This is a genomic window from Paractinoplanes rhizophilus, from assembly GCF_042664765.1.
Classification (GTDB): Bacteria; Actinomycetota; Actinomycetes; order Mycobacteriales; family Micromonosporaceae; genus Actinoplanes; species Actinoplanes rhizophilus.
This window is the reverse complement of record NZ_JBHTBJ010000040.1, coordinates 1-57671: the sequence shown is the minus strand read 5'-3', so window position 1 is coordinate 57671 and position 57671 is coordinate 1. Positions and strand designations below refer to the sequence as shown.

At 71.7% G+C, this 57671-nt stretch carries 48 protein-coding genes and 1 rRNA gene (1 of these 49 running past the window's edge); 12 read left to right on the top strand and 37 right to left on the bottom strand.

The window, feature by feature from the left end; all coding sequences use genetic code 11:
• A protein-coding gene (locus ACFQS1_RS33735) for a DUF4870 domain-containing protein (protein WP_378976061.1) crosses the window boundary here: on the top strand, positions 1 to 406 show its 3' portion. Its footprint begins 182 nt before the window's first position; 406 of the gene's 588 nt are visible here — the last part of the coding sequence; its start codon lies off the left edge, out of view; it ends in the stop codon at positions 404 to 406.
• Positions 407 to 434: 28 nt separating this feature from the next.
• Here the strand turns inward: ACFQS1_RS33735 and hemW are convergent, their stop codons facing one another.
• A complete protein-coding gene (gene hemW / locus ACFQS1_RS33730) occupies positions 435 to 1634 on the bottom strand; it encodes a radical SAM family heme chaperone HemW (RefSeq protein WP_378976060.1) in 1200 nt (399 codons plus the stop codon).
• A gap of 30 nt (positions 1635 to 1664) precedes the next feature.
• Here hemW and ACFQS1_RS33725 point away from each other — a divergent pair, with 30 nt between their 5' ends.
• From ACFQS1_RS33725 to ACFQS1_RS33715, 3 genes are all read left to right on the top strand, one after another.
• The gene (locus ACFQS1_RS33725) at positions 1665 to 2435 is read left to right on the top strand and encodes an enoyl-CoA hydratase-related protein (protein WP_378976059.1); all 771 of its coding nucleotides are present in this window, start codon (positions 1665 to 1667) and stop codon (positions 2433 to 2435) included.
• Positions 2436 to 2542: 107 nt separating this feature from the next.
• Positions 2543 to 3403, top strand: coding sequence for a hypothetical protein (locus ACFQS1_RS33720; protein ID WP_417629340.1), 861 nt, complete (start codon positions 2543 to 2545; stop codon positions 3401 to 3403).
• Between the two features lie 152 nt (positions 3404 to 3555).
• Positions 3556 to 5163, top strand: a complete 1608-nt coding sequence (locus ACFQS1_RS33715) for a PAS domain-containing protein (RefSeq protein WP_378976058.1) — start codon at positions 3556 to 3558, stop codon at positions 5161 to 5163.
• Positions 5164 to 5400: 237 nt separating this feature from the next.
• Here the strand turns inward: ACFQS1_RS33715 and ACFQS1_RS33710 are convergent, their stop codons facing one another.
• The 4 genes from ACFQS1_RS33710 to ACFQS1_RS33695 form a co-directional block, all read right to left on the bottom strand.
• Complete coding sequence (locus ACFQS1_RS33710) at positions 5401 to 5676, bottom strand: GlsB/YeaQ/YmgE family stress response membrane protein (RefSeq protein WP_378976057.1); 276 nt, start codon at positions 5674 to 5676, stop codon at positions 5401 to 5403.
• 81 nt (positions 5677 to 5757) lie between these two features.
• Positions 5758 to 7638: a translation elongation factor 4 gene (gene lepA, locus ACFQS1_RS33705; RefSeq protein ID WP_378976056.1), complete on the bottom strand. Its 1881-nt coding sequence runs from the start codon at positions 7636 to 7638 to the stop codon at positions 5758 to 5760.
• A gap of 360 nt (positions 7639 to 7998) precedes the next feature.
• Positions 7999 to 8721 carry an MOSC domain-containing protein gene (locus tag ACFQS1_RS33700; RefSeq protein ID WP_378976055.1) on the bottom strand — a complete coding sequence of 241 codons (723 nt, stop codon included), beginning with the start codon at positions 8719 to 8721 and terminating at the stop codon, positions 7999 to 8001.
• 217 nt (positions 8722 to 8938) lie between these two features.
• The gene (locus ACFQS1_RS33695; RefSeq protein WP_378976054.1) at positions 8939 to 9472 is read right to left on the bottom strand and encodes a DUF4240 domain-containing protein; all 534 of its coding nucleotides are present in this window, start codon (positions 9470 to 9472) and stop codon (positions 8939 to 8941) included.
• A 54-nt stretch (positions 9473 to 9526) separates the two neighbouring features.
• On the opposite strand from ACFQS1_RS33695, the gene ACFQS1_RS33690 reads away from it, so the two are divergent.
• Positions 9527 to 10498 carry a phosphotransferase family protein gene (locus tag ACFQS1_RS33690; protein ID WP_378976053.1) on the top strand — a complete coding sequence of 324 codons (972 nt, stop codon included), beginning with the start codon at positions 9527 to 9529 and terminating at the stop codon, positions 10496 to 10498.
• A gap of 285 nt (positions 10499 to 10783) precedes the next feature.
• On the top strand, positions 10784 to 11050 hold the full coding sequence (gene rpsT / locus ACFQS1_RS33685; protein ID WP_020512628.1) for a 30S ribosomal protein S20: 267 nt from the start codon (positions 10784 to 10786) through the stop codon (positions 11048 to 11050).
• Between the two features lie 325 nt (positions 11051 to 11375).
• On the opposite strand, the gene ACFQS1_RS33680 is transcribed toward rpsT, so the two are convergent.
• The 4 genes from ACFQS1_RS33680 to ACFQS1_RS33665 form a co-directional block, all read right to left on the bottom strand.
• On the bottom strand, positions 11376 to 11831 hold the full coding sequence (locus tag ACFQS1_RS33680) for a hypothetical protein (protein WP_378976052.1): 456 nt from the start codon (positions 11829 to 11831) through the stop codon (positions 11376 to 11378).
• Positions 11828 to 12847, bottom strand: a complete 1020-nt coding sequence (holA, locus tag ACFQS1_RS33675; RefSeq protein WP_378976065.1) for a DNA polymerase III subunit delta — start codon at positions 12845 to 12847, stop codon at positions 11828 to 11830. The genes ACFQS1_RS33680 and holA overlap by 4 nt, the downstream gene beginning before the upstream one ends.
• A gap of 235 nt (positions 12848 to 13082) precedes the next feature.
• A complete protein-coding gene (locus ACFQS1_RS33670; protein WP_378976051.1) occupies positions 13083 to 15404 on the bottom strand; it encodes a ComEC/Rec2 family competence protein in 2322 nt (773 codons plus the stop codon).
• Positions 15401 to 16240, bottom strand: a complete 840-nt coding sequence (locus tag ACFQS1_RS33665) for a ComEA family DNA-binding protein (protein WP_378976064.1) — start codon at positions 16238 to 16240, stop codon at positions 15401 to 15403. Before ACFQS1_RS33665 ends, ACFQS1_RS33670 begins: the two co-directional genes overlap by 4 nt.
• Positions 16241 to 16982: 742 nt before the next feature.
• Here ACFQS1_RS33665 and ACFQS1_RS33660 point away from each other — a divergent pair.
• Both ACFQS1_RS33660 and ACFQS1_RS33655 read left to right on the top strand, forming a co-directional pair.
• Positions 16983 to 17777, top strand: coding sequence for a putative protein N(5)-glutamine methyltransferase (locus ACFQS1_RS33660; RefSeq protein WP_378976050.1), 795 nt, complete (start codon positions 16983 to 16985; stop codon positions 17775 to 17777).
• 20 nt (positions 17778 to 17797) lie between these two features.
• Entirely contained in the window at positions 17798 to 18883 is a 1086-nt protein-coding gene (locus ACFQS1_RS33655; protein ID WP_378976049.1) for a DUF1444 domain-containing protein, read from the top strand.
• Positions 18884 to 19030: 147 nt separating this feature from the next.
• Here ACFQS1_RS33655 and ACFQS1_RS33650 read toward each other — a convergent pair whose 3' ends face one another.
• The 7 genes from ACFQS1_RS33650 to pepN all read right to left on the bottom strand — a co-directional run bounded on the left by ACFQS1_RS33650 (position 19031) and on the right by pepN (position 26247).
• On the bottom strand, positions 19031 to 19879 hold the full coding sequence (locus tag ACFQS1_RS33650; protein WP_378976048.1) for a DegV family protein: 849 nt from the start codon (positions 19877 to 19879) through the stop codon (positions 19031 to 19033).
• Between the two features lie 126 nt (positions 19880 to 20005).
• Positions 20006 to 20281: a hypothetical protein gene (locus tag ACFQS1_RS33645; protein ID WP_378976047.1), complete on the bottom strand. Its 276-nt coding sequence runs from the start codon at positions 20279 to 20281 to the stop codon at positions 20006 to 20008.
• Between the two features lie 205 nt (positions 20282 to 20486).
• Positions 20487 to 21116: a histidine phosphatase family protein gene (locus ACFQS1_RS33640; RefSeq protein WP_378976046.1), complete on the bottom strand. Its 630-nt coding sequence runs from the start codon at positions 21114 to 21116 to the stop codon at positions 20487 to 20489.
• The gene (gene rsfS, locus ACFQS1_RS33635) at positions 21113 to 21502 is read right to left on the bottom strand and encodes a ribosome silencing factor (protein WP_378976045.1); all 390 of its coding nucleotides are present in this window, start codon (positions 21500 to 21502) and stop codon (positions 21113 to 21115) included. The genes ACFQS1_RS33640 and rsfS overlap by 4 nt, the downstream gene beginning before the upstream one ends.
• 39 nt (positions 21503 to 21541) lie before the next feature.
• Entirely contained in the window at positions 21542 to 22141 is a 600-nt protein-coding gene (gene nadD, locus ACFQS1_RS33630) for a nicotinate-nucleotide adenylyltransferase (protein ID WP_378976044.1), read from the bottom strand.
• A 55-nt stretch (positions 22142 to 22196) separates the two neighbouring features.
• Entirely contained in the window at positions 22197 to 23702 is a 1506-nt protein-coding gene (locus tag ACFQS1_RS33625; RefSeq protein ID WP_378976043.1) for an ATP-binding protein, read from the bottom strand.
• Between the two features lie 61 nt (positions 23703 to 23763).
• Entirely contained in the window at positions 23764 to 26247 is a 2484-nt protein-coding gene (pepN, locus tag ACFQS1_RS33620; protein WP_378976042.1) for an aminopeptidase N, read from the bottom strand.
• A gap of 225 nt (positions 26248 to 26472) precedes the next feature.
• On the opposite strand from pepN, the gene trpS reads away from it, so the two are divergent.
• Positions 26473 to 27489, top strand: coding sequence for a tryptophan--tRNA ligase (trpS, locus tag ACFQS1_RS33615; RefSeq protein ID WP_378976041.1), 1017 nt, complete (start codon positions 26473 to 26475; stop codon positions 27487 to 27489).
• A 92-nt stretch (positions 27490 to 27581) separates the two neighbouring features.
• Here the strand turns inward: trpS and obgE are convergent, their stop codons facing one another.
• The 10 genes from obgE to ACFQS1_RS33565 form a co-directional block, all read right to left on the bottom strand.
• Complete coding sequence (obgE, locus tag ACFQS1_RS33610; protein WP_378976040.1) at positions 27582 to 29090, bottom strand: GTPase ObgE; 1509 nt, start codon at positions 29088 to 29090, stop codon at positions 27582 to 27584.
• Between the two features lie 79 nt (positions 29091 to 29169).
• On the bottom strand, positions 29170 to 29427 hold the full coding sequence (gene rpmA, locus ACFQS1_RS33605) for a 50S ribosomal protein L27 (RefSeq protein WP_378976039.1): 258 nt from the start codon (positions 29425 to 29427) through the stop codon (positions 29170 to 29172).
• A gap of 9 nt (positions 29428 to 29436) precedes the next feature.
• On the bottom strand, positions 29437 to 29751 hold the full coding sequence (gene rplU / locus ACFQS1_RS33600; protein ID WP_328466382.1) for a 50S ribosomal protein L21: 315 nt from the start codon (positions 29749 to 29751) through the stop codon (positions 29437 to 29439).
• A 156-nt stretch (positions 29752 to 29907) separates the two neighbouring features.
• Positions 29908 to 30414 carry a hypothetical protein gene (locus tag ACFQS1_RS33595; protein ID WP_378976038.1) on the bottom strand — a complete coding sequence of 169 codons (507 nt, stop codon included), beginning with the start codon at positions 30412 to 30414 and terminating at the stop codon, positions 29908 to 29910.
• 110 nt (positions 30415 to 30524) lie between these two features.
• On the bottom strand, positions 30525 to 33926 hold the full coding sequence (locus ACFQS1_RS33590; RefSeq protein ID WP_378976037.1) for an Rne/Rng family ribonuclease: 3402 nt from the start codon (positions 33924 to 33926) through the stop codon (positions 30525 to 30527).
• 135 nt (positions 33927 to 34061) lie between these two features.
• Positions 34062 to 34817, bottom strand: coding sequence for a TIGR03936 family radical SAM-associated protein (locus ACFQS1_RS33585; RefSeq protein ID WP_378976036.1), 756 nt, complete (start codon positions 34815 to 34817; stop codon positions 34062 to 34064).
• 31 nt (positions 34818 to 34848) lie between these two features.
• Positions 34849 to 36798, bottom strand: a complete 1950-nt coding sequence (locus tag ACFQS1_RS33580; RefSeq protein WP_378976035.1) for a TIGR03960 family B12-binding radical SAM protein — start codon at positions 36796 to 36798, stop codon at positions 34849 to 34851.
• A gap of 45 nt (positions 36799 to 36843) precedes the next feature.
• Positions 36844 to 37197, bottom strand: a complete 354-nt coding sequence (locus tag ACFQS1_RS33575) for an STAS domain-containing protein (RefSeq protein ID WP_378976034.1) — start codon at positions 37195 to 37197, stop codon at positions 36844 to 36846.
• Positions 37194 to 39692, bottom strand: a complete 2499-nt coding sequence (locus ACFQS1_RS33570; protein WP_378976033.1) for a SpoIIE family protein phosphatase — start codon at positions 39690 to 39692, stop codon at positions 37194 to 37196. The genes ACFQS1_RS33575 and ACFQS1_RS33570 overlap by 4 nt, the downstream gene beginning before the upstream one ends.
• Before the next feature lie 8 nt (positions 39693 to 39700).
• Positions 39701 to 40498 carry an alpha/beta fold hydrolase gene (locus ACFQS1_RS33565; protein WP_378976032.1) on the bottom strand — a complete coding sequence of 266 codons (798 nt, stop codon included), beginning with the start codon at positions 40496 to 40498 and terminating at the stop codon, positions 39701 to 39703.
• Between the two features lie 154 nt (positions 40499 to 40652).
• Between ACFQS1_RS33565 and ACFQS1_RS33560 the strand changes: the two genes are divergently transcribed.
• A complete protein-coding gene (locus ACFQS1_RS33560) occupies positions 40653 to 41936 on the top strand; it encodes a hypothetical protein (RefSeq protein ID WP_378976031.1) in 1284 nt (427 codons plus the stop codon).
• A gap of 27 nt (positions 41937 to 41963) precedes the next feature.
• Here the strand turns inward: ACFQS1_RS33560 and ACFQS1_RS33555 are convergent, their stop codons facing one another.
• The 3 genes from ACFQS1_RS33555 to ACFQS1_RS33545 form a co-directional block, all read right to left on the bottom strand.
• Positions 41964 to 42638: a lysophospholipid acyltransferase family protein gene (locus ACFQS1_RS33555; RefSeq protein ID WP_378976030.1), complete on the bottom strand. Its 675-nt coding sequence runs from the start codon at positions 42636 to 42638 to the stop codon at positions 41964 to 41966.
• Positions 42639 to 42784: 146 nt separating this feature from the next.
• Positions 42785 to 45910 (bottom strand): isoleucine--tRNA ligase, encoded by a 3126-nt coding sequence (gene ileS, locus ACFQS1_RS33550; protein WP_378976029.1) that lies wholly within the window; start codon positions 45908 to 45910, stop codon positions 42785 to 42787.
• A gap of 254 nt (positions 45911 to 46164) precedes the next feature.
• Complete coding sequence (locus tag ACFQS1_RS33545) at positions 46165 to 48132, bottom strand: VOC family protein (RefSeq protein ID WP_378976028.1); 1968 nt, start codon at positions 48130 to 48132, stop codon at positions 46165 to 46167.
• 138 nt (positions 48133 to 48270) lie between these two features.
• Between ACFQS1_RS33545 and ndk the strand changes: the two genes are divergently transcribed.
• Positions 48271 to 48687, top strand: a complete 417-nt coding sequence (ndk, locus tag ACFQS1_RS33540; protein ID WP_378976027.1) for a nucleoside-diphosphate kinase — start codon at positions 48271 to 48273, stop codon at positions 48685 to 48687.
• Here the strand turns inward: ndk and ACFQS1_RS33535 are convergent.
• The 7 genes from ACFQS1_RS33535 to ACFQS1_RS33505 form a co-directional block, all read right to left on the bottom strand.
• Positions 48684 to 49469: an ABC transporter permease gene (locus ACFQS1_RS33535; RefSeq protein ID WP_378976026.1), complete on the bottom strand. Its 786-nt coding sequence runs from the start codon at positions 49467 to 49469 to the stop codon at positions 48684 to 48686. The two genes, ndk and ACFQS1_RS33535, sit on opposite strands and share 4 nt — an antisense overlap.
• The gene (locus ACFQS1_RS33530; RefSeq protein ID WP_378976025.1) at positions 49466 to 50236 is read right to left on the bottom strand and encodes an ABC transporter permease; all 771 of its coding nucleotides are present in this window, start codon (positions 50234 to 50236) and stop codon (positions 49466 to 49468) included. The genes ACFQS1_RS33535 and ACFQS1_RS33530 overlap by 4 nt, the downstream gene beginning before the upstream one ends.
• The gene (locus ACFQS1_RS33525) at positions 50233 to 51210 is read right to left on the bottom strand and encodes an ABC transporter ATP-binding protein (protein WP_378976024.1); all 978 of its coding nucleotides are present in this window, start codon (positions 51208 to 51210) and stop codon (positions 50233 to 50235) included. Before ACFQS1_RS33525 ends, ACFQS1_RS33530 begins: the two co-directional genes overlap by 4 nt.
• A gap of 29 nt (positions 51211 to 51239) precedes the next feature.
• Positions 51240 to 52238 carry an ArsR/SmtB family transcription factor gene (locus ACFQS1_RS33520; protein WP_378976023.1) on the bottom strand — a complete coding sequence of 333 codons (999 nt, stop codon included), beginning with the start codon at positions 52236 to 52238 and terminating at the stop codon, positions 51240 to 51242.
• A 180-nt stretch (positions 52239 to 52418) separates the two neighbouring features.
• The gene (locus ACFQS1_RS33515; protein WP_378976022.1) at positions 52419 to 52784 is read right to left on the bottom strand and encodes a DUF4233 domain-containing protein; all 366 of its coding nucleotides are present in this window, start codon (positions 52782 to 52784) and stop codon (positions 52419 to 52421) included.
• Complete coding sequence (locus ACFQS1_RS33510; protein ID WP_378976021.1) at positions 52781 to 54097, bottom strand: bifunctional folylpolyglutamate synthase/dihydrofolate synthase; 1317 nt, start codon at positions 54095 to 54097, stop codon at positions 52781 to 52783. The genes ACFQS1_RS33515 and ACFQS1_RS33510 overlap by 4 nt, the downstream gene beginning before the upstream one ends.
• A gap of 14 nt (positions 54098 to 54111) precedes the next feature.
• Positions 54112 to 56751: a valine--tRNA ligase gene (locus tag ACFQS1_RS33505; protein ID WP_378976020.1), complete on the bottom strand. Its 2640-nt coding sequence runs from the start codon at positions 56749 to 56751 to the stop codon at positions 54112 to 54114.
• A gap of 78 nt (positions 56752 to 56829) precedes the next feature.
• Here ACFQS1_RS33505 and ACFQS1_RS33500 point away from each other — a divergent pair, with 78 nt between their 5' ends.
• Positions 56830 to 57474 (top strand): hypothetical protein, encoded by a 645-nt coding sequence (locus ACFQS1_RS33500; RefSeq protein ID WP_378976019.1) that lies wholly within the window; start codon positions 56830 to 56832, stop codon positions 57472 to 57474.
• Positions 57475 to 57559: 85 nt separating this feature from the next.
• Here ACFQS1_RS33500 and rrf read toward each other — a convergent pair.
• Positions 57560 to 57671 (bottom strand): 5S ribosomal RNA (rrf, locus tag ACFQS1_RS33495); the annotation flags it as partial.

Below are 57671 nucleotides of genomic sequence, written 5' to 3'. Positions count from 1 at the left end.
CCCGCCTCCCGGTGGCTATAACCCGCCTCCTCAGCAGTACGGCTACGGCCCGCAACCCGGCAACGCCTCGGATGACCGCACCTGGATCCTGGTCTCCCACTTCGGCGGCGCGGCCGGCGCCTTCCTCGGCGGCGGCTGCGCGGGCTGGATCGCCCCGCTGGTCGCATTGCTCGCCCGGGGCAACCAGTCCCCGGTCGTGCGCGCCGAGGCCGTCAAGGCGTTGAACTTCCAGATTCTCTGGTCGATCATCGCGCTGGTCGGCTGGGTGCTCAGCTGCATCGTCATCGGCATCTTCGTCGGCGTCGCGGCCACGATCATCGCGATCGTCTTCGGCGTCATCGCCGGTGTGAAGGCCAGCAACAACGAGCCGTACAACTACCCCATGACGGTGCAAATCATCAAGTAAAGTGTCGCGCCGGGTCGGGGGCCCGGCGTTACACGACGTCTCGGATCACCGCGTCGGCGAGCAGCCGGCCCGGCAAATTCAAGATCAATTGCCCTTTCGCGTACGCCTCCGGCACCAGCAGACCGTCGTCGAGCGCCTGCTTGGCCCCGCGTTCGTCCAGCCCGGCCAGCGGGATGCCGTCGCTGAGCCGCACCCGCAGCATGATGTCCTCGACGCGGCGGTCCTCGTCGTCGAGGATCTCGCGGGCATGGCCGGGCGAGACACCGTCGGCGAGCCTTTTCGCGTACGTCGTGGGGTGCTTCACGTTCCACCAGCGCACGCCGCCGACGTGGCTGTGCGCGCCCGGCCCCAGGCCCCACCAGTCGGCGCCGGTCCAGTACAGCAGGTTGTGCCGGCAGCGGGCGGCTTCGCTGGTGGCCCAGTTGGAGACCTCGTACCAGGCGAACCCGGCCTCGGTCAGGGCCTGCTCGGCGGCCAGGTAGCGGTCCGCGGCCACGTCGTCCTCGGGGTACGGCAGCTCGCCGCGGCGCATCCGGGCGGCCATCCGGGTGCCGTCCTCGACGATCAGGGCGTACGCGCTGACGTGGTCGGCGCCGGCCTCGACGACGGCCCGCAGGGACGCGGCGAAGTCATCGGCGGTCTCGCCCGGGGTGCCGTAGATCAGGTCGAGGTTGACGTGCTCGAAGCCCGCCTCCCGGGCCTCCCGGGCCGCCTGCGGCGCCCGCCCGGCGGTGTGCTGCCGGTCGAGAATCTTGAGCACGTGCGGGCTGGACGACTGCATGCCCAGGCTGATCCGGGTGAAGCCGTTCGCCCGGAGCCGGCGCAGGTATTCGGGGGTCACCGACTCGGGGTTGGCTTCGGTGGTGATCTCGGCTTTCTCGTCGAGGCCCCAGGTCTTGTCGATGCCGTCGAGGATGCGGCCGAGGTCGTCCGCGCTCAGCAGGGTGGGGGTGCCGCCACCGACGAACACCGTGTCCACCTTTTTCGGATTTATCGCCTGCTTCGCGATTTCCAGCTCGCGGAGGACCGTGTCGGCGTAGCCTTCGCGGCCGACGCCACCGAGCTCGCTCGCCGTATAGGTGTTGAAGTCGCAGTAGCCGCAGCGGCTGGCGCAGAACGGCACGTGGACATATACGGCAAATCCGTTTTTCCCGGCGTTCGCCGCCGCGCCGGATGGAAGCGACCCGTCAGTGGGTACCGGATCGCCATCGGGAAGTGCGCCAGCCATCCGACAAGTGTGCACCGTTAGGGTTCCGCCATGGATCTGGTCCGAACCGCCACCGTCGCCGGGGTGACCACCGTGACGCTGGACAGCCCCGCCAACCGGAACGCCCTCTCCACGCCGCTGATGCGACAGCTGCTCGAGGCGCTCTCCGCCGCCCTGACCGCCCCCGGCGTCCGCGTGGTGACGCTCTCCCACACCGGGCCGGTGTTCTGCTCCGGCGCCGACCTCAAGGAGACCGCCGAGGCCCGGGCGACCGGTCGCGTGCCGGCCGAGCTGCTCGCCGACGTGCTGGCCGCGCTCTGGGAGTTCCCCAAGCCGGTGGTCTGCCGGGTGGCGGGCCCGGCCCGGGCCGGTGGCCTCGGCCTGATCGCGGCGGCCGACATCGCGGTCTGCGCGCGCGAGGCCACCTTCGCGTTCACCGAAGTACGCCTCGGCGTCATCCCGGCGGTGATCAGCGCCACGGTCCTCCCCCGGCTCAGCTCGCGGGCAGCGGCCGAGCTCTATCTGACCAGCGAGGTCTTCGACGGCGTACGGGCGGCCGAGGTGGGGCTGGTCACCAAGGCGGTGCCGGCCGAGGGCCTGGACGCGACGGTGGCGGCCTACTGCGACGCCCTGGTGCAAGGCGGCCCCTTGGCCCTGGCGGGCGCCAAGCAGCTGCTCCGGCGCGCCCCGGCCCCGTCGATCCGGGCCGAGCTGGCCGAGTTGTCGGAGCGCTCGGGCGCGTACTTCCGCTCGGCCGAGGGCACCGAGGGGGTCAACGCGTTCCGCGAGAAGCGTCCGCCGTCGTGGGTGCCGGCCCCCTGACCCGCCGAGGGCGCGGCACGCGGCGCGCGGTGCAGTGACATTCGCGTGATGCGGTCGTTGTTTACGCTTGTTGCCTGGTCCACGGGGAAGCCGTCGAGGAGGTGTGAGTGCGCAGGACGCCGATCGTGGTGCTCGCGTTGCTCGCTGTCATCGGCACCCTGGGCGTAGTGGTCGTGGTGCGTGGCATGTCGGGCGACATCAAGCTGCCGAAGATCATCGGCCCCGAGTGCACCGTGCAGGCCGACGGCAAGGTCACCCTCGACCTGGTGCAGATGGCCAACGCCGCGACGATCAGCGCGGTGGGCATCCGGCGCGGGATGCCGGAGCGGGCCGTCGTGATCGCGCTGGCCACCGCCCTCCAGGAGTCCAAGCTGGAAAACCTGGACACCGGCGACCGCGACTCGGTCGGGCTCTTTCAGCAGCGGCCCAGCCAGGGATGGGGCAGCCCGGAGAAGATTCAGGACCCGCGATACGCGGCGGACAAGTTCTACTCGGCGCTCAAGAAGGTCAAGGGCTGGGAGCGGATGCGGGTCACCGACGCGGCGCAGCGGGTGCAGCGGTCGGCATACCCGAACGCGTACGAGAAGTGGGCGGACGAGTCGGCCGTGCTGGCCCGCGCGCTGACCGGCCGGGCCACCGGGGCGGTGGCCTGCACGGTCACGGGTGCGCCCGCCCTGCGCGGCGCGGCGGCCGCCGCGGCCCTGATGAACGGGCTCAAGCTCGACTGGGGCAAGGGCCTGGCGAAGACGCCGGCGGCGACCCAGGCGGCCGGACTGACGGTCGTGGTCTCCGACGCGAGCACCGGCTGGCGGTACGCGCACTGGCTCGTCTCGCACGCGTCGGCCACCGGCCTCGAACGGGTACGTTTCGCCGACCTCGAATGGCACGCGCCCGACGGCAAGTGGCAGCCGGTGAGCGCGGACGCCGGGGTGGACGAGCGCCGGGTCGTCGCCCAGGTCTTCAGCTGACTTCGCGAAACACCCTCGGCATGGGCCGGGCGACGGGACCGCCGGGCCTCCGCCGGCCATCGCTCTGCGTGATGTCGAGCGATTCACGGACGAATAGCACAGCGTATATCCGCTGATGGACAGATAGCTACCGCCCTGGTACTAAGTAGAGCGTGTCGAGGGCGATCGAATGGATCCTGCTGGGTTCGGCGAGCTGTCTGGCGATCATCGTCGGCGTCCGGTGGCACCGTCCCAGCCGCGTCGGCCCCTGGCTGCTGCTGGCCGGGTCGGTGGCCGCGATCGCGGTGGGTGACGTTTTCTACGCGATCGGGGCGATGCCCGCCGCCGAGGCCTGTTACCTGTCGATGTTCGTGCTGGTCGCGGGCGCGCTGATCCAGTTCACCCGGGGCGGCTCGCTGCTGGTCGAGCGGGCGCGCCTGATCGACCTGCTGGCGGCGGCCTGCTCGACGCTGCTGGTCGTCTGGGTCTTCATGATCGGTAACAAGGTCCTCACCGGCAAGATCTCGGCGGCCGACGTGATCGGCGATCTCCTCCTGATCGGGGTCACCGGCCGGCTCGTGCTCGCGGCCGGGCGCAACGTGTCGTCGGCGCTGCTGCTGGCCGGCTCGGTCGGCATGCTGATCAGCGACATCGTCTATCCGCTGGCACCCGGCACGGTCACCGAGGCCGGTTACCTCGTGCTGTATGTCGCGTGGGGCCTGGCCGCCCTGCATCCGTCCATGACCCGGCTGACCCGGCCGATGCCGCCGCGCGTGACCCAGTGGCGCGGGCACTGGGCGGCGCTGCTGGGCGCGGCGGTGGCGACGCCGCCGGCGGTGCTCCTCGTCGAGGCGCTCCACGGCGAGGTCCACGACGGCGTGGTGATCGCGGTGGTGGGCGCGCTCACGCTGCTGCTGACCATCACCCGGCTGGCCGACTCGATCTCGCAGAACAGCCAGGCGGCGGCCCGCGAGCGGGCGCTGCGCACGGCCTCGGGCGCGCTGGTCGCGGCGGCCGACCGGCCGGCCGTCGAGGCGGCGGTGCACGCCGCCGCCGAGCAGCTGATGCCGCCGTCGTCGCTGCGCTCGCTCGTCTTCGCCGTCGACGACGATGCGGTGCCGGCCCCGCCGCCCGAGCCGAGCCCGCGCAGCTGGTGGTCCGGCGACACGACCCTGGTCTGCCCGCTGCGGCTCGAGCCGCTGGCGGTCGCGCGGCCCGGCGGCGGCGCGCTGATCGTCGAGGCGCCGCGCGAGGTGCTGACCGTGACGCGCGACGCCCTCGAGGTGCTGGCCGGCCAGGCGGCGCTGGCGCTCGACCGCATCTCGATGGTCGAGGCGGTGGGCCGGCGCGACAGCGACCAGTACCTCCGCACGGTCATCGGCAACACCGCCGAGCTGATGCTGGTGATCGACGACGACCAGCGCATCCGGTACGCGAGCCCCGCCGTCCACGACCTGCTGGGCGACGATCGGGTGACGCCGCTCTCCTCGCTGACCGACCTGGTGCACCCGGACGACCGCGGCGTGGTGCGGCGGGCCTTCCAGTCCAACGGGGACGGCACGATGTTCTGCGCCCTGCGCCGCTCCGACGAGTCGCAGATCCTGATCGAGGCGACCTACCGCGACCTGCGCGAGGACCGCCTGGTCCGCGGCTACGTGCTGACCATGCGCAACGTGACCGACGCGCACACCCGCGACGAGCGCCAGCCCCTCCGCGACCACGTCGACGAGCTGCCGGCCTGGGTGAACAGGCGAAGCGCGCAACACAAGTTCCGCTACTGAGACTGCCGCGCCCGCGTCGCGCTCGCCCGGCTTGCCCGCCTCGCGTCGCTCACGGGCACCGCCCTAGGCCGCCGCCCTCGCCCGCTGGTCACGTCCACGGGCCGACGCACCCACCTCGTCTGCCCAAGCCACCGCAGGCACCCCGCCTCCGCGCCCCTTCCCCGCAGCCGTTGCCGTTTGCTTGCACAAGCAAAGCGCCGGACCTGAACCAGGTCCGGCGCTTGGGTGCAGCTTCCCTTATCGGGTGAGGCGGCGGCGCGAGCCGACGCCGGCCACCAGGGCAACGCCGATCGCGGCAAGGACAACCTGGAACAGGAACTCGATCCAGTCGAAGCCCTTCGTGTCCGCGACGCCGAAGGCCCGGGCGATGACCGTACCCAGCAGCGCGGCGACGATACCGACCACCATGGTCAGCCAGATCGGGATGTTCTGCTTGCCCGGTACGACCAGGCGGCCCAGCGCGCCGATGACAAGACCGACGATGAGCGCCGTAATGATGCCGGTGACAGTCATGAGGTTTCCTCCTCGGGGGTGGAGCATCTGTTGCGTCCGTCGAGCCCCACAGTTCCCGAGCGCCGGAGAAACCAAACCGACCTATTTTTTGTTTGCTCCCTTGGTGTCCGAAGAGTCAGACGTCGACAGCGCGGCGATGAAGGCCTCCTGCGGCACTTCCACCCGGCCGACCATCTTCATCCGCTTCTTGCCCTCTTTTTGCTTCTCGAGGAGCTTCCGCTTCCGGGTGATGTCACCCCCGTAGCACTTGGCGAGGACGTCCTTGCGGATCGCGCGGATCGTCTCGCGCGCGATGATCCGGCTGCCGATGGCAGCCTGGATCGGCACCTCGAACTGCTGCCGCGGGATCAGCTTCTGCAACTTGGCCGCGATGTTCACCCCATACGCGTACGCCTTGTCCTTGTGCACGATGGCACTGAAGGCGTCGACCGGTTCCCCGTGCAGCAGGATGTCCACCTTCACCAGGTCCGCCACCTGCTCGCCGGACGGTTCGTAGTCGAGCGACGCGTACCCCTTGGTCTTGCTCTTCAGTTGGTCGAAGAAGTCGAAAATGATCTCGGCAAGGGGCAGGGTGTAGCGAAGCTCGACCCGCTCGCTCGAGAGGTACTCCATGCCCATCAGGCTGCCTCGGCGGCTCTGGCAGAGCTCCATGACCGCACCGACGTAGTCGTTGGGCACCAGCACGGTGGCCCGCACCACGGGCTCGTGGATCTCCGCGATCTTGCCGCTGGGGAACTCGCTGGGGTTCGTCACCACGTGCTCCTGCGCGTCCTCGGTGTAGACGCGGTAGACCACGTTCGGCGCCGTGGAGATCAGGTCGAGGCCGAACTCGCGCTCCAGCCGCTCGCCGATGATCTCGAGGTGGAGCAGGCCGAGGAAGCCGCAGCGGAAGCCGAAGCCGAGCGCCGCGGACGTCTCCGGCTCGTAGACCAGCGCGGCGTCGTTGAGCTTGAGCTTGTCGAGGGCGTCGCGCAGGGCCGGGTAGTCGGAGCCGTCGATCGGGTAGAGGCCGGAGTAGACCATCGGCTTCGGGTCCTTGTACCCGCCGAGCGCCTCCTTGGCCGGCCGGTTGTTGCCGGTGACCGTGTCGCCGACCCGGGACTGGCGCACGTCCTTCACGCCGGTGATCAGGTAGCCCACCTCGCCGACGCCGAGCGCGCCGGCCTTCTCCATCTCGGGCGAGACGACGCCGATCTCGAGCAGCTCGTGCACCGCGCCCGTGGACATCATCTTGATCCGGTCGCGCGCCTCGATCCGCCCGTCGATGACCCGGACATACGTGACGACACCGCGGTACACGTCGTACACCGAGTCGAAGATCATCGCCCGGGCCGGGGCGCTCGCGTCGCCGACCGGCGGCGTGACCTGCCGGACGATCTCGTCGAGCAGATGGCCGACGCCCACGCCGGTCTTGCCGGACACGCGCAGCACGTCCGACGGGTCGACGCCGATCAGGCCCGCCAGCTCCTCGGCGTACTTCTCGGGCTGCGCGGCGGGCAGATCGATCTTGTTGAGGACCGGGATGATGTGGAGGTCGTTCTCCATCGCCAGGTACAGGTTGGCGAGAGTCTGCGCCTCGATCCCCTGCGCCGCGTCGACGAGCAGGATCGCCCCTTCACAGGCCGCGAGGCTGCGGGACACCTCGTACGTGAAGTCGACGTGCCCCGGCGTGTCGATCATGTTGAGGACCGCGGAATCGCCCTGCTGGTCCCCCTCGCGCACCACCCACGGCATGCGCACGGCCTGCGACTTGATGGTGATGCCGCGTTCCCGCTCGATGTCCATGCGGTCGAGGTATTGCGCCCGCATCTGCCGCGGGTCGACCACCCCGGTGATCTGCAGCATCCGGTCGGCCAGCGTCGACTTGCCGTGGTCGATGTGCGCGATGATGCAGAAGTTGCGGATGCGACTCGGGTCGGTAGCCCCGATCACATTCACACCGGGGTCGAGCGGTCCAGGCACGATCGTCCGTTCTTCTCAGTCGTCACAAGCTTGGGGTTGCCACCGGCATGAGGGCCGGCGCGGGCCCGCCGACACACGGCCGGCGAGTTCTATCGTCCCACGCCCGCGTGGAGCGCCCGCTCACACCCGCTCAAGCACCGCCGCACCCAGCAGCAGCGGCGCTCTCACACGCACCCGCGCGGCCGTCCCATCGCGGTAACGTGCGCCGTCCCGCCCCCACCGCGCGGCCGTCCCATCGCGGTAACGTGCGCCGTTCCGCCCCCACCGCGCGGCACCCCATCGCAGGTGGCCGCGCCCTTCCGCACTCGCGCGGCACTCATCGCAGGTGACGCGAGCCGTCTCAGACCAGCACGAGCCGTCTCAGACCCGCTCGAGCGGCCCGTGCGGCAGCGGCGGCAGCTCGGCCGTGACCGTGTCGCCGGGCCGGATCGCGCCGCCACGCAGCACTACCGCCATGACCCCGGCTCTGTAGATCACGTCGCCGCCCTCGCCCCGCCCGATCACCTCCTTGAGCAGCCCTTGCTGGAAGGCGTTGATCTGCGCACACGGGTTGCGCAGCCCCGCCAGCACCACGGCCGGTCGAGGGTCGTCCCCCCGATCCCGCGCCGCAGCCGCTGCGAGAGCCTCCGACGACGCGGCCGTAGCCCGATCAAGTTCCGCCGCGGCAGCCACCTCCAGCACCGCCTTGAGCGCCCCCGAGCCGCCCCCGGATAGATTCGTACCGGATGCGTTCACGCCGGATGCGTCCATGGGTGTTCCGAAGCGCAGAATCGTCCCCACCGGCAGCGCGAGCAGGTCGATACCGCTGGTGGTCACGTTCTCGCCCAGATTGCCCGCCGCGACCGCGAACCCCTTGGCCCCCACCTCGGCGAACAACTCCCGCTGGATCAGGTGCACCTGCCGGAAGTTCGGCTGCGTGGCATCGTTGCGCACCCGCCCCCGGTGCTTGACGTGCACTCCGGCATGCACGTCTCCCTTCACCCCCACCCCGGCGATCAGGACGATCTCGTCCCGCACCGGCTTCGTGAACGCGTAGGTGTCGTTACAACTGACCGCCGCGACAGTCCCCTCTGCAGCCTCCATGGCCCCAAGTGTCCCGGAGCAGCCCTCCCCCACTCGACCGGCTTTCCCGCATCCTGGCCCTGCGCCACCCTGCCTCCCGCGGCACCCTGCCTCCCGCGGCACCCTGATTCCCGCAGCCAGCCTGGCCCCGCCGCGCCCTGGTTCCCGCAGCGCCCTGCTCAAGTCAGCGCGGCGGCTCAGGTCAGTCCGGCGGCTCGAGTCAGTCCGGCGGCTCGAGTCAGTCCGGCGGCTCGAGGAACAACGCCGACAAGCGCGGCAGCCTCCTCCGCATCTCCTCCTCGTTGTCGAAATCCCACAGCTCGGCCGCGTCGGGCCGGGTCACCGGCCTCTCCCCCGCCGGCAACTCGGACCCGGTCGCCTGCCGATACGCCTCGGCCGCGATGGTCAGCACCTCCTCGGCCTCGAAAACCGCGCCGGTCTCCACCGCGGCGCGCACAACCGGCACGTCGGCCAGCGAGTCGGGCGACTGCACCGACCGCGCCACCGCCTCGCGGCCGTGCGCGATCAGCCAGCCCCGGAAGTTGTCGAAGCCCTCCTCGGAACACCCACCGTGTATCAGGTAGGCCGCCGCCCACAGGTCTTGCGTGCCGGAGGCGACCATGACCTTGTCGAGGTGGCGGGCCCAGGCGACGATCTCCTCCGGGTCATGGGTGGCCAGATCGGCGGCGGCGCGCTTGGCCACCTCGCCGGGAGAGGACGGTCGATCGGCGGTTGCCCGGCCGATGACCGCCCAGAAGTCGTCGGTTCTCATGGCCAGGATCCTGCCAGCCGGGTACGACAAAATTCGGGACGGCAGGATGGTCGGGTGCGGCCGATTTCACTGCCCGACGTCGCGTACGGTGCCACCGCCGTACGCCCTCTTTGGTCTGAGCTGCCGGAAAGCCTGCGGCGAGCCATCTCGGCGCGGCTGGGCGCGCCGATCGCCTCGGCGCAAAGCGCCGGCGGCGGCTTCACCCGCGCCTTCGCCGCGATTATCACGACCTCGGCAGGGCTTAGTGCATTTGTCAAGGCCGCACCGCTCCAAGATCCAACATCGCACTGGTACGCCCGGGAGGCGGCGCTCACGTCGGCGTTGCCGGGGGCCGTCTCCGCTGCCCGACCGCTGTGGACGATGGTCGACTCCGGCTATTTCGTCCTATGCCTGGAAGCGATCGACGGGCACATCCCGTCCCTTCCGTGGTCGCCGGTGGAGCTGGGGTCCGCCCTGACCGCCTGGTCGGCCGCGGCCGAAGCGCTGCGCGAGCCCACCGCCGAGCTGCTGGCCCCCGGCGTGCCCGCCCTGCCGGAGATCCTGCGCGGCGAGATGTCCTGGTGGTCCGAGATCGAGAGCGGCCGCGAACCGCTACCGCGAACCGCGCGGGCCACCATCGCGCCGGACCGGATCCGCGAGCTGGCCGCGCTGGAACGTGCGCTGCCGGAGCTGGCCTCCGGCGCCACGATGACCCACGGCGACCTGCGGATCGACAACGTCCTGATCGACCGCGGCGGCCGGGCCTGGCTGTGCGACTGGACGTGGCCGTGCCTCGGCGCGCCCTGGTTCGACACGGTTACGCTGCTGGTCAGCGCCTTCGCCAGCGGTCTGGACACGGACGCCCTGCTCAGCCCCTGGGACGCTCCGGACGACGGCGTGGATGGGGCACTGGCGGCCCTCGCGGGGTATTGGCTGGTCCGCGCGGACGGCGGCCCGAGCAGCGCGTCGCCTCACAGCCGGCAGCATCAGCGGTTCAGCGGGGAGCAGGCGCTGGCGTGGCTGGCGGAGCGCCGCGGCTGGCGGTGAGCTGACCGCCTCGGCCGGCGGGGCCCGTCGGCCGGCGGGCGGGAGCGGCACGCCGTGAGGGGATCGCCGCGCCCGGACGGGAGGGTGGCAACTCGGCCGGCGCGGAGGCGGCCGTTTTGGCGGGTCGTGGCGGTGCTGGTAGTCTGGCTCATCGCGTGTGGTGACGCGCCGCTGTTCGCTGCTCCGGCAGACAGCCACTCCGGTGGCTGGCTGTTTCGACAGCCGACCACGGTGACCACCGCGCTTGAGACCAGTTTCCGAACCTAGTCAGGACAAGGCTGTCGCGTGGCGAACATCAAGTCCCAGATCAAGCGCAACCGGCAGAACGAAAAGGCCCGGCTGCGCAACAAGTCGGTCAAGTCGTCGCTGAAGACCGTGATCCGCAAGCTCAACGAGGCGAGCGAGGCGGGCAACGTCGAGACGGCTACCGTTCTGCTGCGTGACGCCTCGCGTCAGCTCGACAAGGCTGTCAGCAAGGGCGTCATCCACAAGAACCAGGCGGCCAACCGCAAGTCGGCCATCGCCAAGCGGGTCGCCTCGCTGTCCGCCTGACCCGTCAGGCGGCCCGGCCGCGTTACGCGCAAGCCGGGTACGACTTCGCCGATCCCTAGCCGGATCGCCGGCGCGGCAGCACGGAGGCCGCCGCGCCACAGCTCGCTCCACGCGAGCCGGTCATCGACGACCACACCTGGGCACCGCCGGACCATCACGGTCCGAGGCGGTGCCCGCGTCGTTCATGGCGCAAGGCCGCCGCGAATGGTAACCGGCAAACGTGTACGCGACGCCACGCGCTGACACTCACGGCCGCGCACTGACGCCCGGCCACCCACCGATACTCACGGCCATGCGCTGACGGGCGACCGACTTGAGGTCCTGCTCACTCGTAACGGCGAGTGGCGGACTGCCGGACGCGCCACTGCTGAGCCTCGACCTGCTCCGCCCACGGACGCATGACCGGGGCGCCGCGCCTCCGGTTGATGACGCCCGGGAGCCGTGTCGTCGCCTCCTCGGCGATGCGGACCGGCGGGCTCACCCCGGCTCCGCCCGCGGTGGCCGGCCGCAGGACCGCGGCCCGGGCCGCGGCCGGACCGGCCGGGACCGGCGGCTGTGTGAGCGCGCCGGCGATGACGTCGTTGAGCTTGACCATCAGCGCGACCAGGAACGGCAGGACCAGCACCCCCAACCAGCTGACCAATTCGGCCAGGGCGAGCAGGGCGCCCAGCGCGACGCTGCCCTCCAGGAAGACGAAGCAGAGAAATCCGCTCGGCGCGACGTGGCGCAGCCGCAGCATGCGGGCATACATCGGCAGGTGCGCCCCGGTCCCCCGGCTCATCGGGCCACGCCCCCTCGACGGGCCATGCCCTCGCCACGGGCCACGCCGCCGCGGCGGGCTGCGGCCACGGCGAAGACGGCCTGCTCGAGGGCGTATCCGCGGTCCTCGGCGCCGCCCTTGACGGCGGCGTTGCAGTCGGCCGCGGCGCGCATCGCGTCGACCAGGCCCTCGGGCGTCCAGCCGCGGCTGCGCTCCTGGGCACGCTGGATCTTCCACGCTGGCATGCCCAGGCTGCTGGCCATCTGGTAGGGGTTTCCCCGGCCGGCGGCGGCGACCTTGGCCACCGTGCGGACGCCGTCGGCGATGGCGTCGGCGATCGGCACCGGATCGACGCCGACGTGCAGCGCCCAGCGCAGCGCCTCGAGCGCTGCCGGCACGTCGCCGATCATCGCGGCGTCGGCCACCGTGAAGCCGCTCACCTCGGCGCGACCCTTGTAGTACCGCGCGACGACCGCCTCGGTGATCTTGCCGTCGGTGTCAGCGAGCAGCTGCGAGCAGGCCGCCGCGATCTCCCGCAGGTCGTTGCCGACCGACGCGAGCAGCGCGGACGCCGCCGACTCGTCGCAGCGACCGCCGTGGCGGCGGAACTCGTCGCGCACGAACGCGATGCGCTCCCGGTCGCCCTTGAGCTTGACCGCGGGCACCACGGTGGCGCCGGCCGAGCGCAGGCCGTCGGCGAGTGCCTTGCCCTTGGCCCCGCCGAGGTGGGCGACGATCAGCGTCACCTCGGGGTCGGGACTCTTCGCATACGCCAGCAGCGCGGCAATCAGATCCTTGCGCGCGTCCTGTCCACTGCGGATCACCAGCACCCGGCGGCCGCCGAACAGCGACGGGCTCAGCATCTCGGCGACCTCGCCCGCGCTGATCGCGCCGCCCTCATACTCCCGGACGTCGGCCCCGGGATCGGCGGCACGCGCCGCATCGACCGCGGCCGTGATCGCGCGCGCGGCGAGCAACTCCTCGTCGCCGAGAACGAGCAACAGCGGATCGGGGGGCGCGGTGTTCACGCCCAATATCGTCGCACGGGGGTATGACGTTGCCGCGAGCCTCACTCCTACGCGCAGATCGCTGATCACCGAAAGCGAAAGCAGACATATTGGCGGCCCGCCATACGATGACCCCCGTAGAGTCGCTCGATCAGGCCGGGTTGCCACGTCCGCGCGCCCGGGCCGGGTAATCATCATCCATCTCCGCCGATGCGGACGAAACCGCTCAACTCGGGCGTGTCGGCGCTTTCCAACCCGGCGGCTTCTAACCCGGCGGCGAGCCCCGAGCCACCACCGCGAGCCCATGTCCGGTGGCGACCGCGGCCAGATCCCCCGACTGGTCGGTGCGCAGCACTCGCGCTCCCCCGCGGGCCAGCCGCGCGAGCAGCGGCGCGTTCGGGTGCCCGTAGTCGTTGTCCTTCCCCACCGACACGAGCGCCACGGCCGGGTCGATCACGTCGAGGAACTCCGCCGATTGGTAGCCCGACCCGTGGTGGGCGACCTTCAGAACGTCCGCGTGCAGCGCCGAGGCGCCCAGATGCCGCAGCAGTTCGTCCTGTTCCTCGGTCTCCGCGTCGCCGGGCAGCAGCACCGTCTCGCCGCCCACCTCGGCCCGCAGCACGAGCGAGTTGTTGTTGGGGTCCGAGTTGGTGCCGTGCAGCGGCTCGTACGGCCCGATCACCGTCAGCCGCAGCCGGCCCACCGCGTACGCCCAGCCCGGCCCCACCGCGTGCAACGAACGCCGACCGGCCGCGGCCGCCACGGAGGCCCGTCCCGCGGGCGGATCCGGCCAGTCCGGTCCGGCGACGGCCACCACGTCCCGGCCCCGGAACACCCCCTCCACGCCGCCGATGTGGTCGGCGTGGAAATGGCTGACCACGAACAGCACCACCTGCCGGACGCCGAGCCGCCGCAGGCAGTGGTCGACCGGGTCGGGCTCCGGCCCGGAGTCGATCACGACCGCCCGGGCCGGACCGGCCGGCAGCACGATCGCGTCGCCCTGCCCGACCGCGCAGGCCACCATCACCCAATTCGCCGGGGGCCAGCCGGACGCCATCAGCCGCACCGGCAGCGCGCCCAGCATCCCGGCCAGGGCCGCGACCAGGACGAGCCGGCGCACCACCGCCCGGCGGGCCGCGATCAGCAGCGCCACCGTGATCGCCGCGAGCAGGAGCGCTCCCCATAACCCGTCCGGCCACGGCAGCGCGCCGGCCGGCACCCGGGCGCCGTACCTCGCGACCACCACGAGCCACTTCGCCGGCCAGTGGCCCAGCCACGCCGCGAATTCCGATCCGGCCGGCCACGCCGGGGACAGCACGGCCGACGCGACGCCCAGCAGGGTGGCCGGGGCGATCGCCGGGACGACCACGAGGTTGGCCGGGATCGCGACGAGGCTGACGGCGCCCGAGAGCCCGGCGACGACCGGGCCGCACGCCACCTGGGCGGCCGCGGGAACGGCCAGCGCCTCGGCGGCGCCCGGCGGCCATCCCCTCCGCCGCAGCGCGTCCCGCCACGGCGGGGCCAGCAGAAGCAGGCCCGACGTGGCCAGCACCGACAGTGCGAACCCCGGGTCGGCCGCCAGCTCCGGGTCGTACAGGACAAGCACCGCGACCGCGGCGGCCAGCGCCGGCAACGCCGCCCGTTGCCGGCCGGAGGCCAGGCCGATCAGCCCGATCGCGCCCATCGCGGCCGCCCGCACCACGCTCGGCGACGGCCGCGCCAGGATCACGAAGCCGACCAGCACGACCGCGCAGACCAGCGCTCGCATCACCGGACCGGCGCGGGTCCACCGCATCGCGAACAGCACGACGCCCAGCAAAATCACGACGTTAGCGCCCGAAACCGCCATCAAGTGCGTCATTCCGGTCGTCCGAAAGTCATCACGCAGCGCCGGGTCGAGCCGGCTGGTGTCCCCGACGACTAGCCCCGGCAGCAGCCCACCCGCGTCGTCGGGCAGCGGCTCGCACGCCCGCTGCAGCCCCGCCCGCAGCACTCCCGCGGCACGCTGAACCCACGACGGACGCCCGATCAGCTCAGGCGCCTCCTTGACCGAGACCACGGCCGCTCGCAGGTCGCCACCGCGCGGCGGCATCAGCTTGCCGCGGGCGATCAAACGCTGCCCGGGCAACAGACCCCGCCAGGCCGGATCACCGGCGAGCACCAGCGCCCGGGCCGACAAGCTCAGCGCGGGGGCGTCCTCGGCGCCGACCTTACGAAGATCAACGGCGACCAGGTAGGTCGGGGGCCGACCGGGCGATCCACTCAAGGCGCGTGGGTCGTCGCGGATGACGGCCTCCACGCGTACGGGATCCCCCGCGCGCACCAGCGCCACCAGCGGCCCGGACTCGCGGGTCGTGACCCGGGCCCCGGTCATGCCGGCGCCGCAGCCCGCGCCGATCAGCGTCGCCACCGCGATCCAGCGGGCCGGGCTCCGGCTGACGAACGCCATGGTTCCCGCCGCCGCGCCGAGGCTTGCCGCGCCCAGCAGCAGGCCGGAGCGGGCCGAGAGGTACAGCGCCGCGAGCGACGCCAGCCAGGTCGCCACCGCGAACCCGGCGAGCCGCAGATCCGGCACCCCGCCGGTCACACCGTCACCAGGTCTTTCAGCTGCTCGAAGCGGGCATCGCCGATCCCGTCGACCTTCCGCAGGTCGGCGACCGCCCGGAAGCCGCCCTGCGCGTCGCGGGCGTCGAGGATGCGCTGCGCCAGGACCGGACCGACGCCGGGCAGGCTGTCGAGGTCGGCGAGCGTCGCGGTGTTCAGGTTGATCGGGCCACCGCCCGGCACGGCGGCGCCGGTGGCCGCGGGACCGGGGCCGGCGGGCATGGCCACGCCCGGCGACGGGGTGACGCCGACCATGATGAGCTCGCCGTCCGCCACCTTCCGCGCCAGGTTGAGCATCGCCACGTCGACGCCGGGCTCGGCGCCGCCGGCCGCGTTCAGCGCGTCCGCCACGCGCGCGCCGGGCGGCAGGCGCACCAGACCGGGCTTGCGAACCTTGCCACCGACCGCGACCACGATCTCGGTGGCGGACGGACTGGCGACGCCCTGCCCCGGCGACTTGGTCACCGCGTCGGTGGTCGCGAAGGGCGGCGGCGCGACCGGATCGACCCGCGGCCGGGATCGCCACGCCAGCAGGCCGGCGACCAGGGCGACCACGGCGGCGACGGCCGCGAGCGCCTTGACGCCCCGACGCCCCGGATCGAACGCGCCGAGGCCGAGGCGCCGGCCGCTGTCCGGCCGGCCGCCACCGAACGCGCCGGCGCTGGTCAGGGCCGGCTCCGGCTCGTCGGGAGACTCGTCCGCCGACCGCGGCCACGAGCTCGCCGGCGGATCCGGCCACGGCGCGGTCGCCGGATCCGGCCACGGGGTCGTGTCGTGCGGATCCGGCCACGGTGTGGTGTCCTGCGGATCCTCGGGCAGCACCCAGGACGGTGGCGGCAGCGGCCGGCCGGCCTGACGCACGGCCATCGGAGGCGGACCAAACGGATCGGACTCGGGCATGGAATCTCCGGAGGGGGACGGACGCGGTTCATCGGAGTCGTCGGGCGGCGAGGTCACGCTCGCGGCCGACGAACCGGGCGGCAAGACGGCGCTCCCGGCGAATGAGCCAGGCGACGAGGTCGCGCTCCCGGCGGACGAGCCAGCCGACGAGGTCGCGCTCCCGGCGAATGAGCCAGGCGGCGACGCCCAGGCCGTTCCCGGTGGATAGCCGCCGGTCGGATCGGACTCCGGCACCGCTGCCATGGCCTCGGGCGGCGTGGGCTCGGGCGGCGGCGCGGCCCCGGACGGCGGCACGGACTCTGTGGCCTCGGACGGCGGCGAGGGCAGCGGATCCAGGTCGACGTCGTCCGGCCACGAGCTGACCACGTCCGTCCATTCCAGCGGCTCACCGACCTCCGCCAGCTCGGACAGCGCCTTCGTGTAGCGGGACATCACCGTCGGCCCGCCATGGAGGACACGGCGAGGGGCCGCGGTGGCGGCCTGGTCGCGTACATCGTGGGTCGTCGCGGCCAGGACCGACCGCAGCCTTGCCGCTACGACGTCGTCCTCTCGCACGCCCGGCACGGTAGGGAATTCGCGTGATCTCTGCCGGAGGCCCTGTGGACAACCCCGAACTGTGGATAACTCCCACGCGCGGCGCTTCTGTGCTAAGGACTGGCATGTGAAATCGGGGATTTCGGCGCCCGCCGTCGACCAGGCGATCATTCGGCTACGGGCCGCGGGCTGCGTGTTCGCCGAGGACGAGGCGGCGGTGCTGGCCGGCGCGGCGACCGACGAGGCCGCGCTGACCGCGATGGTCGATCGGCGCGCGCTGGGCGAGCCACTCGAGCAGGTCGTCGGCTTCGCCGACTTCTGCGGGGTCCGGGTCCGGCTCCGTCCGGGGGTTTTTGTCCCACGCGTACGCAGTGAGCTCCTGGTCCGCACGGCCGCGGAGGACGCCGAGCGCGGCGCGGTCGTGGTCGACCTCTGCTGCGGATCGGGCGCCCTGGGCCTGGCCGTCCGGGCGTTGCGGCCGGAGATCGAGTTGCACGCGGCCGACGTCGACCCGGTCGCGGTCGCCTGTGCCCGCGACAACCTCGGCCGGAACGTCCACCAGGGCGATCTCTTCGAGGCTCTGCCCGGCGGCCTGCGCGGCCGGATCACGGTGCTGCTGGCCAACGTGCCCTACGTCGCCACCCGCCACATCCCGCTGCTGCCGTCCGAGGCTCGCGATCACGAACCGCGCACCGCCCTGGACGGCGGCGACGACGGCCTCGACATCTTCCGCGCCGTGGTCGCACATGCCGGCGAGTGGCTGGCGCCCCGCGGCATCCTGCTTTCGGAGATCACCGAGGCACAGGTTCCCGCGGCGATCGAGGCCGTGCGGAACGCCGGACTCGACGCTGACCTGCGCTTCGACGACAATCTCGAGGCCCGGGTCATCCGCGGGCGAAAAAGTGTCGGTGCCGTGCGCTAAGGTCGGCGGCCTCAAGGGAGATGGGGCGTCGGGTGGGCCTGCTGGAGAGGATTGCCCGAGCGCGGCTCGGCGGTCAGGTCATCCGCCGGTTGCGCCGAGCAGGGTTCACCGACGCACGGTACGACGCACGCGGTTTCCGGGTCCGCTTCACCGCGGACGGCGACGAGACGCCGACGATCCTGGAGCTTGCCCCGCTGCTGGCGGCGCGCGGCAGGCGACGGAGAGGCCAGGTGGATCGGTTCGTCGCCGGCCTGGTGACAACTCCCCGGCTGCCGCTGGACTGGGCGGAGGCCCGGCCGCTGCTGCGCCCCGTGTTGCGCGGTGGCACGCCGGGATTGCCACTGAGGCGCCCGGTCCTGCCGTTCCTGTTCGAGTACGTGGTGGTCGATCTGCCGGACACCATGACCTACGTCGGGCCGGACCAGCCGGCCGGTTGGGGGGTGAGCGCGGAGGAGGTCTTCGCGGCGGCCCGGGCAAACCTGTCCGGGGCGGTGCTGCACGGCGTCGCGAGCGAGCCGGTCGTGGTCCGGTTCGTGGACGACGGGGACGCCTACTGGACGTCGCACCTGCTGCTGGAGCACTGGCTCGAGCGGATGGAGGGGCAGGTCGGCGGGACGCCGGTGGCGTTCGCGCCGGAGCGCGGCACGCTCCTGGTCACGGCGGACGGGAGCGAGCACCTGCGAGGGCTCTTCACCCAGGCGGAAGAGATCTACGCGGCCTCGTCACGGCCGATAACACCCATGGCGTACGGGTACGACGAGTACGGCTGCACGGTGCCGTACAAGGCGCCATCGGGCCACCCGCTGCACCAGGCGGTCCGCCGCGCCGAACGGGTGCTGGCCGTCCACGAGTACACCCGCCAGGCCCTGCAACCACCGGAGGCGGCGGCCGCGCCCATGGCCGAGCTGCGGCTGATGGGCTCGGACGAGCAGGGATGGCGCACGCGCGCGGTCTGGGACGGCAAGGAGCCGGCGCTGCTCCCCGAGGCCGACGAGGTGCAGATCGGCGACCAGGTGTGCGCCTGGCGCGAGGTCCTCCCGCACCTGAGGGTGGCCGCGGGCTACGAGCCGACCCGCTGGGTCATCGACAGCTGGCCGGCCACCTGACCAGCCGCCCGCAGCCGGCCCAAAGACGGACGCGGGCAACACCCGGACGCGGGCACGGGAGGCGCGGACAGGGCCGCGGGCGCGAAGGCGCGGGCACGGACGGCGCGGGCGCGAAGCAGCGGGCGCGAAGGCGCGGGCGCAGGCAGGTCAGGGGCGCCGGTGGACGACGACGCCGGCGAGGCCCGGGCCTACGTGGGCGGCCACGACCGCGCCTATCTCGGTGATGTAGCAGTCTTGCAGGCGGTCGGAGAGGCGCATGGCGATGGAGTCGGCCAGGGCGGCTGCTCGCTCGGGGGCCTCGAGGTGGTGGACGGCGATGTCGACCTCGCCCTCGCCGGACGCCTCCACCGCCAGGTCCACCAGCTTGGCCAGGGCCCGGCCGGCGGTGCGGACCTTGTCGCGCACCACGATGCCGCCGTCCGCGACGTGGAGGATGGGCTTCACCGCCAGGGCCGTGCCGAGCAGGGCCGACGCGGCGCCGATGCGGCCTCCGCGGCGGAGGAACTCCAGGGTGTCGACGTAGAAGAGGGTGCTCACCCGGGAGGCGTGGTCGGCGGCCGCCGCGCGTACGGAATCCAGGTCTTGGCCTCGGGTTGCCGCCGCGGCGGCGGCCAGGGCGGCGAAGCCCAGGCCCATCCCGGTGGTTTTGCTGTCGACCACCCGGACCTGGTCGCCTATCTCGGTGGCGGCCAGGCACGCCGCCTCGTAGGTCCCGGACAGCTTGGCCGACAGGTGGACCGAGACGATGCCGTCGGCGCCGGCCTTCAAGAGCCGGTGGTACGCGTCGGCGAACTGCGACGGGGCGGGACGGGACGTGCTGACGGCGAAGCGGCGGGCGCTCAGGGCGCGGGCCACCTCGGCGGGCTGGATCTGCAGGCCCTCCAGACCCTCGGCGCCGTTGATCACCACGGTGAGAGGGACGACGGTCAGGTCATACGAGCCGCTCAACTCGGCGGGCAGGTACGCGGTGGAGTCGGTGACGACCGCGACGGGCATGCGACGCACGTTAACCGATCGGAGCCCGCCAGACCGCACCGGCGCGGAACGAAACGATCAGGCGGCACGCACGACAGTGGATCACGGGCGCGCAAAAGGCGATCACGCGGCGCCCAAAGCAGGCGATCACGCCGGACGCACCGCGGACACGATGAAGGGGATGCCCTGCTGGCAGGTGGACATCATCTTGGGCTCCGAACGGCCGGTCACGGTGACCTTGCGGCCCACGGGCGCCTCGGCCTTCAGCGACGAATCGTCGAAGAACAGCAGGTGAGAACCGGCGTCATCCTTGATCAGGCGGCAGTTGGGCTCGACACCGGCCTCGACCGTCCCGGTGATTGTCTCGGCGTTGCTCGCGGTGGTGCCGGAGGTGGCGCCGGCCCCCGAGGGGGAGGCGGACAAAGTGGGGGAGGCGGACAAAGAGGGGGAGGCGGACAGAGAGCTGGGCGCGGAGGCGGACGGAAGCGGCGAAACGGACCCGGACGGCGCGCCGGCGGGCTCCGTCCCCCCGCCGCCGCAACCGGCCAGGCCGAGAACGAGCGTCACCAGAACGGCAGCACGACGGATCCGCATGGTTGTGGGACGCTACCGGATCCCCGGGAGTTCCTCAGGCCGGCGGTGGAACCGGCCGGTCGGTGAACCGCCCCACGTTGTACGCCGCGACCTGCCACCCTCGATCACGGTCGTGGGTGAGCTCGACCCAATGGCAGTTCTGCAGCGCGCGCAGCGTGCGCAACTGCGCCGGCGGCCACCCCAGCAGCTGCCCGACGCCCTGCCGGGCCGCCGACCCGTGCGTGGCCACCACGACCGTGCCGCCCGGCGGCGCCAGCGCGGCCGCCTCATGCAGCGCCTCGCAGACGCGTTTGCCCAGATCGGGCAGGCTCTCGACCGCGCCGCCGACCTCCTGGCCGCGTTTCCACCGGTCGTACTGGTCGGGGTGCCGCTCGGCCACCTCGATCATGGTGAGGCCCTGCCAGTCGCCGAAGTACCGCTCGCGGAGGCGCTTGTCGTAGCTGATCGACAGGCCGGTCAGGGCGGCCAGCGCGGCGGCGGTGTCGGCGGCGCGCTGCAGGTCGCTGGAGACGATCGCGTCGGGCCGCATCTTGACCAGCAGCTCGGCGGCGTCGACCGCCTGCTGCCGGCCGACCGCGTTCAGCGGCACGTCGGTCTGCCCCTGGACGCGATGACCCGCGTTCCAGTCGGTGTTGCCGTGCCGCCAAACGATCAAGCGACTCACGATGCGTCGGCGTCGGCCAGATCTCGGTCGACGAACGGAATCGTCGGGCAGTCCTTCCACAGCTTGTCGAGGGCGTAGAACTCCCGCTCCTCGGCGTGCTGGACGTGGACGACGATGTCGACGTAGTCGAGCAGCACCCACCGGCCCTGACGCTCGCCCTCGCGGCGCACGGGTTTCGCCTTTTCCGGCAGGTTGACCAGGGCTTCCTCGATCGCGTCGACGATCGCGATGACCTGCCGCTCGTTGGACGCGGAGGCGATCACGAAGGCGTCGGTGATGTAGAGCTGCTCGGCGACGTCGATGACGACAATGTCCTGCGCCTTCTTGTCGGCGGCGGCCTGCGCGGCCGTCATCGCCAGTTCAAGCGCGCGTTCGCTGACGGGCAAGAGCGTCCCCTCGTTCGGTGTCCTGGAGATACAAGCGTCTCACACCCGTGTGACATTTCCCGAGCCCCGATACAGGCCCCGCTTGTTGATGTACTGCACAACACCATCGGGAACCAGATACCACACCGGCTGGCCCTCGGCCACGCGCGTCCGGCAGGCGGACGAGGAGATCGCCATGGCCGGCACTTCGACGAGGCTGACCGAATCCTCCGGGAGGTGGTCGTCGGAAAGCTCGAACCCGGGCCGGGTGACGCCCACGAAGTGCGCCATCCGGAACATTTCCATCGCGTCCTTCCAGCTCAGGATGCGAGCGAGCGCATCGGCGCCGGTGATGAAGTACAGCTTGGCGTCGGACCCGAAGATCGCTCGCATGTCTCGCAGGGTGTCGACGGTGTAGGTGGGCCCGTCGCGGTCGATGTCGGCCCGGCTGACGTGGAAGCGCGGGTTCGAGGCGGTCGCGATGACCGTCATCAGGTAGCGGTCCTCGGCCGGGGAGACCCTGCCCTTCTCGTACGGCTGGCCGGTGGGCACGAAGACGACCTCGTCCAGGTCAAAGCGGGCCTGCACCTCGCTGGCGGCCACCAGGTGGCCGTGGTGGATCGGATCGAAGGTTCCACCCATGATCCCGATCCGGCGCATCAGCAAAATATAGGCCCTTTTCCGATCAAGGGCGGCCCTCGAGCGGCGACGGGGATCAATCGTCCAGTCTGTCGCGCACCGCCGCCAGCAGGTCGTCCGCCGTGAACGGCTTCTCCAGCAGAGCCACGCCGGGATCGAGCGTGCCCTGCGAATGCAGCACGGGCTGGGCGTACCCGGACATGTAGAGCACCCGGGTGGCCGGACGCACCCCGGTCAGCCGCTCGGCCAGTTCCTTGCCCAGCATCCCGGGCATCACCACGTCGCTCAGCAGCAGGTCGATCGGCCCCTCGTGCTCCGCCGCGAGCTCCAGCGCCGCCGGCCCGCACGGGGCGGCTAGCACCCGATAGCCGGCGCCGCTCAGGATCCGCCCGGCGACGTCCCGCAACGCCTCCTCGTCCTCCACCACCAGCAGCGTCTCCCCGCGCCCCCGCTCCGGCGATTTGTCGCCGACCGGCGACAGATCCGATTTCTCGGCGGAGGCCGGCAGGAGCACGGTCACCGTGGTCCCCAGCCCCTCCGAGGACGCCAGGCTGACCTCCCCGCCGGCCTGCGTGACGATGCCGTACACGGTGGCGAGGCCCAGCCCGGATCCCCCTCCGCTGCCTTTTGTCGTGAAAAATGGTTCGAAGGCTCGTTCGACGACTTCGGGCGGCATGCCCTGTCCCGAATCGCTGACCCGGAGCCGCACCTGATCGCCGTGCCGCGAGGTGTCGATCACCAGATCGCCGCCGCTCGGCATGGCATCCCGGGCATTGACCGCCAGGCACACCAGAAGCTGCTCGATCTGCCCCGGGTCGCACACCACGGCCGGCAGCCCCGGCGCGGCCCGCACCAGCAGGCTGATGTGCTCCCCCAGCGTCCGCCGCAGCATCTCCTCGACCGAGGAGATCACCGCGTTGAGGTCCAGCACCTGCGGCCGCACAACCTCCCGCCGCGCGAAGGACAGCAACTGATGCGTCAGATCGGTCCCCCGCTCCCCGGCCCGCACCACCTGCCGCGCGTCCGCCGCGATCGCCTTCAGGTCCGGCGACGGCGACTCCGCCTCCTCGATGACGAAGTTCGCGTAGTTCACGATCACGCCGAGCATGTTGTTGAAGTCGTGCGCTATCCCGCCCGCCAGCTGCCCGAGGCTCTCCAGCCGCTGGCTGCGGTGCATCTGCGCCTCGGCCCGCAGCCGTGCCTTCTCCTGCTCGGCGCGCGCCCGTTCGCTGAGGTCCCGGACCACGCAGACGGCGAGCCGGCCCTGCGGTGTGTCGACGAGCGACACCGACGACTCGACGGGGATCTCGACGCCGTCCCCTCGGCGGATGGTCGCGGTCACCGCCCCCACCGGCCCCGCCCGGCCCTCCGCGAGCCGCTTGCGCCGCCCGGGCGGCATCAGCCGGGCGTCGTCGGTGACCAGGGACTCGATGTGGGTGCCGAGCAGCTCGTCGCGGCGCCGGCCGTACAGCTCCTCGGCCCGGTCGTTGACCAGCACGATCCGCCCGTCGCCCGCCGTGACCAGGATCGCGTCCGGGGCGGCCCGCAGCAGGCCACCGGCGAGCTCCTCCGACCACTCCACGCATACCCCCTTGGGGCGAGGGTAGCGGCTGGGAGCGGTGGGCAAGATGGGTTCGCGAAGGTCAGGAGCGCGCGTCGAGCGCCTTGCGCATGTCGTCGTCCAGGTCCTGCACGACCCGCCGCAGGATCGGGTCGAGATGTTCGTGGGCCAACAGCTCGGCGGCGAGTCGCCGGGTCTCCGGGTCGACAACCACATCCGGGTACGCGAGCCCGGCCGTCCGCTCCGCGCTCATCCCGCTCCGGAGCCGCATCATCGACGGCATCTCGGCGAAGTACCGGGGCACGTACGGGGCCAGCAGTCCGAGCTGCTCCGGCTGCCAGAAGCCGGAGGCCGTCATCTCGACGAGCCGGTTGGAGAGCGAGACGTCCTCGACGATCGCCGCCCAGGCCGCGGCCTTCGCGTCGGCGTCGGGCACCGCGGCCCGGCACCGCGCGGCCCACTGCTCGCCGGTGGAGCTACGGTCCCGCTCGAACTCGGCGTCGATCTCGGCCCGGCCCGCCGCGCCCAGCACGACCAGGCGATAGAGGATCAGCCACCGCAGGTCGGCGTCGATCGCCAGCCCTTCCGGCACGCCCGTGCCGGCCAGCCAGTCCTGCAGGCGTGCCGTCTCGACCGTGGCCCCGATCAACCCGCGCGCCGCCGCGAGCTGCCGCGACCCGCCCGGCTCCGAAGCGGCGAGCAGGCGGTCGGTGGCCTGGGCGACCAGCTCGAGCGCGGCCGGCCGGGTCTCGGCGGTGGCGTAGCGGTCGACCAGGCCACGGGTGGCCCGCAGCACGTCCTCGACGATCACCACCTCGGTCTCCATCGGCAACGCCGCCAGCACGAGCGTGACCAGCTCGGCGACCGGCCGCTCGCCGTCCACCACGGCGTCCAGGGTCGAGGCCCAGAGCACCGCGCGCGCCAGCGAGTCGTCGATCAGCGGCAGCAGGCTGGGCACCGCCGCCGCCGACGCCTCGTCGAGCCGGATCTTCGCGTACGTGAGATCGCCGTCGTTGAGCAGCAGCAGGCCGGACTTGTCGGAAACGTCCGAGAGACCGGAGATCTCCGTCCGCTCCGTCGCGGCGATTTCCGCCGAGACCAGCGACTGCCGCACGACAGCGCCGTCCGCGCCCTGTTCGTAGCGGCCGATCTCGAGCCGATGCGGCCGGAGCGTCGGATACTCCGCGGGAGCGGTCTGCAGCACGGCAACCGAACCGTCCGCGCCGATCGACGTACGCAAGGTGTTGACCTGCGCCCGCCGCAACCACACCGCGGCCCACGCCGAGAGATCCCGCCCGCTGGCCGCGGCCAGCGCCGACAGCAGGTCGTCGAGCGTGGCGTTCCCGTACGCGTGCGCCGCGAAGTGCGCGTTGAGCCCGCGCCGGAACGCCTCGTCGCCCACCCAGGCGACCAGCTGCTTGAGGGTCGCCGCGCCCTTCGCGTACGAGATGCCGTCGAAGTTGAGAAGCGCCTCGTCGGTGTCCGCCACCGACTCGGGCGCCACCGGATGGGTCGACGGATGCTGGTCGGCCCGCAGTCCCCAGGCCTTGCGCTGCATGGCGAAGGTGGTCCAGGTCCCGGTGAACCGGGTCGCCTCCGCCGCGACCCGCGTGCCCAGGTACTCGGCGAACGACTCGTTCAGCCACAGGTCGTCCCACCAGGCCATGGTCACCAGGTCGCCGAACCACATGTGCGCCATCTCGTGCGCGATCACGTTGGCCCGGGCCTCGCGCTGGCTCTCGGTGACCGCCGAGCGATAGATCATCTCGTCCCGGAAGATCACCAGGCCGGGGTACTCCATGGCGCCGAAGTTGAACTCGGGCGCGAACGCCTGCTGGTAGTGCCCGAAGGGGTACCTGATGTCGAACATCTCGTGATAGCGGTCGAGGCACTGCTTGGTGACCGTGAACAGCTCCTCGGCCTGCTCATCGAGGTGCTCGGCGAGCGCGGCGCGCACGTACAGCGCCAGCGGGATGCCGTCGTGCGAATCGGTCACCGCGTGGAACGGACCGGCGAACAGCGTGGCCAGGTAGGTCGAGATCGGCTTCGTCGGGGCGAAGGACCACTCGCCGGCCGAGTGCGAGACCAGCTCGCCGTTGGCCGCCACCTTCCAGGTCTCGGGAGCGGTCACCGACACCTTGACGGACGCCTTCATGTCGGGCTGGTCGAAGGCCGGCAGCACCCGCCCCGCGTTGTTGATGAACAGGTGCTGGTAGAGGTAGACGTTCCCGTCGGCCGGATCGACGTACTTGTGCAGCCCTTCGCCCGTGTTCGAGTACCGCATCGTGGCGGTCACGGCGAGCTCGTTCGAGGCGGCCAGATCGGAGAGCATCAGCCGCCCGTCCGCCATGGCCGACGACGGCACTGCCTGCCCGTTCAGCGTCAGAGACGAGACCGAGACCGGCTCGAACTCCAGAAACGTGGCCGCACCCGGCGTGGCCGAGAAGCGCACCACGGTACGCGACGCGAAGGTGTCCCCGTCCGCGGTGACGTCGAGGTGGATCTCGTACTCGTGGACATCGACGAGGGCGGCGCGGGTAGCGGCCTCGGCACGGGTGAGCGGCATGACGACCATCATGCCTGCCGGTCCCGGACGGCACACGGTCGCCTCGCGGTGCGACCGAGCGCTACCATGGAGGACATGCGCGCGCTCAACCTCTGCTGGTGGCTGCCCTGACGGGCGGCTCACCCACGCGCATGACCTCATCCGCGGCCGCCCCTTCCGGGCGGCCGTTTCGCATGCAGCGAGGCCGATCCCGGCGGGGCAGCCCGTACCCGGAAGGAACCGGCCATGAAACGACTCACCGGCTTTCAGCCCACCGGCAACCTGCACCTCGGCAACCTGCTCGGCGCCATGCGCCCGCTCGTGCGGGATCAGCAGGAGGTCGGGTCGATCGCCATGATCGCCGACCTGCACGCGATGACCATGGAACACGATCCACAGGTGCTCCGGCAGAAGACCCTCGAGGTGGCCACGCTGCTGCTGGCCGCCGGCGTCGATCCGAAACGCACCCCGCTGATCGCCCACTCACAGATCCCCGAGCACACCGAGCTGCACTACCTGCTCGAATGCGTCTGTCACTTCGGCGAGGCGGCTCGCATGATCCAGTTCAAGGAGAAGTCGGCCGCCCATTCGCCCGGGTTCTCCGCGCCGTCCGAAGGACCAGGCGCCGGTGGCAAGCAGAGCGCGCCGGTGCGGCTCAGCCTGCTCAGCTACCCCGTCCTGATGGCCGCCGACATCCTCGTGCACGACGTCCACCAGGTTCCGGTCGGCGAAGATCAAAATCAGCACCTCGAGCTCGCCCGCACGCTCGCCACCAGGTTCAACGCGCGCTACGGCGAGACCTTCGTGGTGCCCGAGGGGGTCCGGCCCGAGTCGGCCGCCCGGATCATGGATCTGGCCGACCCGTCCGCCAAGATGAGCAAGAGCGCGCGCTCGTCGGCCGGCCGCATCGGGCTGCTCGACCCGCCCGAGCTGATCCGCCGGACGATCTCCCGGGCGGTCACCGACACCGTCGGCGTCGTCCGGCACGATCCGGAGAACCAGCCGGGCGTCACCAACCTGCTGGCGATCCTGGCCGAGTGCACCGGTGAGGCGCCGGGCGCGTACACGTCCTACGGCGCCCTCAAGCGCGACGTCACCGATGCGGTGGAGGCACTGCTGGCACCCATCCGCAAGCGTTACGCCGAGCTGTCCGACGACCCCGGCTACGTCCGCGAGATCTTGGCGGAGGGCAAGGCCGCCGTGCGGCCTGCGGCGCTTGCGACGGTACGGCGTGCGCGCGGCGCGATCGGTCTGCTGGACTAGCGCCGCCGTCGAAGTCGGAGACAGGCTGCGGCGTGGCCCAGGCATTGTCTGGCGTCACGCCGCAGGACCGGCGACCCCCATCGGCCGACCCCCTACTCGTCGGTGTCGTCCTCGTCGTCGTCCTCGTCGGTGACGAGCACCGGCCGCTGGGCGTTGGCCAGCGTGCTGACCGTGCCGTCGGCGGACATGTGCAGCAGCTCGTCGTCGGAGCGGACGCGCCGGGCCTTGCGGGCGGCGAGCCGCTGCGCCGCGGTGGCCCGGCCGCTCTCCTCCTCGAGGCGGGCGTCGGTGCCGCGCGGCCCGGCCACGAACTCGCCGGCGTTGGGCTGCCAGTCGAACTCCCGGTCGGCGATCCGCACCGGGTCGCCGGGCTGGGCGCCCTTCTTGGCCAGCTCGGCCTCGACGCCGAGCCGCTCGAGCCGGTCGGCGAGGTAGCCGACGGCCTCCTCGTTGTCGAAGTTGGTCTGCCGGATCCAGCGCTCGACCTTGATGCCGCGCACCACGTAGACGCCGTCGGAGTCCTGCTCGACCGTGAAGCCGCTCTCGTCCACCGCGCGGGGGCGCACCACGACCCGGGTCGGCTCGGCCGGCGGCTTGGCCAGCCGGTGTTCCTCGACGACCGCGGCCAGCGCGTACACCAGCTCCTTGAGTCCCTCGCGGGTCACCGCGCTGACCTCGAAGACGCGGTATCCGCGCGCCTCCAGGTCGGGGCGGACCATCTCGGCGAGGTCGCGGCCGTCCGGAATGTCGATCTTGTTGAGCACCACCAGCCGGGGGCGGTCCTCGAGACCGCCGTACGCGGCCAGCTCGGCCTCGATCGCGTCGAGGTCGGCCAGGGGGTCGCGCTCGATCTCGGGCGCGGCCGCGTCGAGCACGTGCACCAGCACCGAGGTGCGCTCGATGTGCCGCAGGAACTGCATGCCCAGGCCCTTGCCGGTGGCCGCGCCCGGGATCAGGCCCGGCACGTCGGCCACCGTGAAGGTCTGGTCGCCGGCCTGGACCACGCCGAGGTTGGGCACCAGCGTGGTGAACGGGTAATCGGCGATCTTGGGCTTGGCCGCCGACATCACCGAGATCAGCGACGACTTGCCGGCCGACGGGAAGCCGACCAGACCCACGTCGGCGACGCTCTTGAGCTCGAGCACCACGTCGAGCCGGTCGCCGGGCTCGCCCAGCTCGGCGAAGCCGGGGACCTTGCGGCGGGTGTTCGCCAGCGAAGCGTTGCCCCGGCCGCCGCGACCGCCGCGGGCCACCACGAAGCTGGTGCCGGCGCCGACCAGGTCGGCCAGCACCTCGCCGTCCGCGGTCTGCACGACCGTGCCGTCCGGCACCTCGAGGACCAGGTCCTTGCCGTTGGCGCCGTCGCGGTTCGCGCCCGCGCCACCGCCGCCGTTGCCACCCTTGATGTGCGGATGGAAGTGGAAGTCGAGCAGCGTGTGCTGCTGTGGGTCGACGACCAGCGTGATGCTGCCGCCGTGCCCGCCGTTGCCGCCGTCGGGGCCGCCGAGCGGCTTGAATTTCTCCCGGCGCACCGAGACGCAGCCGTGCCCGCCGTCACCCGCCTGCAGGTGCAGCACGACCCGGTCGACGAACGTGGTCACTGCCTTCAACTCCCGTTTTTTCCGGCAAAACACAAGCGGGCCGCGGACCCGAGGGTCCGTGGCCCGCTTGGAAAGAAATTTACTCCGCGACCGGGACGATGCTGACGGTCTTGCGACCGCGGACCGTGCCGAACTGCACGTTGCCGGTGGCCAGCGCGAACAGCGTGTCGTCGCCGCCACGGCCGACGAGCTCGCCCGGGTGGAACTTCGTGCCACGCTGACGGATCAGGATCTCGCCGGCGTTGACCAGCTGACCGCCGAACCGCTTGACGCCGAGCCGCTGCGCGGCGGAGTCACGACCGTTCCGCGAGCTGGAAGCACCCTTTTTGTGAGCCATGAGTGATCCCTACTTCCCGCTCTTGATGCCGGTGACCTTGACGCGGGTCAGCGGCTGACGGTGCCCCTGGCGCTTGTGGTAGCCGGTCTTGTTCTTGAACTTGTGGATCCGGATCTTCGGACCCTTGGTGTGCTCGGCGATCTCGCCGGACACCGTCACGTTGGCAAGCTTGGCCGCGTCGGTCACCAGGTTGTCACCGTCGACGAGGAGGACAGCGGCGAGCGTGAGCGCGTCGCCGGGCGCACCCGCGAGCTTCTCGACCTCGATCACGTCGCCCTCGGCAACCTTGTACTGCTTGCCGCCGGTCTTGACGATCGCGTACATCGGACGCGGACTCCCTGAGACTTACGCAGCGAAGACCGCTGCTTGGCGGATGGTGCTGGCCCGGACGTGCATGAGAACCGGCCCGGGGCACGGCGCATGGAAAAGCGCCGTCGGCAAGCGTACTTCATGCGGCGCGCCGATCCCAATCCGGGGGTTTCAGTCGCGCCCGCACGCCTTGTCGAGCGTACTCGTGATGGCGGCCATCTTCTCGGCGTTGATCTTGGTGAGGTCACCCTTGAACGCCTCGGCCTGCTTGCTCATCCGGGTCAGGGCCGTCTTGAGCGCCTTGTCGTCGGCGAGCTTGGCCATCCCGGACAGCGCCGACGAGAAGCTCGACACGTCCCGGTCGATCTTCTGCTGCGCCTGGGCCTTGGCCGCCGCGCCCTGGCCGGCGGCGTCGATCTGCATCTGCAGGTCGGCGATGAAGGTCTGGCCGAAGCTCGTGGTGGTGCGCTCGGCCTGCGCGCAGATCGCCTTGGTGTTGCTGGACAGCGCCTTGTCGGCCGAGGCGGCCACCGACGGGTCGACCGGCGCGGGCGCCACCACCGAGGCGCCACCGGCACCGGGGGTGGCGCCGGTCGCGGTGGCGGTCGCGTCGCCGCCGGCATCCGAGCAGCCGGCCATCAGCAGCGGGAGCAGAAGAAGGGGCGCGAAGCGTCGCACGGGGATGTCTCCTCGGGGGGAAAGATCGATCCTCGCAGGGTAGCGGACATGGACGGCGGGGAGCGGCTCGGCTGTTAAGTTTCTTTACCAAACCGCTCCCGCACCTGCCGTCACGGGCGGGTACGCCGCCGGGTCCCGCCGCGTCGCGAACGCCGGCGACCCGCGCCCGCGCCCACCGGCTCGTCGTCGTCCTCGTCGTCCTCGTCGGCCGCGTCCGGATCGTCCGACCCGGTCAGCCGCATCGGCTCGGCCGGTTCCGCCACCTCCGCCGGCTCGGCCGCCGGCGCCTCGTAGCGGGACAGGTCGTAGCCGCTGATGTCGTACTCGTCGTCCGGATCGGCCCCGGTCAGCGCGGGCGCGGACACCGACACGATCCCCGAGCCGTGCACCGGGGGCAGGCCGGCCGTGACGGCCACCGGGTCATCGCCCTCGAGAGCCGACGCCCCCGCCGACGTGGTCGCCGCCGGCGCGGTCCCGGCCGGCACGCTCTCCACCGGCGCGATCTCGGCCGGCACGATCTCAGTCGGCGCGATTTCGGCCGGGGCGCTCTCCGCTGCCGCCGCCGACCCGCGCCGGCGGCGGGACCGCGACGAGGTGGCGGCGGGCTGCTGCGGCGCCGGCGGCTGCTCGGTACGGGCGGCCGCCGCGACCGCCTTCACCTGGTTGCCCGCACCGCCGCCGCCGTTGCTCCGCTTCTCCGGCACCGGCTCGGTGTGGATCAGCACACCCCGGCCCTTGCAGTGGTCGCAGGTCTCGCTGAACGCTTCGAGCAGTCCCGACCCGATCCGCTTACGCGTCATCTGCACCAGGCCGAGCGAGGTGATCTCGGTGACCTGGTGCTTCGTACGGTCGCGGCCCAAGCACTCGGTGAGCCGCCGCAGCACCAACTCGCGGTTGCTCTCCAGCACCATGTCGATGAAGTCGATCACCACGATGCCGCCGAGGTCGCGCAGCCGCAGCTGGCGCACGATCTCCTCGGCCGCCTCCAAGTTGTTGCGGGTGACCGTCTCCTCGAGGTTGCCGCCCGCGCCGGTGTACTTGCCGGTGTTCACGTCGACGACCGTCATCGCCTCGGTGCGATCGATCACCAGGTGACCGCCCGAGGGCAGGAACACCTTGCGGTCGAGGCCCTTGAGGATCTGCTCGTCGATCCGCTTGTCGGCGAAGACGTCGGCGGTCCCGGTGTACCGGTGCAGGCGCTCGACCAGGTCCGGCGACACCGAGTTGAGATAGTTCTCCACCTCGGCGTACGCCTGGTCGCCCTGCACCACCAGCTCGCGGAAGTCCTCGTTGAACAGGTCGCGCACCACCCGGATGACCAGGTCGGGCTCCTCGGAGAGGGCGACCGGCGCGTGGCCCTCGGCGGCCTTGCGCTGGATCTCCTCCCACTGCGCCTGCAGCCGCTTGACGTCGCGGGCCAGCTCGTCCTCGCTCGCGCCCTCGGCCGCGGTCCGCACGATCACCCCGGCGCCGTCCGGCACCAGCTTCTTCAGCACGTCCCGCAGGCGCTTGCGCTCGGTGTCGGGCAGCTTGCGGCTGATCCCGGACGCGTTGCCGTTGGGCACGTAGACCAGGTGCCGGCCGGAGAGCGCGATGTGGCTGGACAACCGGGCGCCCTTGTGCCCGATCGGGTCCTTGGTGACCTGCACCAGCACCGAGTCGCCGGACTTCAGCGCCTGCTCGATCGAGCGGGCGCGCCCCTCCAGCCCGGTGGCGTCCCAGTTGACCTCGCCGGCGTAGAGCACCGCGTTGCGGCCCCGGCCGACGTCGACGAACGCCGCCTCCATGCTGGGCAGCACGTTCTGCACCTTGCCGAGGTACACGTTGCCGACCATCGTGCCCGAGCTGATCCGGGACACGTAGTGCTCGACCAGGACACCGTCCTCGAGCACGGCGATCTGGATGCGGTCCGGCTTCTGCCGGACGACCATGACCCGGTCGACCGCCTCGCGGCGGGCCAGGAACTCGGACTCGCTCAGGATCGGCGGACGGGTACGGCGCTGCTCGCGGCCGTCCCGGCGGCGCTGGCGCTTGGCCTCGAGCCGGGTCGAGCCGGAGACGCCCTGCACCTCGTCGGTGCGGCGCGGCTCGCGCACCCGTACGACGGTGTGCACGCCGTCCTCGATGCCCCCGGTCTCGGAGTCACCGCTCGAGCCCTTGCGGCGGCGCCGACGCCGGCGGCGGGTCACCCCGTCGCCCTCGTCGGACTCCTCGTCGCCCTCGTCGGACTCGTCCTCGACGGAGGCCGCGGCGCCCTCCTCGGCCTCGGCGGCCTCGTCATCGTCGTCGGACGGGCCCTTGCCTCGGCCCCGGCCGCGACGGCCACGACGGCGGCGGCGACGGCCGGAGGTGTACTCGTCGTCCTCGGACTCGTCCTCGATGCCCTCCTCGACGTCGTCGGCGGACTCGTCCACCTCGTCGACGGGCGCGGTGACCTCCTCGGTCGCCTCGGCCGGGTCGGCGGCCACGGGCTCGGCCGGCTCCTCGGCGGCGCCGCGACGGCGACGCCGGCTGCGGCGGGAGCCCTCGGCCGGCTCCTCGGCCGGGACCTCGGCGACGGCGGCCTCGGTCTCGGTGACCGCGGGCTCGGCGACGGCCGGCGGCACGGTGGCCGCGGACGGCGCGGTGGCCGCGCCCCGGCGGGACCGGCGGCCGGTCGGGGCCGGCTCGGCCTCGATCGGGTCGGGCGGCATGAAAAGCACGGCCGGAGGCAGCGCGGCGCGGCGGCCACGGCGGCCGGCCGGCTTCTCCTCCTCGACGAAGTCGTCGTCCAGCGGAAGCACGCCGATGATGGGGGCCGGCTCGACCGGCGCCTCGGCGACCGGCTCGTCCTCGGCCGGCGCCTCGACCGCCGGCTCCTCGCCGGCGATCAGCGGCTCGACCGCGACGACCGGCTCCGGCTCGACCGGGGCGGGCGCGGCAGCCTTCTTGCGCCGGCTGCGCGTCGCCTTGACCGGCGGCGCGGCCTCGGCCGCCTCGCCGGCAGCCGACTCACCCGAGCCCGACGAAGCCGACGAACCCGCTGGCTCACCCGAGCCCGCGGAAACAACTGAGCCGGCGGACGCGGCGGACAAGGCCGGCACGGCAGTCTCGCTTGAAGCAGCCGGCTCCGCTGCGGCGGCGGGAGCGGCAGCCGCGGTCGCCTTGCGGCGGCTCCGGGTGGCCTTCGCCGGCTTCACCGGCGGCGCGGCGGCCTCGGTGGCCGCCCCCTCGGCGGCGGCACCCGGCTCGACAGAGCCCGCCGCGGCCGATGCGGTCCCGGCGGCCCCACCCGGGGCAGATCCACCTGCGGCGGACCGACCTGCGGCGGACTCAGCCTCGGCGGATCCAGCGTCGGTCGGCGCCGCTTCGGCCGAAGCGGCAGGCGCCGCGGCCTTGCGGCGCGTGGTCCTCGTGCGACGGGCAGGGGTGGTAGTGGTGCTATCGGCGGCAGTATCGGCGGGTGGCGTTGCCACGTCGCTCGTCTCACCGCGCTCATTTCCCAAAGGGTTTTGGGGCTCGTTATCGAGCATGGGCGCTCTCCAGTTTCTGGCGGCCCCGGGCGCGTTTGAGCGCTGCCACGCAGGGCTGCCGCAAGTGTTTCGGTCCCGGCCGGGTTAGCGGACGGGCGGCCGAAGTCTGCCGTTCGGGCGCAGGCCGCGGTTCAGCTAGCGCCCTCCGATGGCCGCATCCTCGCGATCCGCGTCCAACGGATCGACGATCTCCCCCTGCGCGGTGAGCGTGCCCTGGGCCAGCCGGGTCACCCGTGGGGGCACCGGCGGCTCCAGGCCAGCCACGACACGAAGGCCGGAAAGGACGTCATCGGGTCGTACGGCGGGCGTTACCTGTCGTACGACAAGGTCGATTATCGCACACGGTGCTGGGAACGCCCCGGAAGGTAGGTCGGACTGCTCCGTCACAGCGAAGTGGGTCACTGCGGCCCGGGCGTCGAACGTGCGCCGGCCCTGCTTGGTCATCCGCTCGACCGGCACCTCGCCGGCGTCGAGGAAGGCCTGGACCGCCGCGGCCGCCACCACCGGGTCGACCGAGGGCAGCTCGATCCGCCAGCGGGACGCGTCGATCCGGTCGGCCAGGCTGCCCGCGTCGGCCACCACGGCGTCCAGAACGTCGAGACCAGGGGAAAGGGCGGCGTCGAGGGCGAGCCGGAGCTGGTTCGGGTCGACCTCCGCCCGCAGGCCGATCTCCAGGTACTCCGCCTCGCTGCCGACGCCGGTGGGCGCCGCGCTGGCGTACGAAATCTTGGGGTGTGGGGTGAAGCCCTGGGAGAAGGCGATCGGCACACCGGCCCGCCGCAACGCCCGCTCGAAGGCACGCGCGAAGTCACGGTGTGACGTGAAACGCAGTGGGCCGCGCTTCGCATACCGGATCCGGATCCGCTGGACGACCGGCGCCTGGCCGCCCACCGGCTGGTTCTTGGGGGAAATTGTCCTGCTCCTATGCCTGTGCAGGGACCCGCAGGTTGTTGACGGGGGTCAGGGGCAGCAGCTTCTTACCGGTCGGGCCGATCTGGATCTCGGTGTCCATCGACGGGCAGACGCCGCAGTCGAAGCACGGGGTCCAGCGGCAGTCCTCCTGCTCGTACTCGCCGAGCGAGTCCTGCCAGTCCTGCCAGAGCCAGTCCTTGTCGAGGCCGGAGTCGAGGTGGTCCCAGGGCAGCACCTCGGACTGCTCGCGCTCGCGGGTGGTGAACCAGTCGAGGTCCACGCCGAAGGCGGGCAGCATCTCGGCGGCGGACTCGGTCCAGCGGGCGTACGAGAAATGCTCGCTCCATCCGTCGAAACGTCCGCCTTTCTCCCAGACGCGCCGGATCACTGCCCCGACGCGCCGATCGCCCCGGCTCAGCAGGCCCTCGATCAGCGACGGCTCGCCGTCGTGGTAGCGGTACCCGATCGCCCGGCCCAGCGAGCGATCGCTGTTGATCACCTCTTTGAGCATCTTGAGCCGGGCGTCGATGACCTCGGGCCGGGCCATCGGCGCCCATTGGAACGGGGTGTGCGGTTTCGGCACGAACCCGCCGATCGACACCGTGCAGCGGATGTCCTTGGTGCCGGCGGCCGCGCGGCCGGCCTTGATCACCTCGTGCGCCATCCGGCCGATCTGCGCCACGTCGTCGTCGGTCTCGGTGGGCAGGCCGCACATGAAGTACAGCTTCACCTGCCGCCAGCCGTTCGAGTACGCCGTGACGACCGTCCGGATCAGGTCTTCCTCGGTGACCATCTTGTTGATGACCTTGCGGATGCGCTCGGAGCCGCCCTCGGGCGCGAAGGTCAGGCCGGTGCGCCGCCCGTTGCGGGACAGCTCCTGCGCCAGGTCGATGTTGAACGCGTCGACCCGGGTCGAGGGCAGCGACAGCGAGACGTTGGTGCCCTCGTATTGCTCCGCCAGGCCGGAGCACATGTCGCCGATCTCGGAGTGGTCGGCGGACGACAGCGAGAGCAGGCCGACCTCGGAGAAGCCGGAGAACTCCAGGCCCTCCTTCACCATCTGCCCCACCGTGGTGATCGACCGCTCGCGCACCGGACGGGTGATCATGCCGGCCTGGCAGAACCGGCAGCCCCGGGTGCAGCCGCGGAAGATCTCCACGGCATACCGCTCGTGGACGGTCTCGGCCAGCGGGACCAGGGGCTTCTTCGGGTACGGCCAGGCGTCGAGATCCATGGTCGTGCGCTTCGCGACCCGGAACGGGACGTCCGGGCGGTTGGGCACGACCCGCTGGATGCGGCCGTCGGGGAGGTAGTCGACGTCGTAGAAGCGCGGGACGTAGATGCTCTCGGTGCGGGCCAGGCGCAGCAGCAGCTCGTCGCGCCCGCCGGGGCAGCTCTCGGCCTTCCACTCGCGGATGATGCCGCTGATCTCGAGGACCGCCTCCTCGCCGTCGCCCAGCACGGCGGCGTCGAGGAAGTCGGCGATCGGCTCGGGGTTGAAGCTGGCGTGCCCGCCGGCCAGCACGATCGGGTCGTCCTCGGTGCGGTCCTTGCTTTCCAGCGGGATGCCGGCGAGGTCGAGCGCGGTGAACATGTTGGTGTAGCCGAGCTCGGTCGAGAACGACAGGCCGAGCACGTCGAAGTCGCGGACCGGGCGGTGCGCGTCGACCGTGAACTGCGGCACGCCGTGCTCGCGCATCAGCGCCTCGAGGTCGGGCCAGACCGCGTACGTCCGCTCGGCGAGCACGTCCTCCTGCTCGTTGAGCACCTCGTACAGGATCTGGACGCCCTGGTTGGGCAGGCCCACCTCGTACGCGTCGGGATACATCAGCGCCCACCGCACACTGGTGGCGTCCCAGTCCTTGACGACGGCGCCGAGCTCGCCACCCACATACTGGATGGGCTTGCTGACCTGGGGCAGCAACTGCTCGAGCTGCGGAAAGACGGAACGTGCACTCATGGGACTCCAGGGTACGCGGACCAGGCCCCACGTCGACACAAGGGCCTAGCTACTCAACTCCGCCGCGGCCCGGTCCAGATCTGTCGCCAGCACGTCCTGGCGGAACGCGCACAGCTGCAGGATCATCCGGGCCGCGCCGCGTTCGCCGACCACCAGCCGGGTCCGCTTGCCGGCCGCGAAGAGGTCACCGACGAGCGCGTCGAGCAGCCGCACCCCGGCGCTGTCCAGGAACGAGACGGTGGTCAGGTCGATCAGCACCTTGCCCGACTCGCGGATCCGGGACACGATCGCCCGGCCGATCTCGCCGGCGTTGGCCAGGTCGATCTCGCCGCTGAGGTGGACGAGGTCGGCGTCGCCGATCCGGGAGAACCGGACCCACTGATCGGTCATCTCGGTCATTCCGCCTCCCGCGCGCGTCGCATCGTCACGGTCGTGCCGTCGCTGCGGTCGAAGAGCACCTGGTCCATCGACTGGCGGATCAGCTGGAGGCCGCGTCCCCGCGCCACGTCGGTGACCGCGCCCCGCCACGTGCCGCGGTCGGTGACCTTGACCTCGACCGCGTCCTCGGTCACCGTCGCGACCACGTCGATCGTGCCGAACGGGTCGTCGCGGTAGCCGTGCTCGATCGAGTTGGCCACCGCCTCCGAGCAGGCCAGCAGCACCGCGTCGCGGGTCTCGGGCCCGACGCCGTGCGAGACCAGCCAGGCGCGCAGGTCGGCGCGCAGCAGCGCGATCTGCATCCGCTCGGCGCCGATCGACCGCTCCATCCTCTCCTCGGTGCCCAGCGTCAGGCAGAGCAGGCAGACGTCGTCGGCGTGGTCGCGGCCGACCAGGGTGTCGGCCAGCGCCGCGCTCAGGCCCTGCAACGGCGCGTCCCGGCGCCGGGCGAACTCGCGGGCCAGCACCTCGAAGCCCTTGTCGATCGGCCGGGTGCGCCGCTCGATCAGCCCGTCGGTGTAGAGCAGCAGGCGGCTCCCGGCCGCCAGCGTGCGGGTGTGCTCGGTGCGGCGCCGGTCGCCGGCCCGGGAGCCGAGCGCCGCCGAGCGGGCGTCGAGGAGGAACTCCGGCGAGCCGGCCGGCTCCTGCACCAGCGGCGGGAGGTGGCCGGCGCACGCGTACGTCAGCTCGCACGTCGCCAGGTCGACCTCCGCGTACGCCACCGTCGCCATCCGGGCCGACTCCACCCGGTCGACGAACCGGTCGAGGCCCTCCAGCATCCGGGCCGGCCCGACCCCCTCGCCGGCGAGCGCCCGGATCGCGCTGCGCAGCTGGCCCATCGTGGTGGCCGCGTCGATCCCCCGCCCGACCACGTCGCCGACCGCCACGGCCAGCCTGTCCCCGGTGATCAGGAACGCGTCGAACCAGTCGCCGCCGACCTCGAGATCCTGGGCGCCCGCCTGGTAGTAGGTCTCGACCGCGAACCGGGCGTCGCCGCTGGGCAGGCGGCCGGCGAGCAGGCTGCGCTGCAGCGTCCGGGCGATCTGCCGTTCCTGCTCGTAGAGCCGGGCGTTCTCCAGCGCCAGCCCGGCCCGGTCGGCGAGCTCGGTGAGGAAGTGCTGCTCGCCCGCGACGCCGCGGCGATCGGGCGCCATCCGCAGCGACAGCGTGCCGAGCACCCGGCCGCGGGCGGTCAGCGGCAGCACCACGCAGCCGGGCGCCTCGCCGGGTGCCGGGAAGAGCGGCCGGCCGGAGGCGGTGACCCGGGCCAGCGCGTCGGCGAGCTGGTCGCCGTCGGGCGCGGCGGTGCCCGCCTCCTCCAGCACGCCGTCCGGGCCGACCGACAGCCGCACCGACGCCCAGACGGCGATCTCGGGCACCATCGCGTCGACCAGGCGGCGGGCCCGGGCCAGCAGGCGGTGCAACTCGTCGAGCGAGCGCGTGGTCTCGGCCAGGAACGTGGCCCAGCCCTCCCGCCGGCGGAGGTCGTCGTAGAGCCGGGCGCGGTCGAGGGCCTGGCCGGCGTGCTGGCCGAGCAGGCGTACGACGCGCAGCTCGTGGTCGCTGAGCCGGCGCTCGCCCGTGAAGCTGAACGCGAGCACGCCGAGCGTCTGGGCGCCGAGCTGGTCGTCGGCCGGCCCGGTGGTCAGCGGCAGCAGCACCACCGTGTTGCGCCCGGACCGGCGCATGCTGTCGACCAGGTCGGGGAAGTGCTCCTTGGCCTCGGTGAGCGAGCCGACCACGTGCAGGTCGCCGCGCTCGGCCACCCGCGCCACCGCCCGCGGCGAGGAACGCGGCATGTCGTCCCCGTCGCCGGTGGCCGGGTCGGTCGAGGAGACCGCGACGATCGTGTCGCGCTCCGCGTCCACCAGGTAGATGCTGCTGCTCACGGCGCCGAAGGCCGGCTCGGGCGCGCGCAGCACGGCCTCGGCGACCTCGGCCTCGGTGGGCGCGGCGGCCAGGTCGGCGACGACCTGCTGCAGCACCTGGATGCGGCGCTCCGAGTCCTCGGCGCGCTTGCGGGCGAACAGCAGCTCCTTCTCGTAGCCGCGGCGCTCGGTGGCGTCGAAGACCATCGTGCGGATGGCCCGGGGCTCGCCTTCCGGGCCGCGGGCCAGCATCGAGTTGACCAGGGTGGGCAGCGTCCGCCCGTCCGCGCACACCACGTCGAAGGCGAGCTCGTGCACTTCGTTTTGGATGCGCAGCAGCGGCGCGTAATGGGTCTCGTAGTAGATCTGCCCGCCGGAGCTGAGCAGGTCGCGGAAGCGGCGGTGCCCGACGAGGTCTGCGCGCTGGTATCCGGTCCAGGTCAGGAAGGTCTGGTTGACCTTCACGACGGTGCCGTCGGGCAGCGTCGTGAGATACCCGCACGGCGCGTGCTCGTACAGGTCGTCCGGGTCCTCGTCCCAGGGCAGCCGCAACTCCTGCGTCACGTCCGGCCCACCAGAGTCACTCACGGTCCGCTCTACAGCCAAGCCTTCATCGCGTCGACGGTCTCCTCCGGCGCACTGAGATTGGGGCAATGCCCGGTGGCATTCATGTATACCAACGTGCTGCCGGCGGTGTGCTTATGAACGTAGTCCCCGACGGCCGTCGGCGCGATCACATCGTCGGAGCACTGCAGGATCAACGACGGCGTACGCAGCTTGAGCAGGTCGTCGCGGTTGTCGGAGAAGAACGTGACACGCGCGAACTTCTTGGCCAGATCCGGATCGGTACGGCAGAAGCTGTTGGTCAGCCGCTCGCCGAGCTCGGGCCGGTCGGGGTTGCCCATGATGACCGGCGCCATCTGGCTGGACCAGCCCAGATAGTTGCTGTCCAGCGAGTCGAGCAGGGACTCGATGTCCTCCCGGCCGAACCCGCCGATGTAGTTGTCGGCCGGCTCGTCGATGTACCGCGGGGAGGGGCCGACCAGGACCAGCTTGGCGAAGCGCTCGGGCTGCTTGACCGCGGCGAGCACGCCCATCATCGCGCTCACCGAGTGGCCGACGAAGACCACGTCCCAGAGGTCGTACTCGTGGATGATCTCGAGGATGTCGTCGGCGTAACCGTCGAGGGTGGAGTAGCGCATGTCGTCGTATGCCGACAAGTCGGAGCTGCCGGTGCCGACGTGATCGAACATCACGAGCCGATACGTGTCCGCGAACGCCGGAGCCACCAGGCGCCACATGTTCTGGTCACAGCCGAACCCATGAGCGAACATCATCGGCTGGCCGAGGTCGTTCCCGGTCAGCGTGACGGCGTTTCTCCGTGTCGTTCTCATGTCTCGGTAACCATACGGCTCCGATGCGTTCGGCACACCGCCCAGTCTGTCCGTCATTCGGGTCCGGAGTCCGCCGCGCGCCGTTCGGCGGGCTGGCACACCCGCCTTAGCCTCGGAGAGGACGCCGGTCAGCGGCAGCGAAGGAGATCGACGGATGACCGACCAGCAGCCGGGCCAGGCCGACCCGGCGGCCGAGCGTGATCCGACCCGCGTCGAGGGCGGCGCGGAGCCGTCGACGGTGGACGCTCCGGCGCGCTGGAGCGGATCGGCCGCCATCCCGCCGCCGGCGCCGAAGAAGTCCTGGTGGCCGCGGCGGCGGCCGGAGCCCGAGGACGAGCGGACCGGCATCCCGGCCGTCGATCCGTGGGCCGGCCAGGACACTCCGATCGACCCGATCCCGATCGTGCTCGACCCCACCGCGGTCGAGCCACCGCTGACGCCCACCCGGGTCGAGCCGCCACCGCTGCCGTCCACCCCCGTCGAGCCGCCACCGTTGCCGCCCACTCGCGTCGAGCCGCCGGCGGCCGCGCAGCCCCCCGCCGCCCCGGCCAAGCCGCACGCCGCCCCGCCACCGGCCGCCCAGCCACCCGCCGCGCCGCCACCCGGAGCTCAGCCACCCGCCGCCGCTCCACCGCCGGGACATTCCCAGCCCGGAAATGCCCAGCTGCCGCCGCCAATTGGCCCGCAGCCGCCGGCGAAGGCGCCCCTGCCCTCGGCGCCGCCCAAGCTCTCCCGCCGCGAGCGCAAGCGACGCGAGCGAGCCGCCAAGATGCGCCCGCCCGTCAACCGCCTCCCGGTGCAGACCCGGCCGCCGTCGCCGCCACCGCCGCCCCCGTGGGCGGCCCCGCGCCCGCCCCAGCGCCCGTTGCCGCCCCCGCGCCGCAAGCGCCGCCGCGGCCGCCTGTTCCTGGTCGCCCTGTTCGGCGTCCTCTGCTGCTGCGGCCTGCCGTTCGCCTACTTCCAGTTCCCGGCGGCCCGGCAGTATCCGGTGACGGCCGACCTGCCGACCGACTTCTCCGACCTGAGCCTGCGCGACGACAACGCCAGCAGGCGGGCCGCCGACCGCCTCGCCGCCCAGCTCGACGCGGCCGATTCCCGGGACGGCAAGCCGTTCGCCGGCGTCTACGGCGACCGCCGCGGCAAACGGGTCACGATCTTCGGCGTGACCGGCTGGCGATTCACCCCGAAGAGTGACGTCCGGGCGCAGCTGGACCGCCTCGCCGACGACTTCGATCTCGCGAACGTCCAGTCGTTCGACCTCGGCGAGGCGGGCGCCCACGAGAGCTGCGGGGTCGGCCGGGCGGACGGCACCAATGTCGTGGTCTGCGCCTGGGCCGACCACGGCAGCATGGCCACGGTCCTGCTGACCCGCCGCTCGATCCCGGACAGCGCCGACCTCGTCAGCCGGTTGCGCTCGGCGGTGCTGACCCCGGGCTGATCCCGCTCGGCGGTGCTGAGCCCGGGCCTACTCCTCGGCCTTCTTGGCGGGGGCGTACCTCGGGACGTACTCCTGCCCGGTCAGTTTTTGAATCTCGCCCATGACCTCGTCGGTGAGCGCTCGCAACGAGGTGCGGTCGTCGGCCCGGCCGATCGTGGAGATCGGCTTGCCGAACCGGACCGTGGGCTTGCCCCGGAACAGCATCGGGTACGGCTGCCCGATCGGCTGGATCTTCTCGGTGCCGAGCATGCCGACCGGGATGATCGGCACCCCGGCCGCCACCGAGAGCCGGGCCACCCCGGTACGCCCGCGATAGAGCCGCCCGTCGGGCGAGCGCGTCCCCTCGGGGTAGACCACGACGCAGTCGCCGGCCTTGAGCACCGGGATCGCGCTGTCGAAGGCGGCCAGGGCGTCCCGCCCGCCGGCCCGCTGCACCCGGATCGCGCCGAGCCCGTTGAGCAGGTTGCGGGTGAACCAGCCGCTGAGGCCGGTGCCGTCGAAATAGTCGGACTTGGCCCAGAAGGCCAGGTGGCGCGGGACCACGGCGCCGATGAAGAGCTCGTCGGCGACCGACAGGTGGTTGCCCGCGAAGACCACGCCGCCGGTCTTGGGCACGTGATGGAGGCCCTCGACGTGCGGCCGCCAGCCGAGCATCAGCATGTTGCCGACGGTGAGTTTGCCGATCGAGTAGAGCAGCGGCAACGCAGGTTCCTCCGGGGACGGGTGCGCAAAAAGTGGGGAGCAGGCTGAGGTTATCGGACCTGGCCCCGGAAGTCCCCGTCGAGCTTGCCCCGCGACCCGGACATTCACCGCACAGGCGGCAAATGTCCGGGTTGAGGTTAACTGTTTCACAGCGGCGTGCGCCGCACCGCCACCGTGATCTCCTCGCCGTCGCCCACCTCGCCGGCAAAGCCGGGCGCTCCAGCCGGCGCGAACTCGACCGACGTCGCCAGCGTCTCGCCGGCCACGAACTCCCGGTGCGCCCCGACCGCGAGCTGAACCGCTTCGGTGGCCGAGACGGTCAGCGCGATCCGGTCCGAGACGTCCAGGCCGGCGTCGCGGCGGGCCTGCTGGACCACCCGGATCACGTCCCGGGCCAGCCCCTCGGCGAGCAACTCCGGCGTGACCACCGTGTCCAGCACGACCACCCCGGCGCCGCCGGCCAGCGGGGCCGAGTTGGCCACGTCGGCGGCCACCTGCTTGAGCTCGTACTCGCCCTCCCGCAGGGTGACCCCGGCCGCGACCGGCGCGCCGCCGACCAGCTCCCACTCGCCCTTCTTGACCGCCTGGATGACCTGCTGCACCTGCTTGCCGACGCGCGGGCCGAGCGCCCGCGGCACGACGGTGAGCACCCGCTCGCTGTACCCGGCCACGTCGTCGGTGAACACCACGTCCTTGACGTTGACCTCGTCGGCGAGCAGGTCGCCGAAGCTCGCCAGCGCGGACGCGTCCGCGGTCGCCACCGTGAGCCGGGCCAGCGGCAGCCGGACCCGCAGCGCGCGGGCCTTGCGCAGGGACAGCGCGGCCGAGGCCACGTCCCGGATCGCGTCCATCGAGGCGACCAGCGCGTGGTCGGCCGGGAAGTCCGCCGCCGCGGGCCAGTCGGTCAGGTGCACCGACCGCTCGCCGGTCAGGCCGCGCCAGATCTCCTCGACGGTCAGCGGCGCGAGCGGCGCGACGACCCGGCAGACCGTCTCGAGCACCGTGGCGAGCGTGTCGAAGGCGTCGTGGTCGCCGGCCCAGAAGCGGTCCCGCGAACGGCGCACGTACCAGTTGGTCAGCGCGTCCAAATACGAGCGCACCGACGCCGCCGCGCCCGAGATGTCGTACTCGTCCATCTGCCGCTGCACATCCGCGACCAGTTCGCCGGTTTTGGCGAGGATGTACCGGTCGAGCAGGTGATCCGATGAGGTCCGGAAGGACGCTTCATATCCCGACGCGTTCGCATAGAGCGAGAAGAAATACCAGACGTTCCAAAGAGGCAACAGCACCTGACGTACGGAATCGCGGATCGCCACCTCGGTGACCGGCATGTCGCCCCCGCGCAGCACCGGCGAGGACATCAGCATCCAGCGCATCGCGTCCGACCCGTACGTGTCGAAGACCCGATAGACGTCCGGGTAGTTCCGCAACGACTTGGACATCTTGCGGCCGTCCTCGCCCAGCAGGATGCCGTGGCTGAGGCAGTTCCGGAACGCCGGCCGGTCGAACAGCGCCGTGGCCAGCACGTGCATGGTGTAGAACCAGCCCCGTGTCTGCCCGATGTACTCGACGATGAAGTCGCCCGGGTAGTGGTGCTCGAACCACTCCTTGTTCTCGAACGGGTAGTGCACCTGCGCGAACGGCATCGAGCCCGACTCGAACCAGCAGTCGAGCACCTCCGGCACCCGGCGCATGGTGGACCGGCCGGTCGGGTCGTCCGGGTTGGGCCGGGTCAGCTCGTCGACGTAGGGCCGGTGCAGGTCGGTCACCGTGACCCCGAAGTCGCGCTCCAGCTCCTCGAACGAGCCGTACACGTCCACCCGCGGATACTGCGGGTCGTCCGACTTCCACACCGGGATCGGCGAGCCCCAGAACCGGTTCCGCGAGATCGACCAGTCCCGGGCGTTCGCCAGCCACTTGCCGAACGATCCGTCCTTGATGTGCGACGGCGTCCAGGTGATCTCCTGGTTCAGCTCGACCATCCGGTCGCGGAACGTGGTCACGGCCACGAACCAGCTCGACACCGCCTTGTAGACCAGCGGCGTGTCGCAGCGCCAGCAGTGCGGGTACGAGTGCGTGTAGCCCTCGTGCCGCAGCACCACTTGGTTTTCTTTGAGGGCGGCGATCACCGGCTTGTTCGCGTCGAAGACCTGTACGCCCTGCCACGGCGGCACGATCGAGGTGAACCGGGTGTGGTCGTCCACCGTCACGATCGTCGGGATGCCGGCCGCGTTGCAGACGTTCTGGTCGTCCTCGCCGAACGCCGGCGCCTGGTGCACGACGCCGGTGCCGTCCTCGTCGGTGACGTAGTCGGCCGCCAGGACCTGGAACGCGTTCGGCCCGGCCTGCTCCACCAGGAAGTCGAACAGCGGCGTGTATTTGCGTCCCGCCAGCTCGCTCCCCCGCACCGTGCCGGTCTGCTCGTAGCCGTCGAGCTCCTTGGCGTAGGCGGCGACTCGCGACGCGCCCATGATGAGCTTCCGGCCCGATTTGTCGGACAGTACCGCGTACTCGATGTCGGGCCCCACCGCGAGCGCCAGGTTTGACGGCAGCGTCCACGGCGTGGTCGTCCACACCGCGATGTCCTCGCCGGTCTCCAGGCGGAACGTGACGGTCAGCGCCGGGTCGGTCCGGTCGCGGTAGACGTCGTCCATCCGCGTCTCGGTGTTCGACAGCGGGGTCTCGCACCGGAAGCAGTAGGCGAGGACGCGGAAGCCCTCGTACACCAGGCCCTTGTCGTGCAGGGTCTTGAACGCCCACATGACCGACTCCATGTAACTGGGGTCGAGGGTCTTGTAGTCGTTGCCGAAGTCGACCCAGCGGGCCTGCCGGGTGACGTACCGCTCCCAGTCCTTGGTGTAGGCGAGCACTGACGAGCGGCAGGCCTCGTTGAACTTGTCGATGCCCAGCTCGACGATCTGCGCCTTGGTCGTGATGCCCAGCTGCTTCTCGGCCTCCACCTCGGCCGGCAGCCCGTGCGTGTCCCAGCCGAAACGCCGCTCGACGTGCTTGCCGCGCATCGTCTGGTACCGCGGCACCAGATCCTTCACGTACCCGGTGAAGAGGTGCCCGTAGTGCGGCAGCCCGTTCGCGAACGGCGGGCCGTCGTAGAAGACGTACTCGTTGCCGCCGTTCTCGCCGGCCGGCCGCTGGTCGACGGACGCCTCGAACGTCTTGTCGGCCGCCCAGTGCTCGAGCACGCCGCGCTCGACGGCGGGCAGATCCGGGCTGGACGGCACACCAGTGGCATCGGTGTGCTTGGGATAAGCCATCGATGGTCCCCTCAAACAGTTCACGTCGCGTGGACTGCGAGGACGAGCGTGTTCCGCCCGCGGTACCACCTCGCTTGGCAGGTCTGACCCCGCCCGCTCATTCGCCGGCTGACGCGCGTGCCGATCCGCCCGGTTCTACCAGAGCCTGGTCACAAGGCCCCTTCTTCCGGAGGCTCCCCGGTGATGGCCGGTTCAACGCCTGCGCTGAAACAACGATACCGGCCGCCTCCGGATTCCTTCATCCGCATTACCCCTCAGCGGATGGCCCGCCACTGGGTGATCGCGATGTTGTGATCGTCCGGATCCCGGAACGTGGCCGACCACAGCTCGAGCCGGTCCCCCCGGTTGACCGCCTGCGGCGGATGCACGAACCGCACGCCCTTCGCCACGAGCTCGCCGTACACCGCCTCGACGTCGCCCACCTCGAGGTTCAGGTAGATCAGCCGCCCGGCCTCGGCCGGCAGCCCCGACACGGTACGCAGCACCAGCCGCGTGTCGCCGGAGGCGAGAACGGCACTCCCGTCCCCGCTGTCGATCTCGTAGAACCCGAGCGTGTCCCGATAGAACGCGATCGACCGCGCCAGATCGGTGACCAGCACCGTGATCCCGACACCGTAGATCGCTCCCGCCGGCCCCGGCCGCGCGCTCGGATATGCCGTGATCACCTCGTCCGCGTGCTCGTCGGCCTCCACCGTGAGGGGTGGCGGCGCCGCCCACGGATTCTCCTCGACCCCGGCCCGCGCCTCGACCCCGGCCTCCGCCTTGCCCCGGGCCTCCGTCTCGGTCGCCGTCTCGGCCCCGGCCTCGGCATCGTGCGCGGCATTCGACACGAACTTGGTGGCCCGCCGGCCCTCGCCGGCCGGCGGGATCTCGTCGGCGGGCGGCGCGATCAGTCCCTCCGCCATCGCCTCGCGCGCCTCCGGAGTGGCCGTCTCGGGCTCCGGCTCCGGATCCCCGTCGAGCGGCAGATCGATGTCGTCGTGCGGCGCGGGCGCGGCCGGCCGCGCCATGGACGGCTCCGGCGCCGCGGGAGGCGGCGTCACCGGCTCCGGCGCGGTCGGGAAGCTCGACACCGGCGACGGCTCGGCCGCGGCCGCCGCCACCGTGGGCTCCGGCCGCCGACGCGGCTCTCCCCCACCGGACCCACCCGGCTCGTCCAGCGCCACGTCGACCGGCTGCGCCGAGTCGCCTGCCGGCGCCGCGCCGCCCATCGGCATCGCGCCCATCGGCGTCGCTTCGTCCTGCGGCATCGCGTCATCCCGCGGCGCCCGAGGTGGCGGCGGCGCCTCCGTCATCGGATCGGCGGTGGCCGTCGCGGTCCCACCGCCCCGCGGCCGCGGACTGGGCCGTCTCCCCTCCGGACGTGCCGCGCCCGCTGCCGCCGCACCCCCGCCCGCCGCACCCCCGCCCGCCGCATCCCCGCCAGTCGTAGCTCCCGCCGCGGTCCCGGCCGTCGCCGTCCCGCTCGCCGCAGCTCCCGCGGCCCCGGACGCAGCCCCGGATGTCGCAGCTCCCGCCGCCGCGGCCCGCCGCGGCAGCGTCTGCGGGACCTCGATGTGATCGACAAGCTCGCCCTCGACCACCGGCCCCGCCGGCGTGTCCCGCACGACCACGGTCTCCGCGCCCGGCGGCGGGGGCGCCGGCTCGTCCCATTGCTGGTCGCGGACGGTCCACGGCGGCGGATCCACGTCGCCCAGCAGATCGTCGTCGATGTCGTCGATGACCTCGTCGGGCAGATCGCCGTAGTCGGGCGTCTGCGGTGGCGGCGGGTCGGCGCCCTTGTCCCGCGGCGACGCGTCGTCCCAGTTGATCCGCACCCGGCGCATGTCGTCCACGTCCACCGTGATCGGCAGGGTGTCCCCGATCATCGGCCACTTCACGACCGGCACCCGCGGCTCGCGGATGGTCACCTCGGAGGTCGGCAGGCCCGGCGCCACCACCACCGCCTGGATCTCGGCCCGCCCGTAGACGGCCGACGACGTCGGCGGCGGCGAGATCGCCCGGACCTCGGCGGTGCCGGAGACCCAGGCCCGGGCCCCGCGCCGCACCACATTGACCATGCCCAGGGCGATCGACAGGATCAGCACCGCCAGACCGAAGAGAACCACCCCCCAGCTGGACATGCCGAGCCCCAGCGCCACCACGAAGACGGCGATCGTGCCCATGACGGCCGCCACCAGCTTGCGTGCCGGTGCGATCGGACGGCCGGTCTGGTTTGCCAATGTGGACCTCCCGCTCTTTCCCGTCAGGTTATTGCCCGGCGCCACCCGAGCGAAAGTGCGGTAGCTGCCCGCCGGAAACGGGGTACCGATAGGCTGAATCCCGCGTGTCCACCTCGCAGTTCGGTAAAGGAGTCGTCCGTGACCAGCCCCGTCGAGCGCTCGCTCGTCCTCGTCAAGCCCGATGCGGTGCGCCGCGGCCTGCTCGGCGAGATCCTCGCCCGCTTCGAGCGTAAGGGCCTGGTCATCGAGGCGCTGGAGTTGCGGACGATGGACGCGGCCCTGGCCGACCAGCATTACGCCGACCACGTGGAAAAGCCGTTCTACCCCCCGCTGAAGCAGTTCATGACCAGCGGCCCGCTGGCCGCCCTGGTCCTGAGCGGCGACAACGTCGTCGAGGTGGTCCGCGCCATGATCGGCGCCACCGACGGCCGCAAGGCCGCCGCGGGCACGATCCGCGGCGACTACTCCCTGTCGAACCGGGAAAATCTGGTCCACGCCTCCGATTCGTCCGAGAGCGCGGCCCGCGAGCTGGCCCTCTGGTTCCCCAAGCTCTAGAGCGTCTCGAGGCTGGCCGTCCGGCGTGACTCGGTCTCGAAGACCTTGAGGAGCACCGCCGCCAGCACCGCGTAACCGAGACCGACCAGCGCCTCCCGGCCCAGCGAGGGCGCGGCCGCCGCCAGGCCGTGCCCGGCCGCGAGCTGCCGGGCCGCCTCGGCCGCGTGGGTGATCGGCAGGAACTCGCCGGCTGTCACCATCCAGCCGGGCAGCGCCGCGCTGGGCACGTTGACGCCGGTCAGCAGGAGCAGCAGCGCCACCGAGACGTTCGAGATCACCCAGACGTCCCGGAACCGCAGGCCCAGCGCGCCCAGCGTCAGCCCGAAGAACGCGCACGCCAGCGAGCCGGCCGTCATCGCGAGGAGCAGGCCCGGCACCGACGACGCCGGCACCCGCAGGCCGAGCAGCCCGGCACTGACGCTGAGCGTGACCACCGCGATCAGCAGGCCGTTCGCCGCGTACGGCAGCGCCCGCCCGAGGAAGACCAGCGTGCGGCTGCGCGGCGAGAGCAGCACGTGGCCGAGCGTCCCGTAGCGCCGCTCGTTGCCGACCGCGAGCGTGCCGCCGAAGACGCAGGCCAGCGAGGCGGTCAGCACCGCGTTGCCGACGATGTAGAAGCGGTCGTCGGCGACCTGCAGCTGGCGGCCCAGGTACGCGAAGAACAACAGCTGGAACAGCGGTCCGACCAGCAGGGTGCCCACGAAGATCGCGGGCCGGGTCCAGTTGAACAGGGCGCGGTACGCGATCACGCCGCCCACGGTCACCAGCCGCAGAGTCTTCATGCCAGCGCCAGGGTTGCGGCCGCGCGGGCACGGCGTTCGACGTACGTGAGCGAAATCGAGCCGAAGGCGAGGCAGATCAGGCTGATTCCCAAGCAGACGGCGACGGACGGCCAGACCGGACCGCCGGTCGTCGCCTCGCGCAACGCGCGGGCGCCCCAGGTGGTGGGCAGCACGTCGGCGAGCGGCCCGGTCCAGGCCGGCAGCACGGTGATCGGCACGAGCATGCCGCTGACCAGCCAGATCGGGTACTCGAGCGTGTTGGTCAGCGCGTTGGCGTTGCGCATCAGCACGAACGTGGACGCGAGCAGCAGGCCGAACATGCCGAGCGCGACGATGCAGACCACCGCGGCCACGACGAACGCCGCCGGCTTGGCGAAGTCGAGCGGGATGCCGTAGAGGACGCGTCCCCAGGCGAGGGTGGCGAGCAGTGCGTAGGTGCCGGTCAGCCCGGTGGCCACGGTGATCGGGAGGATGACCAGCACCGGACGCCGCGGCGCCAGCATGATCATTTCGAGGGTGCCCTGCCAGCGCTGGTTCTGGATCGCGCCGCCCGAGCCGAACAGCACCGACGACCAGACGCCCATCAGCCCGGCCCCGACCGCCGCCTCGAGCAGCCGGTGCTGCTCCTGGCCGGCGCGGAACAGGTACACCGCCAGCGTCGCCTGCACGATCGGCACGACCAGCGCGATCGTGATCTCGAACGGCGACCGGCTCATCTGCTTGACGTGCGCCAGCGTGCCCAGCGCCAGCATGCGCAGCGTCCTCATGCGGCGTTCACAATCGCCACGTACGCGTCCTCGAGGGTCGGCTCGCGGCTGTTGACCCGGCCGAGCCGGATCCCGGCGAGCTCGCGCAGGACGTCGCCCTGCACGTCGACGTGCGCGTCGGACTGCACGGTGAGCAGCTGGAGCGCACCGCGCTCCTCGATCGCGGTCTCCCGCACGCCCGGCAGCCCGCGCAACGCCACCACCGCCGCGTCCGGCACCCCGTACGCCTCGACCTCGACCACCCGCCGCCCGTCGGCCCGCCGCCGCAGTTCCGCCGGGGTGCCCAGCGCCTGGATCTCGCCGTCGGCGATCACCGCGATCCGGTCGCAGAGCTCGTCGGCCTCGGCCATGTAGTGCGTGGTCAGCAGCACCGTCGTGCCCGCGGCGGCCAGCTCCGACACGGTACGCCGCAGCTCACGCGCCGCCACCGGGTCGACCCCGATCGACGGCTCGTCGAGGAACAGCACCTCGGGCGAGTGCAGCAGCCCGCGGGCGATGTGCAGCCGCTGGCGCATGCCGCGCGAATACCCCTCGACACGTTCCCGCTCCCGCCCGGCCAGCCCGACCAGCTCCAGCAACTCGGCGATCCGGCGCTTCTGCTCGCGCGGCGCCACCCCGTACAGCTCGGCGAAGTACCGCAGGTTGTCCAGGCCGGAGAGCCGGTCGTAGAGCCCCCGGTCGCCGCCGAACACGTAGCCGATCCGGCGGCGCACCTCCCGGGTCTGCTTGACGACGTCGTGGCCGCACACCCGGGCCGAGCCGGAGCTCGGCAGCAGCAGGGTGTTCAGCATCTTGATGGTCGTCGTCTTGCCGGCGCCGTTCGGCCCGAGCAGGCCGAACAGCTCCCCGCGCGCCACCGTGAAGGACACGCCGCGCACCGCGTCGACCTCGGTCCGTCTCGGCCGGAGCCACCCGGTGCGCCCCCGATACGTCCGGCGCAGTTCGTCCGCCTCGATGGCGTACTCGCTTCCCATGCCGGAAACGCTAGGGTTCCGGCGCCCGCCTAGGAAACGAATTCGGTCGCGGCCGAATCGTCCCCGAGCAGGGTGACCAGCGCCGTTCCCGCCGGCTCCAGCCCGTAGAGCACGCGACGCCCGGCCCGCCGGCGATGCACCACCCCGGCCGCCTGCAGGCCGGTCAGGTGCTCGGAGATCGTGCTCGGCGCGAGCCCCAGCGCCGCGGCCAGCCCGGTCGTGGTCGCCGGCGTCTGCAACGCGCGCAGCACCGCGGCCCGCCCGCGACCGACCAGGATCGACAGCCGATCCTCGGCGACCGGCGGCGCGGACGAGGCCAGCAGCGCCGCCCCGCGCGCCTGATAGGTCACCATGACGATGTCCGGGTGGTCGCACGAGCACATCAGCGCCCCGCGCGAGAAGATCAGCGGCACCAGCAGCAGCCGCTGGTTCACCGCCTCGAACGACTGCTCGAGCGGCTTGATCAGGGTGAGCACCGGCCGCTCCCACCGGATCCGCTCGTGCAGTTGGGACAGCAACGCGTCGGGCCCGTTGGCCGCCAGGGCCCGTGCTCGCAGCAGCACTTCCTCGTCGAGCGCCGCCCGCATCGCCGGCCAGTGCGGCGCGATCGCCAGCTCCCAATAGGCCTCGATGCCGTCCGCCAGCCGCGCAAACGCCTCCACCCGATTGGTCAGGAAATAACGGAAGTCTCCGGCGGGATAGCGCGGCAGCTGCTCCTCGACAATGGCGGCCGGCGTCTCCCGCAGCTGATCGAGCTGTTCGGCCAGCGTCGGCGTCGAGGTCAGCGGGATCGGGCACAGAAAGTCGGGCGACACGGACGGCAGTTCCAGATAGAGCCGCACCGGCGCGGTGGCCGGCTCGGTCCGCAAGATCTCCCGGGCTCGGCGCGCCCAATCGCCGTAGGGCCACGGCACGGAGCCTTCCGGATTGCGCTGCAGCAGGTAGAGGCTGCACACCACCTCGGCCAGCGGGCTGATCGCGATCCGCGTGCGAGCCAGCGTCGGTTCATCGATCTCGATCCGGATCACATCATGAGTCTACGGAACGACCAAACCCCTTAAAAACTACTATTTGGTACGGCTCAGGCACGGTTCCCCGGCAACAGGGCAAGGTCCGTCGTGGCCGGGGTCCCGTGCCGCCCGTTCCGGGCTGGGCTGCCGGGCCTGGCGGGTGCGGCCGGGCGGGTGGGCGGGGCCGCCGGCCCGGGCTCAGCCTAAAATCGTTCTCCGGACATAGGCCGCATAGCCCCACACCCCGGCGAAAATAACGCCGAGCACGGCCAGCGACCAGTGCAGCAGTCCACAGGCGATCAGCAACGCCTGCAGCACCGCGCCCGCCACCCACGCCCAGGGCCGGCCCATCATCCCGGCCAGCAGGATCGCCAGCACGGCGAGGACGATCACCGCGGCGACGCCCCAGCCGCTCAGGTCGCCGCCGAGAACCCGGATCGGCTGGATCGCCAGCAACAGCACGATGGCCTCGAGAACCAGCGCCCCCGCACCCAGCCCGCGCACCGCGGCCTTGGGGTTCCGCAGGCCCGAGCGCGGCGGCGTGGGGCCGTCCGGGTCGCTCATCTCTTCAGAAGCTTCCGGGCGTCCGCGACCGTCACGACCGAGCCGGTGATCAGCACCGCGACACCGCTCAGCTCGCCCGACGCGTCCTCCTCGGCGAGCACCACGGCTTCCTCGATCGCGTCCGGCATGGTCTCGGCCACGGTCACCCGGTCCTCGCCGAAGATGTCGATCGCCTGCTGGGCCAGCTCGTCGAGCGGCATCGTCCGCGGCGAGCTGTTGCGCGTGACCACGATCCGCGCGGCGACCGGCTCGAGCAGGTCGAGCAGGCCCGACACGTCCTTGTCGCCGAGCACCGCGACCACCGCGACCAGGTGCCGGAAGCTGAACTCCTCCTCCAGCGCGGCCACCGTCGCCGCCATGCCGTGCGGGTTGTGCGCGCCGTCGAGCAGGATCGTCGGGGCGCTGCGCACCCGCTCGAGCCGGCCCGGCGAGTCGACCTGCGCGAACCCCTCGACCACCAGCTCGGGACGCACCTGGTCGCCCAGGAACGCCTCGACCGCCGCCAGCGCGACCGCCGCGTTCTGCGCCTGATGCGCCCCGAACAGCGGCAGGAAGACCTCGTCGTACACCGCGTGCAGCCCCTGCAGCCGCAGCACCTGGCCGCCGACCGCCTGCGTGCGCTCGACGACCCCGAACTCGCTGCCCTCGCGGGCGACGGTCGCGCCCACCTCGGCCGAGCGCTCGAGGATCGGCCGCATAGCCTCCTCGGTCTGCAGCGCGGAGATCACCGTGGCGCCCTTGTGGATGATGCCGGCCTTGGCCCAGGCGATGTCCTCGATAGTGTCGCCGAGCCACTCGGTGTGGTCGAGCCCGATCGGCAGCAGCACCGCCACCCCGGCCTCGATCACGTTGGTCGCGTCCTCCTCGCCACCCATGCCGACCTCGACGACCGCGATGTCGACCGGCGCGTCGGCGAAGGCCGCGTACGCCATCGCCGTGGTCATGTCGAAGTAGGTGAGCGGCTCGGTGTGGCGCGCGTCGATCAGGTCGGCGAGCGGCGCCACCTCGCGGTACGTCTCGACCAGCCGCTCCTCGGAGATCGGCTCGCCGTCGAGGCTGATCCGCTCGCGAACGGTCTCGAGGTGCGGGCTCGTGTACCGGCCGGTGTGCAGGCCGTGCGCCCGCAGCAGCGCGTCGATCATCCGGGCCGTGCTGGTCTTGCCGTTGGTGCCGGTCAGGTGGATGGCCGGGTACGCCCGCTGCGGGCTGCCCAGCACGTCCATGAGGTCGCGGATCTTCTGCAGGTCGAACACCAGCCGGGTGAAGCCGCGCTGCTCGAGCGCGGCCGTCACCTCGTCGTAATCACTGCTCATGCGCTTTGTCTCGCTCACGCTCTCGGCAACGCGGAAAGCGCCGCCGCAATTCGCGTGAGATCCGCCTCAGCGGTCGTCAGGCGATCTTTGATCTTGGCCACCACCGGCTCGGGCGCCTTGCTGAGGAACGCCTCGTTGCCCAGCTTGGCCCGGGCCTGCGCCGCCTCCTTCTCCGCGGCGGCCCGGTCCTTTTCGAGGCGGGCCCGTTCGGCGGCGACGTCGATCGTGCCGCGGGTGTCGAGGTCGACCGTGATTCCGCCGGTGACCGCGAGGGTCGCCGTGGCGGTGAAGCCGGCGGCCGGCCTGTCGAGCCGGGCCAGCGAGCGGATCAGCGTCTCGTGCGTGTCGATGCCGACGTTGCCGAGGCCGGTGAGCGCCGCGGTCACCCGCTGGGTGGGCTTGAGGCCCTGGTCGGAGCGGAACCGGCGGACCTCGGTGACGACCTTCTGCAGGGCGGCGAGCTCCTCCTCGGCGGCGTCGTCGACCAGCTCCTTGTCGGCCGTCGGCCAGGCGGCCCGGGTCACCGTCTCGCCGCCGGTGAGCGCGATCCACAGCTCCTCGGTGACGAACGGGATGACCGGGTGCAGCAGGCGCAGCAGCTGGTCGAGGACGTGTCCGAGCACCCGCCGCGTCTTCGCCGCCTCGGCATCGTCGCCGGCCAGCACCGGCTTGCTCAGCTCGAGGTACCAGTCGCAGACGTCGTCCCAGGCGAAGTGGTACAGCGTGTCGCAGACCTTCGCGTACTCGTACGTCGCGAACTGCTCGTCGACCTCGCCGATCACGTGCTGCAGCCGCGACAGGATCCACTTGTCGATCGCCGACAGCTCCTCGGCCGGCGGCAGGTCGCCGTCGACGGTCGCGCCGTTCATCAGCGCGAAGCGGGTCGCGTTCCAGAGCTTGTTGCAGAAGTTGCGCGAGCCCTGGCACCACTCCTCGCTGATCGGCACGTCGGAGCCGGGGTTGGCGCCGCGGGCCAGCGTGAAGCGGGTGGCGTCGGCGCCGTACCGGTCGATCCAGTCGAGCGGGTCGACGACGTTGCCGAACGACTTCGACATCTTCTTGCCGTGCCCGTCGCGAACCATGCCGTGCAGGTTGACCACGTCGAACGGCTGCACGTCATCCATCGCGTAGAGCCCGAACATCATCATCCGGGCGACCCAGAAGAAGAGGATGTCGTACCCGGTGACCAGCACGCTGGTCGGGTAGAACTTCGCCAGCTCCGCGGTCTGCTCCGGCCACCCCATCGTCGAGAACGGCCAAAGAGCGGAGGAAAACCAGGTGTCGAGTACGTCGTCGTCCTGGTGCCAGCCGTCCCCGGTGGGCGGCTGCTCGTCCGGTCCGACGCAGACCACCTCGCCGTTCGGCCCGTACCAGACCGGGATGCGGTGACCCCACCACAGCTGGCGCGAGATGCACCAGTCGTGCATGTTGTCGACCCAGGCGAAGTAGCGCTTGGCCAACTCGGCCGGCTCGATCCGGACCCGGCCGTCGCGCACCGCGTCGCCCGCCGCCTTGGCCAGCGGCCCGGTGTTGACGAACCACTGCAGCGACAACCGCGGCTCCACCGTCGTCTTGCAGCGCGAGCAATGACCCACCGAGTGCAGGTAGGGCCGCTTCTCGGCGACGATCCGGCCCTGCTCGCGCAGCGCGTCCACGATCGCCGGCCGCGCTTCGTACCGGTCGAGGCCCTCGAACGGCCCCGGCACGGTGACGACCGCGCGCTCGTTCATGACGGTCAGGCTCGGCAGGTGGTGCCGCTGACCGATCTCGAAGTCGTTGGGGTCATGGGCCGGAGTCACCTTGACCGCGCCGGTGCCGAACGACGGGTCGACGTGCTCGTCGGCCACGATCGGGATGCGCCGCCCGGTGAGCGGGAGCTCCACCTCGGTGCCGACCATGTGCTTGTAGCGCTCGTCGTCGGGGTGGACGGCCACCGCGGTGTCGCCCAGCATCGTCTCGGCCCGGGTCGTGGCGACCACGATGGAGTTGTCGCCGTCGCCGTAGCGGATCGAGATGAGCTCACCCTCGTCGTCGGTGTGCTCGACCTCGATGTCGCTGAGCGCCGTGAGGCAGCGCGGGCACCAGTTGATGATCCGATTGGCGCGGTAGATCAGCTTGTCGTCATACAGCCGCTTGAAGATGGTCTGCACGGCCCGCGAGAGGCCCTCGTCCATGGTGAACCGCTCGCGGCTCCAGTCGACGGAGTCGCCGAGCCGGCGCATCTGCCCGAGGATCGCGCCGCCGGACTGCGCCTTCCACTCCCAGACCTTCGCCACGAACTTCTCGCGGCCGAGGTCGTGCCGGGACAGCTGCTGCGAGGCGAGCTGACGCTCCACGACGTTCTGCGTGGCGATGCCGGCGTGGTCCATGCCCGGCAGCCAGAGCACCTCGTAGCCTTGCATGCGCTTGAGCCGCGACAGCGTGTCCTGAATCGTGTGGTCGAGCGCGTGCCCGACATGCAGCGACCCGGTCACGTTGGGCGGCGGAATGACGATGGAGAACGCCGGCTTGTCGCTGGCCGGGTCGGCCGTGAAATAGCCCGCCGACACCCACGCCTCATACCGCCGCTGCTCTACCTCGCCCGGCTGATACTGGGCGGAGAGGCCACCGGTGGGCCGGCTGTCGGGGGTGCGGGTCTGGGTCGTGTCGGTCACCCGCCAAGTCTACGGAGCCGCGGCCCGAACCCCGAATTCGCACCTCCCCCTGTGGATAACCATTGCTAGGCTCGCGCAATGTCCGACGCTCCGCCCGACAACGCCCCGATCGACATCGGCTCGATCGACCTGACTCCCCACCCGCCCGAGGAGCAGCCGCGTCCACGCTCTCGGGTCCGGGTGGTCCTGCTGTCGGGTCTGCTGGCGGTGGCCGTGGCGGGCGGGGGCGCGCTGGCCTATACCGGCTGGCAGATCGCCGCCCAGAAGGACGCCACGCTGACCCCGCCGGCCCAGGTGGGCAGCCTGCGCCTGGACGAGTCGGAGGAGGCGAAGAACACCGCCGACTACCTGCAGACCGCGGTGGCCGCCGAGATCGACATGGACAAGACGATCGGCGCCGTCTACACCGACACCGCCGGCCAGGGCAAGGACGTGCTGCTCTTCGGCGGCACCACGCTGTTCTGGACACCGGAGAACGACCTGGACGCCGCCTTCGATCTGATCGACGACAACCAGGGCGCCGTGACCGGTATGCACGAGGTCGACGCCGGCAAGCTGGGCGGCACGATGAAGTGCGGAACCACGAAGGCGGACACCGGCGAGCTGACGGTGTGCGGCTGGGCCGACCACGGCAGCCTCGCGCTGGCCATGTTCAACAATCGCCCCGAGTCCGAGGCGGCCCCGCTTCTCCGGCAGCTCCGCGAGGCGGCCGAGTCCCGCTGAGCTCCTTTGTTCGGCTTTTTGTTCGGCTTCCAGAAATGCGAAAGGCCCGCCCTGGTTTCCCAGGGCGGGCCTTTTTCCACGTTGAGTCCGGCGGTGTCCTACTCTCCCACACCCTCCCGAGTGCAGTACCATCGGCGCTGGAGGGCTTAGCTTCCGGGTTCGGAATGAGACCGGGCGTTTCCCCTCCGCTATGACCA

What these genes read in the sequence shown, in the direction of transcription:
- ileS (WP_378976029.1), bottom strand. Translation starts at nt 45,910, where the DNA reads ATGGCTTATCCCAAGCACACCGATGCCACTGGTGTGCCGTCCAGCCCG.
- ACFQS1_RS33525 (WP_378976024.1), bottom strand. Translation starts at nt 51,210, where the DNA reads ATGGGAAGCGAGTACGCCATCGAGGCGGACGAACTGCGCCGGACGTAT.
- trpS (WP_378976041.1), top strand. Translation starts at nt 26,473, where the DNA reads ATGAAACGACTCACCGGCTTTCAGCCCACCGGCAACCTGCACCTCGGC.
- ACFQS1_RS33680 (WP_378976052.1), bottom strand. Translation starts at nt 11,831, where the DNA reads ATGAGCCGGGGGACCGGGGCGCACCTGCCGATGTATGCCCGCATGCTG.
- ACFQS1_RS33700 (WP_378976055.1), bottom strand. Translation starts at nt 8,721, where the DNA reads ATGGAGGCTGCAGAGGGGACTGTCGCGGCGGTCAGTTGTAACGACACC.
- ACFQS1_RS33725 (WP_378976059.1), top strand. Translation starts at nt 1,665, where the DNA reads ATGGATCTGGTCCGAACCGCCACCGTCGCCGGGGTGACCACCGTGACG.
- ACFQS1_RS33695 (WP_378976054.1), bottom strand. Translation starts at nt 9,472, where the DNA reads ATGAGAACCGACGACTTCTGGGCGGTCATCGGCCGGGCAACCGCCGAT.
- rpmA (WP_378976039.1), bottom strand. Translation starts at nt 29,427, where the DNA reads ATGGCTCACAAAAAGGGTGCTTCCAGCTCGCGGAACGGTCGTGACTCC.
- ACFQS1_RS33575 (WP_378976034.1), bottom strand. Translation starts at nt 37,197, where the DNA reads ATGACCGAGATGACCGATCAGTGGGTCCGGTTCTCCCGGATCGGCGAC.
- ACFQS1_RS33515 (WP_378976022.1), bottom strand. Translation starts at nt 52,784, where the DNA reads ATGAGCGACCCGGACGGCCCCACGCCGCCGCGCTCGGGCCTGCGGAAC.
- ACFQS1_RS33565 (WP_378976032.1), bottom strand. Translation starts at nt 40,498, where the DNA reads ATGAGAACGACACGGAGAAACGCCGTCACGCTGACCGGGAACGACCTC.
- ACFQS1_RS33530 (WP_378976025.1), bottom strand. Translation starts at nt 50,236, where the DNA reads ATGAGGACGCTGCGCATGCTGGCGCTGGGCACGCTGGCGCACGTCAAG.
- rplU (WP_328466382.1), bottom strand. Translation starts at nt 29,751, where the DNA reads ATGTACGCGATCGTCAAGACCGGCGGCAAGCAGTACAAGGTTGCCGAG.
- hemW (WP_378976060.1), bottom strand. Translation starts at nt 1,634, where the DNA reads ATGGCTGGCGCACTTCCCGATGGCGATCCGGTACCCACTGACGGGTCG.
- ACFQS1_RS33655 (WP_378976049.1), top strand. Translation starts at nt 17,798, where the DNA reads ATGGGGCGTCGGGTGGGCCTGCTGGAGAGGATTGCCCGAGCGCGGCTC.
- ACFQS1_RS33710 (WP_378976057.1), bottom strand. Translation starts at nt 5,676, where the DNA reads ATGACTGTCACCGGCATCATTACGGCGCTCATCGTCGGTCTTGTCATC.
- ACFQS1_RS33590 (WP_378976037.1), bottom strand. Translation starts at nt 33,926, where the DNA reads ATGCTCGATAACGAGCCCCAAAACCCTTTGGGAAATGAGCGCGGTGAG.
- pepN (WP_378976042.1), bottom strand. Translation starts at nt 26,247, where the DNA reads ATGCCGCTCACCCGTGCCGAGGCCGCTACCCGCGCCGCCCTCGTCGAT.
- ACFQS1_RS33580 (WP_378976035.1), bottom strand. Translation starts at nt 36,798, where the DNA reads ATGAGTGCACGTTCCGTCTTTCCGCAGCTCGAGCAGTTGCTGCCCCAG.
- nadD (WP_378976044.1), bottom strand. Translation starts at nt 22,141, where the DNA reads ATGCGCCGGATCGGGATCATGGGTGGAACCTTCGATCCGATCCACCAC.
- ACFQS1_RS33560 (WP_378976031.1), top strand. Translation starts at nt 40,653, where the DNA reads ATGACCGACCAGCAGCCGGGCCAGGCCGACCCGGCGGCCGAGCGTGAT.
- ACFQS1_RS33535 (WP_378976026.1), bottom strand. Translation starts at nt 49,469, where the DNA reads ATGAAGACTCTGCGGCTGGTGACCGTGGGCGGCGTGATCGCGTACCGC.
- ACFQS1_RS33500 (WP_378976019.1), top strand. Translation starts at nt 56,830, where the DNA reads ATGTCCGACGCTCCGCCCGACAACGCCCCGATCGACATCGGCTCGATC.
- ACFQS1_RS33650 (WP_378976048.1), bottom strand. Translation starts at nt 19,879, where the DNA reads ATGCCCGTCGCGGTCGTCACCGACTCCACCGCGTACCTGCCCGCCGAG.
- ACFQS1_RS33510 (WP_378976021.1), bottom strand. Translation starts at nt 54,097, where the DNA reads ATGAGCAGTGATTACGACGAGGTGACGGCCGCGCTCGAGCAGCGCGGC.